Genomic DNA, 57,671 nt, shown 5'->3' with positions numbered 1-57,671 from the left:
GAAGTCTCGATATAACGGGGCTTACGCAAGGACAAAAACAAAATGGAATACACCGAACAAGACAGAGAAGCGCTATATAATTTATGGATGTCGCAAAAGGCCAAACGTCATTTAACCCAAATGGACATGGCAAAACGTTTAGGCATGACTATCGGTGAGTTTTCAGACATGATCCGTGGTAAAGGTGAGCTAACCAAAAGCTTCATCAGCCGTTTTTTTCAGCAACTCGATATTGAACCTCATACCATTTTGCCGTCACTCAAAAATCAAATCGCACCTGAAAATGCTGTCGTCTACTTACAAAACCGCATCAGTATTGATGGTGAAATTCAAAATGTACAGATTGATGGCAACCAAGTAATCATTGATTATTGCTGTAAGGTAGCTAAGCAGAAGTAAGCACTTACTTTAATGATATTGAAGTCCCTAACTTTGATTTTTCAGGTTGGGGATTTTTTATTATCGATTCATTTTAAAAAAATCCCCCAACAGCCATGCGATTGGGGGATGGTTGTTTACACTAAGATTGAATTCTTAAGGCTTTAAGCTCAGTGCTTTATCGATATCCGCCGCGCTGTGGCGTTCTTCAATCGCTTCCCACGGTTCGCCCATCGGTTTGTTGACGATGCGGCCACGTTGTACGGCAGGGCGCTCTAAAATCGTTTTAGCCCAGCGCTGTACGTGTTTGTAATCTTGAACTTGCAAAAACTCAGCCGCTTGATATGAATTGTGCAGCACTAAGTTGCCATACCAAGGCCAAATGGCGATGTCAGCGATGCTGTACTCTTCACCAGCAATGTAGGTGTTATTCGCCAGTTGTTTGTCGAGTACGTCTAGCTGACGTTTCGCTTCCATGGTAAAGCGGTTGATTGGGTATTCATATTTTTCTGGTGCGTAGTGGTAGAAATGACCAAAGCCGCCACCAAGATACGGAGCTGAGCCTTGCAGCCAGAATAACCAGTTCAACACTTTAGTGCGATCGACGATCTCTTTCGGGATGAAGTGACCAAACTTTTCTGCCAAATACAGCAAGATAGAGCCAGACTCAAACACGTTGATTGGCTCACTACCGCTGCGATCCACCATGGCTGGAATCTTGGAATTTGGATTCACTTCGACAAAGCCAGATGAGAATTGGTCGCTGTCGCCAATCTTGATTAGAAATGCATCGTATTCGGCTTCAGTGACGCCTTTTGCGAGTAGTTCTTCAAGTAGAATCGTGACTTTTTGGCCGTTTGGTGTGCCCATTGAATACAGTTGAATTGGGTGCTCACCGATTGGCAATTCACGCTCAAAACGCGCACCCGCTTCCGGGCGGTTAATGCTCCCCCAAGTGCCGCCTTGTTGTTCGTTGGTCCAAACTTTTGGTGGAATATATTCGTTTGTCATCATCTTCCCTTTTATTGTGTGTACCCAGTTTGTATAGCCCAAGTCATTGGAGCTGTCGCTTCAGTACGAAGGTTATCAATAGATATTAGGTTATTTATTAATATTAAAAGGTAGGACAGAGACTTTCTGTGATTTTGTTCAGATCAGTGAGTTATATGCTCATACGGTTTGGGCATAAAGGGCTCAAGCTAAATCGCTTCTGCCCAATATCCAATTCGGGTTTGGGCAGTTGCGTAGATAAAAGTCAGCCTGTTTGGGATCGACTACGCCTGGGTAATCATCTAAATACTCACCTAAATCTCGAATGATTTGAAAGTGAAGATGCGTGGCCCAGCCGCCATTTTCGTCATACGTGCCAATGGTTGCAAACGCTTCTCCGGCTTGAATTATTTTTCCAATATATAAATCTTGCAGCGAAGAGGTAGCCAAATGGCCATAAAGCGTATGGAAAATGTGGCCTTCAAGCTGGTGGCGTAAAATGATCACCGGGCCGTAATCGCCTTGTATTTGACGATTGGCAAACGCGACAACTTCACCTTGTATTGGCGCAAAAACAGAATTGCCCGCTGGAATACCAAGATCGAGGCCGATGTGCAAAGTGCGTGACTCGGTATGTTCAAAGTTCTCGGTGTCTTGATAAATCATGCGCTGCTCGGCGTAGCGGCCGATTTCAACCACTGCGCCAGTTTCTGCTACTTGGCGTTTTATCTCAGCTGAAAAGTCATGTTCATCGGTGACCTTTTTCCAGATCTCGCTGCTTGGTGAAAGGTCGACAATCAGCCCTTTGCCAAATTGCAGTTCCGGCACAATCACCGGATGAAACTCATGCTGCTTGAGGGTTTGCTCGAATGCATCAAGCTGATGTTCAATACTCATGCGTTTGCCTCAATATTGCCGTTGTTATCCGTCATCACTTTGGTTTGATTGCGAGGCACTAGCAATACGGCCAGCACGTAACCAACCGCCGCCACTAAAGTTGGTAGGATCAAGTTTACATTGACCATAATCGCCGTTAAGTAGCCGGTTAGCGTCCAGGCGAGTCCTACCATCGCGCTCGATAACGCCATTGCCCAACCTTGGTCTTGATTGGAGGCGCGATCAGATAAAGCGGTAATGTAGAGCGGGAATGAGCTGGCGACTAATACCGAGGTCACAATCATCGCAATCACATGGGTCACCGGCGTTGGGGTAAAGGCAAGCAGCAACATACCAATGGCTGCGCCAGACAGCACCACTCTCAGCGCTCGGGTTAGGCTGAATTTCGCCAATATTAAACGAGGCACAAACAGTAAAGAGGCCATCATGACAATCCCAATCGTCAGCATAAAATATTGGTAAAATTCGCCTTCAACTGAAAGCTGCCATTTTTGCGGCAAGATAAAGTTGATGTTTTGGAAATACAGGCTCCAGCTGACTTGGCATAAGAACACAATCGCCAAACATGGCAGTAAACCTTTTTGGCTACGAGCTAAAGGTGCACCAATGGATAAAACATTTTCATGCTGAATCGGCGTTTGTTTAGGTAGGCGCACCAAATGCAGTAAAACAAAGCACACGACTGCAATCAATAAGCAGGCATAAAATGGCGCTTGTGGGCCATACATTGCCGATAACTTACTGCCTAATGCCGGGCCAAATGACATGGCAGCTGTCATCACGACCGCCACTAAACTCATCAAGGTGGTTTTGGTTTTGCCTTCGCTGTTGTCGGCTAAAATCGCTTGCGCAATCGGCTGACTGGCTGAACCTAAACTGTTGATCATATTGCCCGCAAATAGCAATGCAATCGAGCCGACAATGATGGCGTAAATTGGCATAACAAAACCAATCGCCGCCACAATCAAACATATTGCCGCAACGGTTTTACGGCTGTAACGGTCGGCAAAGCGGGCAATAAACGGCGTAAAGAACATAGAAATAAAAGGCGCTGCTGACATCACGGTACCAAATAAGGTTCGGCGTTCTTCCAATGGCATGGCTTGTGCAATCGCTAACGAATGATCGGTTAAGAATAAATTCACATACGCTGGAATGGTAATGAAAAAGCCTGCCGAGCCTAAAAAGATGATGAAATACAAAACGAATAAGGTACTTTTCGGCAAGTTAGATAGTGATTGCGGTGTGGATGTGGTCATTGAATTCTCCCTGAATAAGGCGTTTATTTTACTGTCAGGGCGGGGCGAATGCTATTTATTATCAAGATGCGATCACTATTAAAAAACAAAACAACACCGATTGGTCACCTTTGTGTTACATTTGCTTATCATTTTTAGTTGTATGTGATTAATAACCTGTGCTTAGCCCACTGCATATAAAATCTAACTTACGCAGTAAAATTCAATGTTTGCTGGTGGCGTTGATTTTACTGATTTATATTGCGCCATTGATTTCTATGTCAGTGGCGTTTTATGTGCAGTCAAAAACACACAGCAGCCACGTGATGATGGCTTCATCGCATTCTCTTTCTGAATCAACCCATAAAGCGTCACCACATCAACACAGTTCGAAATCACAAGATCACTCGGTTCATCATGCTCATGCTTGGTGTGGCTATTGTGATCTTCTTGCTAATATTTCTGCGACCTTAACCACTGTCGCAATTATGCCTAGCGCGATGTTGATCTTCATTGCTTTGTTAGCGATTGAGAAAGTTCGCTTAGGTCAGTTCTTTTCTTTTTTATTTCCAACCCCAAGAGCTCCACCAAGTATTCTATTTATTTGATATTTTTAATTTAAATAGAGAGATAACAATGGATACAGTACAAACTGGAAGTGCTGGCAGTTTAACGGCTTTTGTTAAACGGCTGCACTTCTACATTGGGTTATTTGTTGGCCCATTTATTTTTATGGCGGCGTTAACCGGAACGCTTTACGTGCTGACACCGCAAATTGAACAAGCGGTATATAAGCAACAATTAACTGGTGTGACTCAAGGTGAAGCAAAGCTGCTGAGCGATCAAATTCATGCAGCGCAGCAGTCTTTACCCCACCCGTTAGAAATTAAATCTGTTCGCCCTGCGCCATCATTAGGGCAAACCACTCGCGTGTTATTTAACGATCCTGAGATTGATCATTATCGTGCCCGCACCGTGTTTGTTGACCCGATCACGTTAGAGATCAAAGGTGAACTGGCGAGTTACGGCACCAGTGGTGTTTTGCCTTTGCGTATTGCGATTGATTTTATGCATACCGATTTATTGCTAGGGCCGGTTGGTCGATATTACAGTGAATTGGCGGCATCTTGGATGTGGATTGCTGCGCTAGGCGGGGTGTTTTTATGGTGGCAACAACGCCGTAGTTTTTCTCGCCAGACCAAAGCGGGCAGTTTTGCACAAGCACGATCTCGTCATGCCAAAGTGGCGATTTGGATCAGCTTAGGCTTACTGTTTTTCTCAGCGACAGGCTTAACTTGGTCTAAATGGGCGGGGGGCAATATTGCCGAGTGGCGTCAAGCGATTGGCTGGGTAACACCGACAGTGCCGCGTGAATTAACCCCGATGCAAAATTCTGGTTCACATTCAGGTTTGCACGCTGAGCACCAAGGCATGTCAGATATGAAAGCGGTATCTGATATACACGCCAATACGGATTTGAAGCTGTTTAATCAGGTCGAGCACACCGCACGTCAGTTTGGGATTGATGCAGGTAAAATCGAAATTGTGCCAGCACCGAATGCACAAACGGCTTGGGTAGTGAAAGAGATTGATCGTTCTTGGCCAACGCAAGTGGATGAAGTCGCTATCGATCCAATGTCGATGTCAGTTGTGGCTCATGCCGAATTTGCTCAATATCCATTGGTTGCGAAGTTAATCCGCTGGGGTATCGATGCGCACATGGGCGTATTGTTTGGCTTGCCTAATCAGTTGTTATTAGCGGCGTTTGGATTGGCTTTATGCTTGGTGATTGTTTGGGGCTATAAAATGTGGTGGCAACGTAGGCCAATGGCTGCCAATACTCAGCAAACACTCACTCAAATGTGGGTACGACTTTCAACGGGTATGAAAGTGATGACAGTGGTGATTGCGCTGTTATTAGGCTTCGCTTTGCCTGTGATGGGGCTGAGCTTATTGGCGTTTTGTTTGATAGATGTGGTTCGTTGGCGCAGAGTTGAGTATTCATTGCGTTCGGCTGCTTAATCTTAGGGTAACCAATATTGAAAATGGGCAACGTATAGTGCGTTGCCCATTTTTATTAGATTAAGTGAAGTATTTTGACAGCTTAAATGTTTGTTATGCGCCTTGCATCCAAGTTCTACCAATACCATAATTAGGTATCTATTGGTATTGAGGACTATGTTATGGCTAAGAACACTAGCATTACTTTGGGTGACCATTTTGACGGTTTTATTGCTAGTCAAATTCAAAACGGTCGCTATGGCTCTGCAAGTGAAGTTATTCGTTCCGCTTTACGTTTACTTGAAACCCAAGAAACTAAAATGAACACTTTACGCCAATTGCTTGTTGAAGGTGAAGAAAGTGGAGTTGCGGATTATGACCTTGATTCATTTATCAATGAGCTAGATAGCGAAGAGAAAAAATGAGGCCATTTCAGTTAACAAACAAGGCGAAATCTGATTTAAGAAATATAGCCTTGTTTACCTCTCGACGCTGGGGTCGTGAACAGCGAAATATTTATCTAAAACAGTTTGATGACTCATTTTGGCAGTTAGCCGAAAACCCTGACATTGGTAAAGCCTGTGATGAAGTTCGCGATGGATACAGAAAATTCCCCCAAGGCAGCCACCTAATATTTTATCGTCAGATCGGCAGTCAAAATATTGAGATTATCCGTATTCTCCACAAAAGTATGGATGTAAATCCAATTTTTGGCGGATAATGCCAAATTAAGGTGTGAACAACGCTAACCTCCCTACCTAAGGCATTGTGTCATAAACACTAAACAGGCTTGAAGTGAAAGCGCCGAGCGTTGTGAATCACTCTTAAATTATTGTTAGGGCAATTTATTCCTCAACGTACATAACACCCTTTTCATTGAAACTGCTAACACAGTGTTGGTATTGATTATAAGGTGCTTTGTCTAATTTACTTGCATAAACTTGCACTGAAAACTTAGTTGCGTTTTCTAAGTCTTTCCCTAAGCTTTCCGGGACATTTTTTTTGACATAGCCAGTGTGCTTAAAGTATGAAGGAATACCAAATAGCGCTCTTAAGTCATCCTCATCTATGCCGTAACCAAAATGCTCTTTCACTTGAGTAATTGCTTGTCGACAAATTGCCTTCGAACCTAACTTTTCCAACGATTTATAAGATGGGTAAACTACTGTTTCTAGGTTTATTCGGTTGCTATCCCAGTCGTAGTCAGCACGCCCATAATGACTAATTAGGTCTAATTCTTTGAATTTGATAGTTGTCATAGAACTTTCCATTCTAAATACCCCCCAATCAAACATTGAAAGCGAATCTTCCATCAAATAACTAATCGAACGGCTAGGCTCTGCACTTAGATTTGTAGAAACTGCCAATAATGCGAACAAATACCAATTCTTCATACTTTCTCCTATTGCCCTAACAATTTAATAGACGGAAAAAATCCGTATAGCCTTTCCATCATCATTCCATTCAATTCCCCGGTCAACAAGCTAACTAGCTAAATTTATTCATAAAGTATGAACTGAACTCATAAAAACCGGTAGCGCGGTGAACGCTACCGGTTTGTTATAACTGAATCACTTTATCGGATACCGCCTTAATCAATTGCGGATCATGGCTTACGATTAACATGCCACACCCTTGTTGCTTGGCTAAGGTGACTAACATCGTCGACACTTCTTTCGCTACGATAGGGTCAAGACGAGTGGTTGGCTCATCGGCAAATAAAAATACAGGCTTGAGCAACAAGGTTCTGAGTATGGCAAATCGTTGCAATTCTCCGCCTGAAGCTTGATGTGGTTTTTGCAGCAAAATGTCTGGTTTTAAGCGCAGGGTTTCCATCATCGGTGGTATCTGGCTGCTATCGAGTTTGTGCAACTTCACTAGATCATCCAGTAATTCACCGAGCGTTGTTTGGCTTGGCAAAGAAGCAATCGGATCTTGAAAGAGCTTTAACCATTTTGCTTTTGATCCCGCTTTTGATTTGGTTTTAGTGCTTGGCGTATCGATATAGTCAATCGAGCCAGATTCAATGTCTATTTGGCCTAAAATAGCGTCACCTAGGCTGCTTTTACCACAACCGCTGTCACCGACCACACCGATCACTTCGCCAGCGTGTAACTCAAAACTTAGGTCTTTAAATAGGCGCTGCTTACCTCGTTTCAGGCTGACATTCTCGACTTTTAAAATCGGGTTAGAGGGCGTGGTACTTGAAAATGAAGCTTGCCATTTTTCAGGCTCGGCGGCGATTAAATCTCGAGTATATGGATGTATGGCATTAGATAGTAAGGACAGCGTCTCTCCTTGTTCAACTACATGCCCATTTTTCATCACCAGCATTCTTCCTGCTAAGCCTTTGGCGACATCAATATCGTGAGTCACTACTAACAAGCCACCTTGAGAAGCACGAGTTTTGAGATGGTTAATCATGTCATCACGACGATTCACGTCTAAGCCTTTTGTGGGTTCATCGGCTAAGAAAATATCGCTGTCATTGGCTCTTGCGACACTCATTGCAAGACGTTGTGCCATCCCGCCAGATAATTCATACGGGCGCTTTTGGCTGTGTGCACCTAACCCGTATTGGTTAAGTGAATCCAGTGAAGATTGCTGCGCTTGTGGCTTGGGTTGCCCTTGCACAAATTGAAAGACTTCACTGATCTGTTGCTGGCTTTTCATCAATGGGCTCAATGCTTGTGAGGGCTCTTGAGGTAGCAAAGCCAGAGTTTTACCCCATAAAGACTGACGTTGTTGCCAAGTGACTGGATTGCCTTGAATAAACAACTGACCACTGACATCGAGATTTGACTCTAATGTCCCCATTATAAATTTGAGTAATAAGCTTTTACCTGAGCCAGTTTGGCCTAATACCACAAGTGGATCGTTACCGGTTAATGCAAAGGAAAGATCATGCAGCAGTGTGATTTCACCATGTTTGATGGTTAGGTTTCTCACCTCTAAAAATGCGGTCATCTTTTACTTCCTGTTCGTCGGTGAAAATGTGAGTAGGTGAAAACTCATGATTAATAATGCGATCAATAGAATGGGTTGAATCAATAACCAAGGTGCTTCGCTGTAGTAAGGGAATAGTTCTACGATCATTAAGCCAAGTTCGCTGGTTGGCGGTTGAATACCGACATAAATAAACCCTAGAGAAGCCATATATAAAATGGCATTGGCTGCACCAAAAGAGGCGATGGTGGCCACTGGAGCAGCAAGTTCAGGCCATAAATGACGACGAATGATGTACCAATGATTAAAGCCAAGTAGGCGTGAATTTTGTACTGCTTCACTGGCCATGACTTTACGTGTGGTTGTGCGAGACAGTTGGAAGTATTCCACCCATTGCACCAATGAAATGGCAAGATACAACGCGGCAAAAGAGCCTGGCATCATGGCGGCGAGTAGTAGCACAATGACGAGTGCCGGTAGCGCTAATAAAATATTCACGAGCATAGAAAGTAAGCGATCAATCCAGCCACCTTTCCATCCTGCAATCATACCCAGAATACAGCCGAGAGTGGCCGATGTGACGACACAGATCACAGCCATGGCAAGAGATAAGCGCAGAGCATGAGCTAAACGGCTCAACATACTGCGGCCATAGTGATCGGTGCCTAACCAATGTTCCGTGCTTGGTGGCAATAAAATATTCATCAAGCTTTGTTGATTAGGGTCGGCGGGAATGATTATAGGTCCAAATACCGCAATCATAACCAACAGGGATAGCAGGCCGAGTGCTAACTTTTGTGAGGAGGAAATCATGATGCAAACGCTCCTTGCTTGGTCTCTTCTGCTTGGGTTGAGCGTGGATCGAGCGCACGGCAGAGTAAATCATTGAGTGTATTGAGGATGACAAATAAGACGCCAAGACAAATGGCGGTTCCTTGGATCACTGGAATATCGCGCGCAAAAATCGCATGAGCTAAACCATGACCCACTCCCGGCCAAGAGAATAGAGATTCAATCATCACGACCCCTTCTAACACCATCACTAGTTGTACGCCCCAGTAAGCCACAACCGGAAGCGCGATATTGATGATACCGTGGCGTCGAAAAGTGGTATTCGCCGTTAAGCCTTTGGTTTTGGCATAGCGATAAAATGGCGATTCAAATACACGTTCAGCAGAATGGTAAACAATTCGGTTTGATGTGGCGGCTAAGCTGATCGCCAGTGTCAGTGCTGGCAATACTAGGTGCGCGGTTGAGCCAAAACCTGCCACCGGAAACCAAGCCCAATGAATGGCGAAGAGTGTGATTAAGCCAAGTCCGATCACAAAGACAGGCAGTGAACGGAATAGGGTAGAAAATCCTAAAATAATAGGGTTGGCTACACGAGGAAAGCGAGCACTGAGCAGACCGAGTGGAATGGCAAATAAGATTGAAAGTAACATTCCAGTCCCAGCGAGCAGCATAGAATGATAGAGCTGATGCTCAACCACGGCTAATACTGGCTCGCCACTGACTAACGAATTGCCAAAATTGAATTGTGCTAAGTCAATGAGCCAATTGAAGAAACTCTGCCAACCGCCTTGGTCTAGATTGAGTTCCTGACGAATAAACTCGGCGGCTTCTGCATTGACGTTATCTTGTCCGTAACGGCTCGCCGCTAAGCGATAAGCCATATCACCAGGCAGAGAGCGCATCAGTAAATACGTTAATCCTCCAACGGAGAAAATCACCGCAATCAATTGCAGAAATCGTTGATAAAAAATAGCCAACATTATTGCGCAAACTCCATTTGGTTGAGTTTAAAATCGCGCTCATAAGGGTCGAAGCTGAATCCTTTAATTCGAGTATTAACCCCAATACGTTGGGTATAACTTGCAATCGGCACTAGAGCGTAACCTTGGTGAATGTGTTGCGCTGCTTGTTGAGCTAACTGGTGGTATTGAGTTTGATCATTGGTGAGGTTGAGGGTGTTAAACAGTGATGATAATTCTGTATTGCTCCAGTTCATCGCTCCCCAATCGCCACCTTGCGGTGCAAAGTCATTACTTAATACCGCCAGCGGATCGGCAATCACCCCGTAATTACGAGCCATCAACGCGACTTGTAGTGAACCATCGTGGTGGCCGGCTGGAATGGCGCTGGAATTGGTAATATTGATATTGAGTTTGACCCCAATCTGACGCCATTGATCTTGCAGTGCTGTCGCCACATTGGTGAGTTCAGGTCTGTCGGCATAAGTGATCAATGTCAATTCAAAAGGTTTACCATCACGGTTTAACATACCTTGTTGATCTTTTTTCCAACCTAAATCCGCCAGTAATTGCAGCGCTTTTTGTTGGTCATAATTAGGCTTTGAATATTGAGTTAAATACCAATCACTGACTGCCTCGGGTAATAGTTGGTCGATCTCAGCGCCCGGAGTACGTAAGACACCAGAGGCAATACCTTGGCGATTGATCGCAAGGCTAAGCGCTTGACGGGCTTGTATATCTTTTAATAAAAGATCACCGGCATTGAGTTTCAGCACCAAAGTGCGCGGAACTGAATATTCATGTACCTTAATTTGAGGCTGCATTTTCATACGCATGACACTGGTTGGAGACAATTCGAATGCGATGTCAGCTTGGCCGCTGGTGGCTTGTAGCGCGCGACTTTCTGCACGGTGACCGGTTAGATAAGTGGCATATTCGATCGAAGCTGGCTTATTCCAATATTGAGCAAATTTTTCGACGGTTAATTTGTGTGGAGGTGCAAGATCAAAGACGGTGTATGGGCCTGTACCGTACAACTGTGTCAGTTTTCCTGATTCATCATAAGAGCTAGGGCTGAGAATGACCGCTGAGTAATGCGCTAATACTGCACCTAATGGGCGGTAAGGTTGCGACAAAACAATCTTAATTTGATTTTCATTCAGCGCGGTAATGTTTTCGATGGGCGCATTTTTAAGTGGGCCGTGTTTTTGCAGTGCGATCGTTAAGCTATTGATAACCGAGGCGGCGTCCATTTTCTTACCGTCATGAAACGTGACATCAGGCTGTAAAGTAAACTGCCATGTTTTGTGATCGTCACTGATTTGGTAGCTTTTCGCTAACCCCGGTAATAATTCCCCTTGTGGACTCACACCTAACAAGGTTTCAGTGACTTGCATACGAGTAAACAAGTAACCATTGGATGAAGGATCAATATTGGTGAACTCCAAGCTACCTGCGATTGAAAGTGTGTTGGAACGATTGGGTTCAGCGTAGGCGACAGGAAGCGAAGATAAACATGCACAAGCAATTAATGCCGATAATTTGAAGTTAAACATACGACTCATTCTTATTAGATGATGGAAAGTTATCGTATGTTATAACATAACAAAATATCCGCAATGATGGTTTGTAACTGAATGTTACGGGTTATGACTGAAGTTAAATAAATGGGCTGTGGGTAAGTGTGGCTGTGGGTAAAATGGCAGATATAAAAAATGGCCAGTTGATCACTCAACTGGCCATTGTTTTTTATGTTGAATATGTCACTTACGCTTGGCTAGATTGACCAGTCGCTTGTGCTTCTTCAGCACGACATACTGCGGCAGTGAATACCACATCAGTTGAGCTGTTTAGGCCTGTTTCCGCTGAATCTTGGATAACACCAATGATGAAGCCTACGCCCACCACTTGCATTGCGATGTCGTTTGAAATACCAAACAAGCTACATGCTAGAGGGATAAGTAGCAATGAACCACCAGCAACACCTGATGCGCCACAAGCAGAGATAGCAGCAACAAGGCTCAGTAAGATTGCTGTTGGTAAATCAACTTGAATGCCGAGTGTGTTTACAGCAGCCAGTGTTAATACCGTAATAGTGATGGCTGCGCCGCCCATGTTGATGGTTGCACCTAGTGGGATTGATACCGAGTAAGTGTCTTCGTTAAGTTTTAACTTCTCACATAACGCCATGTTCACTGGGATATTCGCCGCACTTGAACGTGTGAAGAACGCTGTTACGCCACTTTCACGTAAGCATTGGAATACCAATGGATATGGATTTTGCTTCGTTTTCCAGTAAACCAATAGTGGGTTAACAATCAGCGCAATGATCGCCATTGAGCTTAGAAGAACAGCAAGTAATTGAGCGTAACCTGAGATGGCTTTAAAACCTGTCGTTGCGAACGTTGTCGCGACTAGGCCGAAGATACCAATTGGTGCAAGGCGGATGATGAAACGGACTACGCTAGACACGCCGTGGCTGAGATCACTGAACATATCTTTGGTTGCTGAGTTTGCATGACGAAGTGCTAAACCTAAGCCTACAGACCAAGCCAAAATACCAATGTAGTTTGCATTAACTAAGGCATTGACTGGGTTATCGACGATTTTAAATAGCAGTGTATTTAATACTTCACCAATACCTTCTGGTGGTGTTGTACCGGTTGCTGCATTTACTAACGTCAATGAGGTTGGGAAAGCAAAGCTCATCAATACCGCAGTGAGTGCCGCTAAAAAGGTGCCGACAAGGTAAAGCGTGATCACTGGGCGCATGTTGGTGCTAGAGTTTTTATTTTGGCTCGCGATAGACGCTGCAACAAGAATGAAAACTAAAATTGGTGCGATGGCTTTCAAGGCACCTACGAATAGGTTACCAAAAATAGACATGCTTGTTGCTGCTGAAGGTGAGATCATTGCCAGTGCGACACCAGCAATAATACCGACCAAAATTTGCAGCACTAAGTTGCCATTGGCCAAGCGTGAAATAAGGGAGTTGTTGTTTTGCATAATAAAGCCTGTTTTATGTTTTATTTTCAGCCAAAAATCCTGTTTGACCGTCCCAGTAGCTTCTGGGCGGTACCATCATAGCCTTTACAGTTTATCTGTCTACTATAAAGGGCTCGCATTAGCATAAGATTTAACTATATTCAGCAATAGCATGTATATATTTTGTTAAATTCATGTTGCGCAGGTTTATAGCACATAAAATTGCTCAAATAAAAAGCATTTTAGAGAGTGAAGCGCATATTATCTTGGATCTGTGAATTAGGTTGGATTGGCAAAAATTAACCTCGCAAAATAAACACGACTTAGAGCGTCAGCTTCGGTTGGATAAAATCAATAAAAGCCGAAATACGTTTTGCTACTGAAGAGGATTTGTAATAGACCGCGTTAATTTGCTCTCTTTGGGTGTTATTGATTTTTTCGCTTTCTAAAACCGGTATTAAGCGCCCCGCAGCAATATCTTCATTCACCATAAAACCAGAAAGACAAGCAATGCCATTACCCGCGAGAACTAATTGGCGAATGGTTTCTCCGCTGCTGGTCCATAGACTTGGTTTCAGTTCGGTAAATCCTTTTAATGGCCAAGTGTTAAGGCTTTTAGGGGATGTAAATCCTATGGTGTCGTGAAAATCCAAATCGCTGGCTTTGCTGGGTATGCCACGTTTAGCTAAATAATCAGGAGAAGCGACATAGTAGAGCAGGCTTTTTCCTAGTGGGCGCGCATGCAAAGTCGAATCACTCAATGGCCCAATTCGAATGGCTAAATCCGTTTTCTTTTCGAGTAAGTCAACATAGCCTTCATTGGAAGTCAGCTCGAGTTCAATATCTGGGTAGGCTTGATGAAACGGTTGGATGAGTGGCACCAATTGATGCAGCATAAATGGGCTAGCGGCATCGACACGTAAACGTCCTTTAGGCAATTCGCCACGAGAAATGATTTCTTCTTCCGCTTGTTGAATTTGTATGAGTCCAGCCCGGATCGAATCCACAAATTGTCGCCCTTCATCGGTTAATTCCATGCGTCTGGTGGTGCGATTTAGAATCGAGATCCCCAATTGGCTTTCTACTTTACTTACTGCCCTAGAAACTCTAGCTACTTGAATATCAAGTAGTTCTGCCGCAGCTGAAAACCCGCCGCTATCGATTACCGTGAGTAAAATTTCTAAATCATCTGAGCGAGTGCGCATTTTTCTTCCTTGGTGATGTCGTGTTTTATTGTTGCGTTTATAGCAAAAATCATTTGTCAAAACATCTATTTTTAACAATGTAAGGCTTGGGCAGAATAGCCGCTTTCAATATTGCGGTTACTTAATAGAGAGAAATTTATGCCTTTAGCACTTTTTGCATTGACGCTCAGCGCCTTTGCTATTGGAACCACTGAATTTGTGATTGTTGGTCTTATTCCAACGATGGCACAAGATCTGAATGTATCTTTACCTTCTGCGGGCTTATTAGTCAGCCTTTATGCTTTAGGTGTTGCGGTCGGAGCTCCCGTGCTCACTGCTCTGACGGGCAAATGGAATCGCAAACAGGTTTTACTTACTGTGATGAGCCTGTTTGTTATCGGGAATATGCTCGCGTGGCAGGCACCGGGTTATAACACTTTAATTTTTGCTCGTATTTTGACAGGCCTTGCTCATGGCGTGTTTTTTTCGATTGGTTCAACTATTGCAACAGGGCTCGTACCTAAAGAGAAAGCGGCTAGTGCGATAGCGATCATGTTTACGGGCTTAACCGTTGCATTGGTGACGGGTGTACCTTTAGGAACTTATATTGGTCAAACATTTGGTTGGCAGGCCACATTTTTGACCGTTGCACTATTGGGCTTGATTGCTGTATTGGGGAGTTGGATTTTGGTTCCTAATGACCTAAAGCAACCGCCTACAACGACCTTGTCATCACAGCTAAAAGTCTTAACTCAACCTCGATTGTTATTGGTTTATGCCATCACTGCGCTGGGTTATGGTGGCACGTTTATCGCCTTTACTTTTCTTGCGCCTATTTTGCAGCAACAAGCCGGGTTTGGCTCAAATGCGATTGGTTTGATCATGTTGGTGTACGGGGTGTCGGTCGCGATTGGTAATATTTGGGGCGGTAAAATGGCCGATAAAATGGGCCCAATTAAAGCACTGACGATCATTTTTTCTGGGTTAGCAACGGTATTAGTTATCTTCAACTTTACGGCGGTTCACCCTATTGCTGCAGTGGCGACGATTTTAGTGTGGGGCGCATTTGCTTTCGGTAATGTCCCAGGCTTGCAAGTGTACGTGGTTAAACAGGCAGAAAAATACACACCGGATGCGGTGGATGTTGCTTCGGGCCTCAATATCGCAGCCTTCAATGTCGGTATTGCATTAGGTGCTTGGGGCGGCGGCTTGATTGTGGCTAAAGCTGGTTTAATGCATACGCCTTGGGTTGGTGCGATGATTGTTGGCGGGGCGCTAGCATTAACTCGGTTAAGTGGCTATTTAGATAAGCAAAAACAAAATATGTCAGATCAGAAGCGACTTGCTTGTGACAAATTATAAATAACACAAGAGCGGCCAGTATCTATCTGGCCGTTTCCATTATTTAACCTCAGTAGAGTTTATTTATTTTGACCCGGTAAACTTTGGCTAAGTTGAGAAGCTAGCAACATGAGCTCTTGGCGAGTATTCTCTAAATCAGCAATGTGGTGATGGACGGTTTTTGAGTTTAGCGTCATAAATGGACTGGTGATCACCGCAATGATCTCGCCAAATACGCCAAAGATCGGTACAGAAATATTGGTCACCCCGGATATCTGTGGACTTTTACCAATAAAGTAGCCTTGGTGATGCGTTTGTTCGATTTGGCTAAGCGCATCTTTTATCTCATCTTGAGTGGCGACTTGTTGTTGGGATTCAAGGATTTCTTGACGCAATTTTTGTTCAGCAAAGCTCAGGAGTACAACACCTGAACCGGATGAACAGATATCAAGTTTTGCGCCAAGTCGTAGGCAGAAACCCATCTTATACGGGCTCTCTTGGCTAGCAATCACAATTAACTCTTGATTGCTGTAGCGGCTGATGTGGCATGACTGATTTACTTTATGGCTAAATTTTTCCATTAAAGGCATGGCACGTTTTAGTAGCATGGCAATCGGTGGAGATTGATTAGAAAGGGCAAACATTTTTAAGGTCAAAACATAGCCAGAGCTTTCCGCATCATATTGAATATATTGCTTTTCAACCAGCACTGACAGCATGCGGAAGATTTCATTCACACTGCGATTCAGCTGTTCTGATATTTGTTTCTTGGTTAAAGGCTCGGATTGGCAGGCGAGTAATTCGAGAATTTCTAGCCCTTTTTCTAACGCGGGCGCGCGATATTCGGTTTTCTTTAGTGTTTCCATTCTTTACTCGAGCGAAATGATATCAATATTGGGTTCGTTGACCTAAGTTGGGTAGGTATTATATCGAGAACACCTCACATTTGATGATTTTATGTCAAATGTGAGGAGTATTTAGATTATCAGAGTAATCCTAGTGCACTTGGAATCGCAAGTGAAATGGCTGGAATGTAAGTCACCATCATTAACACGATAAAGATCACCAAGAAGAAAGGTAGAAGTGTTTTCACTACACTATCAATGCTGATCCCACTGACTTTACAGCCGGTGAACAGGATCGGACCAACTGGTGGTGTTATCGTACCGAGCGATAAGTTCAGAACCAATAAGATACCAAACTGTACCGGATCCATTCCTAATTCCATACAGATGGGTAAGAAAATAGGTGTAAAGATAAGTACCGCTGGCGTAGGGTCCATGAAAGTACCGACAAACAGTAAGATAACGTTGATGATCAATAAGATGATGATCGGGTTATCCGTTACTGACAGTAGAGTATCGGCAATCATGCCTGGAATCTGTGTAAATGCCATTACCCAAGACATGATGGACGAGGTTGCTAGCATGAAAATAACAATTGCTGACATTTTCGCAGTACTTAAGAAGATTTCTGGCAAGGTTTTGAAATCAAGTGATCGGTAACATAAGCTCAAAAATAGTGAGTACACCACCGCAATGGCTGAAGCTTCGGTGGCAGTAAAAATCCCACCTAGAATCCCACCAATCACCACAACAATAAGCGATAAGCTCGGTATAGCATCAACCGCAACTTTACAGCACTCCGCTAAGGTCATGCGATGTTTCGCAATATAACCACGTTTTTTCGCCATGTAGCCAGCCACTAACATCACAGCTAAGCCCCACAGAATGCCTGGTAAGTAACCGCCCATGAATAACGCCGAGATGGAGACACTACCGGCAACAGTGGCGTATACAATCAAAGTATTACTTGGTGGTATCAGCATGCCTGTTGGTGCGGATGCAATGTTAACCGCGGTGCTAAACGCAGGATCATAACCTTCTTTCTTTTGAATTGGCGACATAATGCCACCTACTGCTGCAGCAGAAGCGACACCGGAGCCACTGATTGAGCCAAATAACATGTTGGATACCACGTTAGTTTGAGCCAATGAGCCAGGGAAGAAACCGCTGATAATTTTAGAAAAGTTAATTAACCGAATGGCTATTCCGCCATTATTCATGATATTGCCGGCCAAAATAAAAAAGGGTATGGCTAGTAAGGCAAAAGAATCTAGCCCAACAAACATACGCTGTGCTGAAGTTAACATCGCGCCTTTCATTGGCAATATCACCATCATGGCGGCAAAAGAGGAAATACCAACACTGATACTGATAGGGGTACCAATGATTAAAAAGAACACCACACCGACAAACATAATCAATGCGGCAACAATGGCTAAGTCCATAATTATGCTCCTAGTTTGTTAATCGATGTTTTTGAAACGTGCGATTAAGTTGATTTGATTACAAAGAAAGTAAAATACGATAAAAGCGCCACTGGCGGGAATGGCGGCATAGATGAACCCCATTGGGGTTTGCAGCGCCGAGTCCATTTGCCACATTTGGCGCATTGAGGTGTTGTAACCGCCAAAAATCATGATGCTAGCGGTGAAAACTAAGATGACGAGTTCGATGAACATGTCGGTAATGATTCGAATTTTAGGAGCAAATTTATCTTTAATGAATGAAATGCTCATGTGTTCTCGTAAACCGAAAACATAGGCACTACCAAAGAAGATAAGCCAGATAAAGAGGTAGCGTGACAGCACCTCACTAACTGCGCTTGGGCTATTAAAGAGATAGCGTGATACAACCTGATAAGTGACAAGTAGGGTCATGGCACCGACGATGGCAATGCATAACCATGAAATAACGAAATCAACACCGGCTTTGGCTTGGTTAACTCGTTTTAGAAAAAGGGAGGAATTGTTGTCCATGTTGCGCACCTTAAACAAGGTTAGACGCCGTAGCATCTAACCTAGGTAATGGATAGGAATTATTGCATTGAGATGATTTTCTCGTATAACGCTTTTTGTTCTGGTGTTTCGATAAGTTCAGCTTGTAGAGATTTACAGCTTTCTTGGAAAGGTTTGATATCTACTTCATTGAACTTCGCACCGTGAGATTCAGCGGTCGCTTTCGCTGTCTCAATTTGCTCATGCCAAATCTTAAACTCGTCTTTGGTGCTTTCTTTTAGTAGTTTCTTCAGCGTATTTTGGTCTTCCTTCGACATGCCGTCTAAGAAATCTGTGCTGATCACTACTAGGTCTGGAACCATAAGGTGACGAGTGCTTGAGAAGTAAGGGGCAACTTCATATTGTTTTAAGTCTGCATAAGTGATTTCGTTGTTTTCAGCACCATCAAGAACGCCTTGTTGGATTGCGCTGTACACTTCACCTTGTCCCATAGGTACACCAGTGCCGCCCATGCAAGACAACATTTTGATCATGGTATCAGATTGCATCACACGAATTTTTTTGCCTTTCATATCGGCAACCGTGTTGATTGGACCTTGTTTGGTATACATGCTGCGCGCGCCAGCGGTATAAGCGGTTAATACTTCAAAGCCGAACTTTTTCGTAGAAGCAAATAAGTCATCTAGGGTGCCAGAAGTGAATACTTGCTCTTGGTGCTCTGAACCTGAATAAATGTATGGCATGCCAATCACACGGAAAGTCTTATCGTAGTTTTCGATAAGTGGGTTTGCTACTACGGCCATTTGAATTGAGCCGGTTTGCACTAATTCCAGTGCTGCGCGTTGGTCGCCAAGCAGTTCATTTGGGTAAATAGACAGTTTGTAGCGACCATCAGTTTCTTGTGCCAATTTCTCACCAAAATTTTCTAATGCTTGAAATTGTGGGTGATTATTTGACTGGTTAAATGCCGCTTTAATTTGAGTTGCGGCACTTGCAACAGAAGATATTGCTAGTGAACCTGAAACCGCGAGTGTTAGAGCAGTAAGTTTTAAAGCCTTTTGTTTTAACATGGTGTACATCCTCGTTATTGGTATTTTTTAAATTTGGGTTACTTCATTGTGTCCATATCAATGAAATCCATATCGTCAAAGGTTTGGTTTTCTCCCACCATGCCCCATACAAAGCTGTAGTTTTGCGTGCCGCAACCAGAGTGGATTGACCAGCTTGGAGAAAGCACTAATTGCTTATTGCGTACAACGATATGGCGAGTTTCTTGTGGTTCACCCATAAAGTGGAAGACCACTTGAGATGGCTGAACATTGAAATATAAATAGGCTTCCATGCGGCGCTCGTGAGTATGGGCTGGCATGGTATTCCAAACGCTACCTGGTTTTAGGTGAGTGACACCCATACATAATTGGCAAGTTGGTAGTACCTCTGGATGTAGGTATTGCGTGATTAAACGCGCATTGGCGTTATCTTGAGAGCCAAGGTCAATTTGTTTGGCTTCATTGCGTTTAATAATGCGTGATGGATAAGTGTGGTGAGCCGGTGCGCTTAGGCAGTAAAATGCCGGCTCAAGCTCTGAATCCAGCGCTATAAATTCAATATCTTGTTCACCTCTACCGAGATAAACCACATCAAGATGCTCAAGCGAGTAGGTTGTTTCACCACAGCGAACTAGCGCTTTGCCACCTAGGTTTAAGATTCCAAGTTCACGTCTTTCTAAAAAGTAATCCGTACCAAATGCTTTCTTTTCAACAAAATCATCCAGTTTTAAAGACCCATTTTTAGGACAAATACCCATTGCGACAATTCGGTCTATGTGGCTGTAAACAATGCTAATTTTATCTTCTTGAAATAAATCTTCTGTTAGAAACTCTTCGCGTAAACGGCTTGTATCGTATTGCTTAGCATCGATTGGATTGCTGTTGTAATTAATGTGCATGTGAACTCCTTAGCTAGTGACTAAGAGAGTACTCATTATTTATATACAAACAATAGTGTTTATATTTGAACAGCCGGAAGTGTGACTGAAAACCTATTTTTTGAAATGATGTTTTAATTATATTTGAGCTTGATCACTTATAGATAAAGCTCAATATTTTGAATTTCATATTGTTCACTTCTTGAACAAATTGCATTCACTGGCTAGTTTTAAATAAAGCCGTACCCGCAATCAACTTATGTGATGTGGTGCCGTAAGCTATTGACACCACAATCATTGGAGCTTCTTGCTCACTCGATGTTTGGTGTGCCTCGCTCCTTATTATAAAAATGATATTGCAAGGACGAGGGGGCACTTTGAAATCACTACGCCACTGTTTACCCGCTTTAAATCCAGCTGTTTGTCAGCGCTATAGCTTGCCTATGATTGGGCTAGCGTTTGGGTTGGCATTGCTTTCTCTTTTTTCTGCGCCCAGCGCAGCTGAATCTTCTCGCTTGAATCTTACCAAAGGCGTCACCGAGATCAGCGGTAAAGTTTATGACTTACACATGCTGATTTTCTACATTTGCTGTGCGATTGCGGTGGTGGTGTTTGGGGTGATGTTTTATTCCATTCTTCGTCATCGAAGATCCCGCGGAGCCAAAGCCGCTAATTTCCATGAAAGCACCAAAGTCGAAATTATTTGGACGGTGATCCCGATTGTTATTTTGGTGTTGATGGCGATTCCTGCTACCAAAACCTTAGTGGCAATGGAAGACACCACGGACGATGACCTCACCGTGACTGTTACCGGTTCGCAATGGAAATGGCACTACCAGTATTTCAATCATGATGTTGGCTTTTATAGCTTTTTAACCACCTCACAAAAGCAAATTGAAGGCAGCGAACAAAAAGGCGAGCACTATTTATTAGAAGTGGACAACCCTCTGGTATTGCCGATTAATCGCAAAATTCGTTTTTTAATGACTTCTGATGATGTGATTCATTCTTGGTGGGTGCCTGATTTTGCAGTCAAAAAAGATGCGGTACCGGGGTTTATTAATGAGGCTTGGACCAAGATTGATAAGCCGGGTGTATATCGCGGTCAATGTGCAGAGCTGTGTGGTCGCAACCATGGTTTTATGCCGATTGTAGTGAAAGCCGTGCCCGAAGATGAGTTCGATACTTGGTTGGCCGAACAAGAACAGTTAGTAGCAGAGAAACGGGCTGAACAAGAAAAAGCATTAGGTAAAACGTTAACTTATGACGAATTAATGGCGAAAGGGGAAGCCGTCTATAACGAACGTTGCAGTGTGTGCCACCAAGTGAATGGTGAAGGTATGCCGAATGTTTTCCCTGCATTGAAAGGCAGCCCAATCGCAATGGGTGATTTAGTCAAACACATTGATATTGTCTTACACGGTAAAGCCGGTACCGCCATGCAAGCTTTTGCTAATCAGCTTAATGAAGAAGAAGTGGCAGCGGTTGTGACCTATGAACGAAATGCATGGGGTAATGATACAGGCGATGTTGTACAGGCTTCTCAAGTGAAGCAAGTGCTCACTACTGGCACCTTAGAACAAACTGAACCGGCAGAAGCAGTAGATTCAGAATCATCAGATTCGGCTGAAAATAGCCAAGCGGAGGTCCTATGAATCCTTCATCTTCATCAAAGCAAAGCGTTCATCAACCACATAGCGTTTATCAACAGAATAGCGACTACGTGGCAGATGGCGTAGCGCTTGAACATGACCACCATGCGCCGGCGAGCGGGATTAAGCGCTGGTTATATTCCACCAACCATAAAGACATCGGCACTTTATATTTGTGGTTCAGCTTAATCATGTTTTTTACCGGTGGCGCGATGGCGATGGTGATTCGAGCGGAATTATTTCAGCCGGGTTTGCAGCTTGTTGATCCACATTTCTTTAATCAAATGACCACGGTACATGGTCTAATCATGGTATTTGGTGCCGTGATGCCAGCGTTTACCGGGCTGGCTAACTGGATGATCCCGATGATGATTGGCGCGCCAGATATGGCGTTGCCGCGTATGAATAACCTCAGTTTTTGGATTTTGCCATTCGCGTTTTTGATTTTACTTGGTTCATTATTGATGCCCGGTGGTGGGCCTGATTTTGGTTGGACCTTCTACGCGCCACTTTCCACTACGTTCAGCTCAAATAGCACCGCGCTGTTTGTGTTTTCGATACATATCATGGGAATTAGCTCCATTATGGGCGCCATTAACGTGATAGTGACGATCGTTAATATGCGTGCGCCGGGTATGGATTGGATGAAACTGCCGATGTTTGTTTGGACTTGGTTGATCACGGCTTTCTTATTGATTGCGGTGATGCCGGTCTTGGCGGGCGCGGTGACCATGGTGTTAACCGATAAATATTTTGGCACTAGCTTTTTTGATGCGGCGGGTGGTGGCGATCCGGTGATGTTCCAGCACATTTTTTGGTTCTTTGGGCACCCTGAAGTCTATATCATGATTTTGCCTTCATTCGGCATTATTTCGGCGATTATCCCAGCATTTAGTGGCAAAAAGCTCTTTGGTTATCATTCGATGGTGTATGCCACCTGTTCCATCGCTTTGTTGTCGTTTTTAGTGTGGGCACACCACATGTTTACTACCGGCATGCCTGTGTTTGCTGAGCTGTTCTTTATGTATTGCACCATGTTGATTGCGGTGCCTACGGGAGTAAAAGTATTTAACTGGGTGGCGACCATGTGGCGTGGCGCACTGACTTTTGAAACCCCAATGTTGTTTGCGATTGCCTTTATTATTTTATTCACTATTGGTGGCTTTTCCGGCCTGATGCTCGCCATCGTTCCGGCGGATTTCCAATATCACGATACCTATTTTGTTGTGGCGCATTTCCATTATGTACTGGTGACCGGCGCGGTGTTTTCAATTATGGCGGCGGCTTATTACTGGCTGCCGAAATGGACTGGGCACATGTACAACCAAACCTTGAGCCTGTGGCACTTTTGGCTGTCGATCATTTCGGTCAATATTTTGTTTTTCCCGATGCACTTTTTAGGTCTTGCCGGTATGCCGCGTCGAATCCCTGATTACGCGATTCAGTTTGCGGATGTGAACCAAATTGTGTCGATTGGTGGCTTTGCGTTTGGTTTGTCGCAACTGTTGTTCTTAGTGATTGTGGTGAAATGCATACGCGGTGGTGAAGCGGCTGAAGCTAAACCTTGGGAACGTGCTGAAGGGTTGGAATGGACCGTGCCAAGCCCAGCGCCACATCATACATTTTCTACTCCGCCCAAATTGGATTAATGCCGTTTGGTTATGAGGAGAAGTTATGCAAAACAGTGCAAGTAATAAAAAGCTGATTGGTTACTTATTGCTGGGCGTGGTCGGCATGTTTGCCTTTGGATTTGCCTTGGTGCCTTTGTACGACATTATGTGTGAAAAACTGGGGATCAATGGAAAAACCAATACGGTGGCGGCCAGTTCACAAGGGGTTGTATTGGATGAATCTCGCACCGTGCGTGTGCAGTTTATGGCCCAAGTGAGCCCGAATATGCCGTGGCAATTTGAGCCAGTACAAGCACAAATGGATGTTCACCCCGGGCAAGTGATTAGAACCAGTTATCGTGCAATTAATAATGCCAATGTGGCAATGATTGGGCAGGCTGTACCTTCGATTGCACCAGGTTTAGCTGCCACACATTTTAATAAGATTGAATGTTTTTGTTTTAATCATCAACCGCTTGAAGCTAATAGTGAAGCAGAATTGCCGGTCATTTTTTATGTTGATAATGATCTGCCAGAGTCGGTTAATCGACTCACGCTTTCATATACTTTGTATGACATCTCACAGCAACAAAGTAAGAAGGAAAAACCCGTTTTAACAACATCTGTATTATCAACAAAAGCACGCTCTGAATGAAGTTGCAATGAGCAAGGGAGCGCATGAGTCGTTCGCTCACAAGATTCATCGTTAGCAGCCAATGGATGATTGGTTGTGATAGGAGAGTCAACATGGATAAAGTCAGCCATTCAGCCAGTTCTCATGATGAGGACTACAAACGACAACCTGAGGTCTATTACGTTCCTAGTGAGAGTAATTGGCCGATTGTTGGCGCTTTAGGGTTATTTTTAATCGCAGTCGGTGCAGGTTTATTTCTGCAACCGAAAGGGATGCTCAGCCATTTTGGTGGCTTGGTATTACTCGGTGGTATTGTGACCGTGGTAGTGATGATGATCGGCTGGTTTCGCAATGTCATTCAAGAGTCGTTATCGGGCTTATATTCTCACCAAATGGCACGGTCATTTCGTCAAGGGATGAGTTGGTTTATCTTTTCTGAAGTCATGTTCTTTGGCGCTTTCTTTGGTGCGCTTTTTTATGCACGAATGATTGCTGTGCCTTGGCTGGGCGGCGCATCGAATAACGCCATGACCAATGAAGTGTTGTGGCCGACCTTTGAAGCGATTTGGCCATTAATCAAAACTCCTTCCGGTACAGAAACACAAGCGATGCCGTGGCAAGGCTTGCCGCTTATGAACACCATTATTCTGCTGACTTCTTCCGTTACTTTGCACTTTTCTCAATTAAGCCTAGAGAAAAATCAACGCACCGCTTTGATTGTGTGGTTAGAAATTACCATCGTGTTAGCCATCGCTTTCTTGTTTTATCAAGGTCAGGAGTACATCCATGCTTATCAAGAAATGAACCTGACTCTGCAATCGGGCGTGTATGGCAACACCTTCTTTCTGTTAACGGGTTTTCATGGATTGCATGTTACGGTTGGGACGATTTTCTTATCGGTATTGTTAGCTCGCATAGCTTTCGACCACTTTACCCCGCGCGATCATTTCGCGTTTCAAGCGGGTAGTTGGTATTGGCACTTTGTCGATGTGGTTTGGCTGTGTTTATTCATCTTTGTGTATGTGCTGTAACGATCAGTTTCTAGTTTCTAGTTTCTGGTTTTCGAGGAGCAAAGGCGTAACTGGTTAATAAGGACGAGGGTTGGGGGCGACTAATCCGGAGCTAAGGCCAATTAATAGCACCATGATGATAATGACCGAAATGAGTAACCGACGGCCTAAATAGCGACTCATTGGTACCGGGTTATCATCATCTGGTTCACGCTTAACCATGATAAATAATGCTCGGCCGAGGTTAAAAATGACAAACAGCAGCAGTAGCACTAGAACGAGTTTGAAAAGTAAAACTAAGGTCATATCGCCTCCTGCTTTCGGCCGATTGAGTGTGAAAAAAATTCTGCTGTTGTCATTAACTGTGGTTGTGTTTGGTGTGATGGTCAAATTAGGGTTTTGGCAATTAGACCGAGGTCAGCAAAAACAGCGTATCGAACAGCAATTACAACAATGGCAACAAGGTGATGCAGTGAGCTTGGCGACGGCGTTAAGCAGTGAAGCGGTGGAATTAACAGGGCGTAAAGTCGCGGTGAGGGTCGCCCCAATAACATCGCAACAATTGCCCATCAAAACTGTGTATTGGGACAACCAAACATGGCAAGGAAAGGTGGGCTATTTGGTGTTTCAGCCAGTGAAGATCATCGATTCTGATCTGAATGCCTCACAAATTGTGTTATTAGAACTTGGTTTTGTAGCAGCGGGGCGAGATAGACAAACCTTGCCTCAAGTGGCAAGTGTCACCCAAGCACAAAGCATTGAAGGGCGGTTATATCGCAGACAAGACAATCCACTGAGTGAAGGGCTAATGGTAGAGAACATGCCCCAAACGTCTGCCATTCGTATTCAAAATTTAGCATTAGAGTCTCTCGCACAAGATTGGAAAATGCCGCTGTTGGGCTATGTCATTCAGCCTATGACCAATTTGGAGTTAAGAGACGGCAAGCAAGTGAGTGAGCAATTACCTCACCCTTGGACGCCGGTTCCTCTCAGTTCAAAGCGACATTTTGGCTATGCGGTGCAATGGTTTTCTATGGCGACGGTGTTATTACTGCTGGTGGTGATGTTCGTATACCGAGCGTTTCAGCCCCAGAAATTTAATGGCCTTGAAAGACATACCGACCTTGAAAAACATCACGATCTTAAAAAAGATAACGATAAGGAGGGCAATCTAGAATGAATACGATGCAGACTAAATGGTCAACTCATCAAACTAAAAATGCCACTAGTCGTAAAGCACTGTGGATAATGCTGGTGGTATTTGCTTTACCTGTGATTGCGGCCAAAGTGATTCTATCGCAACATTGGTATCAGTCTGGGGTAACCAATCATGGCGTGTTTATTGATAAACCTGTGTATTACCAGGATTTGAATGTCATCAACCCTGCATCTCATCAATGGCAAATTGCGTATTTATTGCCTTCTCAATGTCTACAACTTTGTCAGCAGCAACTCCACCTTTTAAAGCAAAGCCATATTGCGTTGGGTAAAGATCAACCTCGTGTGATGCCCGTGGTGATCGTTTCAGAACCTACAGGGCAGCACGATCTGACATCGATTAAAGAGATGAGTTTTGTGATTTTTCAGGTTAACGATTTCCAATCGCAGTTGCAGCAACAAGGGGTTGATGTTGCAGCACAAGACTATGTGTTGATCGATCCGCGAGGGCAGTGGGTGATGCGTTTTCCGACCGTGCAATCGAGCGAAGAATTACCTAATGAATTAAAAGGATTACTGGCTGATTTACGTAAGTTATTAACCTTGTCTCGCGTGGGCTAAACGGAGGCGGTATGGACAATATAAAACCTTTGTTGTGGTTAGTGAGAGCCAGCATCGCGCTCGCTTTGCTTGTCATTGTATTAGGGGCTTATACCCGTATTTCAGATGCTGGCTTAGGTTGCCCTGATTGGCCGGGGTGTTATGGGCAAATCATAGTCCCGGTTCACAATGATGATGTGGTGAGAGCCTCGCAGTTGTTTCCTGGGCATGTGATCGACCCACACAAAGCGTGGTTAGAAATGATCCATCGTTATGTGGCAGGCATGCTTGGGCTACTGATTTTAGCGATTGTGATGGTGAGTTGGCGGCTGCGCCAGGTCAGTAATACTTTACCGATTGGTTTGGCATCTCTCGTCATTTTTCAGGCTGCGTTAGGCATGTGGACGGTCACGCTGAAATTAATGCCCATCATCGTGGTATTACATCTCTTTGGTGGTTTTGCCTTGCTTTGTTTTTTAATGTTGTTTTACCTTGCTTTGAGGCCGCACTCTTGGCTGCAACATTCTGGGTTACAAGACTCTGGGTCACAACCGCCGCTAAGCCAACCTCAAAGGAATCATCGACAAGCACAATTTGGCTTTATTTATAAAAAAGAAAGAATTTATAAAAAAGAAGGAATTGATAAAAAAGGCAAAATTACGAATATCGACAGAGTGAATAAGCTATACCGAGTGGGTTGGTTGGCTCTGAGCGTGCTCTTGGTGCAGATCTTCCTCGGCGGTTGGACGTCATCGAACTACGCCGCATTAGTGTGCACTCAGTTGCCTGTTTGTGAGGGGAATTGGTGGCAATCGTTGCATGTGAATGGCGCCTTTACTCTTTTTCAGCATCCGTTAGTGATAGAAAATGGCAGTTATGAATACGGCGTGTTGGATTATTCCTCCCGTATGACCATTCATGTTTTTCATCGGATTGGTGCGTTGGTTACGGCTATTACCTTATTCAACTACGCATGGCGCATTTGGCAGGCCCATTTATCGCTTGTCTTCCAGCGTGCTGCTATTGGGCTTGCTCTGCTGGTTGCGTTGCAAATTTCACTTGGGCTTCTCAATGTGGTTTTACACTTGCCCGTTATTTTAGCGGTGGCACACAATTTAGTCGCAGCACTGCTATTGTTAAACATAGTCTTTATTCATAGTGCTTTGTATTTGTGTTATTTGCAGGCGAGTCGGCAAACATATTCAACCCATACTCAGCCAGCGACGACTTTATATATCAAACCTAATCACATCGCGGAAAAAGTGAAGTTGAAAGGTGAATATTCCTCGAAGTGATGAGGTTAACTCGATTAGGAGGCAGGTTATGCCTAAATCTAATGTGATCCCATTTCCTCAACCGTCTCGTCGATATAGTGAGAATAAGCGTATTGCGGCCAAGTATTCTCATCACCAGTCTGCTGCACCCGCCATTGCGCCAACGATAAAGCCTGAAGACGAAAAGCCGAATAGCGTTGGCGCGAGTTTAAGCCAAAGATGGAGAAAGCAGGCGCGTTTGTATTATTCCTTAACCAAACCCAAAGTCGTGATGTTGATGTTACTGACAGCCTTGGTGGGTATGTGTTTATCGACCGATAGAAAATTGCTGTTGCAACCATTAGTGCTAGGAATGTTGGGCATTGGGTTGATGTCGGGTTCAGCAGCGGCGTTCAATCACTTAATTGATCGACGCATTGACGGCTTGATGAAGCGGACTCAACATCGGCCGTTGCCATCTGGGCAGTTACCACAGTGGAAAGTGATCGTGTTCGCAAGCGCTATTGGTCTACTTGGTTTTGTGGTGCTGTACAGCGGCGTGAATAGCTTAACGGCTTGGCTGACGTTTGCGAGTTTATTGGGTTATGCAGTGGTGTATACCTTGTATTTAAAACGCGCTACCCCACAAAACATAGTGATTGCAGGTATCGCAGGCGCCATGCCGCCATTATTAGGCTGGACGGCAATGACCAATGATATTCACCCTCACGCATGGCTATTGGTGATGATCATCTTTATTTGGACGCCACCACACTTTTGGGCGTTAGCGATTCATCGTTGTGATGAATATGCCAAGGCTGATGTGCCCATGTTGCCAGTTACACATGGCATTGAATTTACCAAAACCAGTGTGCTGCTTTATACCATCCTGTTAACGCTTGTTTGCGCTTTACCGGTCTTATTTGGCATGAGTGGCGTGGTGTATGCGGTATTCGCTATCGCGTTGTCAGTTGGCTTCATTTATAAAGCGTGTGAACTGAAATTTTTCCCTAAACCCAATAGTGCAATGCAGACGTTCAGATTTTCTATCTATCATTTGATGGGGCTATTTGTGGCCTTATTGGTGGATCATTATGTGGTGTTAAATGCGTGATTTCATTTCCCAGCAGCCTTGTAAATCATAAGGATATAGGCTTTTTTTATAGACTAGGGTAGAATACGCGCAAATTTTTTCTTAGTTCACTTAGGAATTTTTATGAAAGGCTTTGGCTCAGGCTTTAATAACTTTTTTGTTGGTTTATTCAGTGGCTTATTGCTGCCGATCGTGATCATCATGGTATTGATGTTTTTAACCGTAGATAAGCTAACCAGTTTCGCAGAAAATGAAGCGATCGCACCTTTATATACTCGTGGAGCGCAAACTTTAGATAAGTTAGATACTCTGATTGAGACGTTAGATAACAAAGTTGAAGATGCCGATTTGCAAGATATTAAATTACTTGCGCCGCTCAAAGATGCCAATTTGTTCCCTGAATTGAAAAAGATTGCAGCAGTAGCAGGCAAGATTCGCAACGCATCAGATTCTGAAAAACAAGAAATGCTGGCGAATCTAAAAGGCCAATTGAAAGCCTCTTTACAACAAAAATTCCCAGAAGAAAAAGCGCAGCAATTGGCAGATAACCTAACCGGTATTGCTGATGTGTTAGCCAGTAAAAAAGAAGCATTAGCCGATAAAAAAGATGAGTTGACTGAAAAAGTGCAAGATGCCAAAGAGCATGCGCAAGAAGTAAAACAACAAGTACAAGATAAGGTTGATGATCTGCAACTTGAAGATGTACAAGTTGAAAACTAACTCGAATTAAATCTATAAGCCCAATTGACCCGTGGTATCCACCGCGGGTTTTTTCTTTATACCGATGCCTTCTTTAATCGGTCAATATTTATAGGAAGCGTCTCTATGATGAGTTTAGCTGCTGGCTTACGCCGCAATGCAATATACAAACCGAATAAACCCGCATTGATTTGTGGTGAGATGGTGATTACTTACGCTCAGTTTGATGATATCGCAGGTAAAATTGCGACGGCTTTGATTGCTGAAGGCTTACAACCAGGTGATCGTGTGGCGTTAAGTTGCCCTAATTTGCCTTTTTTCCCTTTGGTGTATTACGGAATACAAAAAGCGGGTGGCGTGGTCGTTCCATTAAATGTTTTGTTGAAAAGCCGCGAAATTCAATATCACCTTGAAGACAGTGAGGCGAAGTTCTTTTTCTGTTTTGAAGGCTCTGAGCAGTTACCTATGGCACAGGAAGGGCTAAAAGCATTTGGCCGAGTGGATTCTTGTGAGCACATGGTGGTGATGTGTGCCGATCAAAAACAAATGCAATATGAAAGCTTGCCGACACTGAGTCGTTTTATTGATCGTCATTTTCCGATTAAAGATTATGTTGCTCGTGAAGCCAATGACACGGCGGTAATACTCTATACCTCAGGCACCACTGGCCAACCTAAAGGGGCCGAGTTAACACAAAGTAATATGATCATGAATGCGTTTGCGACTCAAACGATCGCGGAATTGACTAGTCGAGATGTCCATATTGCGACCTTGCCTTTATTCCATTCTTTTGGTCAGACGGTGAGTTTAAATGCGGCGATCTTATGCGGTTCAACCATTGTGCTGGTTCCTCGTTTTGAACCTCATGCGGTGGCTAAAATGATTGAACAGTATCAAGTGACCATTTTTGCTGGTGTGCCAACTATGTATATTGCGCTTAATCATTTGGATACCGAAGCGGATTTGACGTCATTAAAATTGGGTATCAGCGGTGGTTCATCGATGCCAGCAGAAGTGCTCCGTATTTTTGAACAAAAGTTCAATGTACCTGTTATTGAAGGTTATGGTTTATCTGAAACGAGCCCGATCGTATGTTTTAATCATTTAGATGCTGAACGCCGAGTTGGGTCAATTGGTCAGACAATTCAAGGCGTAGAAATTCGTATTGTTGATGAAAATCATAATGATGTCGTACTAGGCCAAGAAGGCGAGTTAATAGTGCGTGGGCACAACGTCATGAAAGGCTACTTAAACCGACCAGAAGAAACCAAAGCCGCAATGCATGATGGCTGGTTTTATACCGGTGATATCGCGCGTCAAGATGAGCTGAAGAATGTTTATATTGTTGACCGAGTGAAAGATTTAATTATCCGTAATGGCTTTAATGTGTATCCGTGTGAAGTGGAAGAAGTGTTCATGACTCATCCTGCGGTTGCCATGGTGGTGGTCATTGGCGTTCCGCATGAAGAATATGGCGAAGAAATCAAAGCGGTTGTCACATTAAAACCTGGCATTGAAATTGACGCTGCTGATTTACAAGCGTGGGGGAAAGAGCAATGTGCAGCTTACAAATACCCGCGCACCGTAGAGATTCGTGACGAGCTACCACTAGGTGCGACAGGTAAAATTCTGAAGAAAGATTTACGCGCTGAGTTTTGTCAGTAGTTCTCGGATTTTCAGTTTGATTCTAAGCTCTATGTTTAGCCCCGTGCTTATTTAGGGCTATTCAAGACTAACAAAAAAAGTGAGCCGTCATTGCTCACTTTTTTGTTTTCATTCAGCCTGACTTTACTTCTCCGCAGCTGAGGTTACTTACTCAGATCGACAAGCATCAAGCTGCGTCCACGCTTGCCAACTTCCCGCACTCGGCTCTTCATTGAACGACCACCAATTGGCTTGCCATTCAAACCCATTAAAGCTCACTTTCTGTCCTGCTTGATACGCTTGATTACCCTGCCAAGAATGAGAGGTGCATGTTTTTGGTAAGGCCGTTGGATTTTCTAGCCAGTTCACTAATTCAATATGACTGACAATTCGAACATCAGGCTTTGACAGGGCGTAGTCTAAAAAGTCTTCAATTGCTTTACGTCGTTCGGCCGCGGTCGACTCTGTCGGCACCCATAAATCAAAATTGTCATCATATTGGGTGGAATGCCCAAGGAAAGTGAGTGGCGCTCTATTGCCGGCTAAGCGAAGATCTAAGTTGTACTTCATAATGGCGAGCACTTCAGGGCCCGATAATTTTGCCATATAGAATAAATTGTAATCGCCAGACTCAATTTTACCGGATTGAACATCGAACCAACTCATTTCCGCCGCAATTTTATCTCGTATTGAATGATGAATTCCGTACTGTTTCGCGGTTTCATCATCCGGCACGATAAAGGCGTAAACAGGAATTTCCCATAAACCCGCATGTTGGCTAATCGGTGGTTTGATGCCCCAGCTGGTGGATAAGTCAGCGCCAGGGCTGCCGTCATTTAACGTATATGGCCAATATTGGTTGCCACCGTGGTGAGCAGGGTCATAGCCTTCCACAATACTGGCATCGTATTTAAAGCCTTGTGCCTGCAAATATTGCAGCATAGTGTCGTTGTACTCTAAATAGGGGGCGCGAAAGCCAACTGCGTGAGCATCAATACCTTCATTATCATTAGGAAATTCAGGGTCAACTTGAGTAAAAGGTTGATTCATCGTTTTCTGGCATTCGCCAATCTGCTCCTGCCACTGCTGATACGAAAACTCCAATCCGTGCAAGTGATTGAGCGTATGGTTTGCCATTTCATGTCCAAGTAAACTGGCTTGATACCAAGTTTCCTTAACATGGCCGGCGTTATTTTCTTGCTCAGGATTGATGAGAATCGCTTCGCAGGTATTGAAGAAGGTCGTGTGGATGGCCGTTCCATCATAAGTGGCTGGATTGTGAGTGCCGCTAGGATTTTGGCGTTGTCCCCATTGCTCTAGGACCCATTTCTGCCCATCGACCAAGGTGTTATCGTCAAATGCAATTGCCACAAATTGCGGGGCATTGTTAATCGCAATACCGGCTGGTGGTTGCTGCGATGGTGCGATATTAGCGGCAAGACCATTGCTAACATAGAACGAGGTTAATCCACCAATAAAGGCAGGTAACAATCGAGATAAATAAGATGTTTTCATTTGCTAAGGTTCCCTCTTTACACTGTAAATGGGTTAAGCATAGAAACAAATATAGCTTGGTTTGTAAGGCTGTGTAGAAATGGAAAGCACTTTGAATTGCTATGAAAATGATAAATGTATTTGTTACTTGTTTTGAGTATCGCATAATGAGTAAAGATGTTTTTTACATGAGCAACTCACTATGACTGAATTTGAAAAAATGCTGCAAGGACAAAATTTTGATGGTTTAGATCCCTCTATTTCTGACCTAAGAACACGAACAGCACAACTTAAACTACAGCTTAATCAATCGATTACTATTCCCGAGCAGCAAGTTGTTCTTAAAGACATGTTAGGCCGTATTGCTGAGGACAGTATTATCACGCCACCGTTTCAGTGTGAATTTGGTAAGCCGATTTCTATTGGCAAATCGACATTTCTTAATATGAATGTGATCATGCTCGACAACGCCAGAATTACGATTGGCGATCATGTTTTAGTTGGGCCCAATGTACAGTTTTATACCGCGAGTCATTCTCTCGATTTTGAAAGCCGCCGCCGTTGGGAAACCTTCAGCAAGCCAATTGTCGTTGAAGATGATGTGTGGATTGGTGGCAATAGCGTAATTTTGCAAGGCGTCACGATTGGCGCACGTTCGGTCATTGCCGCTAATTCCGTTGTCACGAAAGATGTCCCACCCGATTGCTTATACGGCGGTACACCAGCGAAATTGATTCGAAAAATTGAATTAGAAAAGTAGTCTAAAACTCCGCCTCAACCTCAAACATCATCCTTTCTTTGGTATAAGGATGATCAAAGGCTAGTTGCTCGGCATGCAAGTGCAGGCGATTGGCTTTTTCACCATAGAGGTCATCACCAATAATCGGCATATTTAATCCATCAACGTGGGCGCAATGCACACGTAGTTGGTGGGTACGTCCGGTTTTTGGATAGAGATAAACTTTACTTTTCCCACTGTGAGTTTCGAGTAATTGCCAAGTCGTATGGGCCGGTTTGCCATGCTCAAAACACACCATTTGTCTCGGTCTGTCTTCCAAATCAGCACGTAGTGGAAGAGTTATTTCACCTTGTGTTTGTGTGAGTTCACCATCTAATAACGCGACGTAACGCTTTTCTACTCCACGGGTAATAAATTGTTTTTGCAGGCTTTTATTGGCACGGCGGGTGAGGGCAAATACCAGCAAACCCGATGTCGACATATCGAGCCGATGCAAAACAAATGGCCCTTCCACATCTGGAAATAACGCTTGTAAGCGGCTAAAGGCGGAATCTTTGATATTCACGCCCGGTACCGATAAAAATTCAGCCGGCTTGTTGATCACTACGATGGCTTCATCTTGATAAATAATTTCAATGTTTTTGTTTTCGGCAGGGTTTTCCAGTAGAGGATTATCGTCTAATTCAATACCTTGGAGCATGTGACTAAGGATCGGCTGACATTTGCTTTGGCACGCGGGGTAGTATTTTTTGTGCTGGCGGATCTCTGATTTTGGCGACGCACCCCACCAAAATTCGGCCATGCATATTGGGGTCAATTGATGCGCAAACGCGTAGTGTAATAGTTTTGGAGCCGCGCATTCCCCAGAGCCAGCCGGAGGCGTCGGATTATCCGTGTGCTTAAAAATGTCGAGTAGCGATTTCTTTTGCTGGTTTTGATTCAAAAATTGGTATTGCGTAAACAGTTTTTGTTGCAGTTGAGACGATTGTTGTTTGCGCTCAATTTTGAATTGTTCAATGACATCAAGCTTTTGCTGTAGAGCGTGTTGTACTTGAGCGATCTGATCTGCCCAGTACGCTTTTAGGTGCTTTTGTTGCGCTTTTTCCGCCACGCTTTGTTTGCCTAAATCAATCAATATGGCTTGCAGTTCTTCTCCTGAAAGTGTGTTTTCAGCTTGTGCACGTAATACTTTTCGCTTTTTGCGATTGTCGATAATGGATAGGCGTAGGGTTTCTAATTCTGTTTCTGCCTGTTGTTGACATTGCTCTATTTTTTGCTGAAGTTGGGCCAGTTCAGGTTCGTTTTCTAACTGTTGTATTTGCGCGTTAATCGCATTGATCGGGGCTGTACCTTTAAGGAAAAAATCGCCTTCAACCAACATATCAAATACGGGCGGCACAAAATACGGCAGGTGGTTTTGGTCGGCTAATTTCCCCGAAAATGCCGATAAGAAGCCCATTTCACCTTGAGTATTTTTGACCACTAACACGCCAAACATCTTGCCGTCGCGTTCAAAGTTATAATGCCATTCGTTCTGAGTTTGTAGGTGCTGCTGCAATTGCTTTGCGGCAATTTCACTTAATGCTTGCGGTTCATAGCAAAACGGAAACGTGAATTTCTCAGGCAAAGGAATGGCAGAAACATCAGTATCAAAAGGTATAAAACAGGACATGGCAGAGGCTCAAGCAACATTAACGAAAAGGATTGTACTGGTTTCAGTTTAGAATACCAATGTAAGCTTATTTTGAGACACGAGACACTAGAACTGAATACAAACAAACCGCGACACTAGGGCCGCGGTTTCATTTCTTTCTTACTTTTCTCGGGGGGAGGAGGTGACTTAAGAAAGTTTTGTTATGCCGTTACTGCTTTTGCTTGTTCTTTATTTTTCAAGAATGCGTAAGTGACACCTGTGACTAATGTACCTGCCACAATAGCCACTAGGTATAGGAATACCGGCGTGATTGCGTTTGGAATGAGTAGTACAAATAAGCCGCCGTGTGGAGCCATCAATTTAGCGCCAAACAGCATTGATAATGCGCCAGTTAATGCACCGCCAGCCATACAGCTTGGGATTACACGCATTGGATCTTTTGCAGCAAATGGAATCGCACCTTCAGAAATAAAACATAGACCAAGTACAAACGCTGCTTTACCGGCTTCTTGTTCATTTTTAGCAAATTTGTTTTTTGCTAAGAAAGTGGCAAGACCCATACCCAACGCAGGCACCATACCCGCAGCCATAACGGCAGCCATTGGGGCGTAAGTTTGAGAGGCTAATAGACCGACACCAAAAGTGTACGCCGCTTTGTTGACTGGGCCACCTAGGTCGAAACACATCATCGCACCTAAGATAATGCCAAGTAGAACCGCGTTAGCAGAACCCATGTTGTTTAGGAACTCGGTCATTGCAGTCATGATGCCTGAAACCGGGCCACCAACCACGTAGATCATCACAAGACCAGTAAACAAGCTCGCTAGTAATGGAATGATTAGGATAGGTTTCAACGCTTCCATTGACTGAGGCAGTTTCAGTTTATCAGCAATGAACTTGGCTGAGTAACCCGCTAGGAAACCCGCGATAATACCGCCAATAAAGCCTGCGCCCGTTGAGCTTGCCAACATACCGCCAATTAGACCTGGTGCTAAACCTGGGCGATCGGCGATAGAAAACGCGATAAAACCGGCAAGAACAGGGATCATTAATGCGAAAGCTGAACCGCCACCAATGGTCATTAATGCCGCCGCTAATGTACCTTCTTCTTTAAATGCTTCGATACCGAACACAAAAGAAAGCGCAATCGCCAAACCACCGGCAACGACAAGTGGCAGCATGTGAGAAACACCCGTCATCAAGTGTTTGTATACGCCTACTTTCTCTTCTGAAGCTTGAGCGGATGATTCTGATTTTTGACCTGCTTGATGTGGCTTGGCTTGCTCAAACGCTTTAGCAAACTCTTGTTCTGTTTTCTTAAGCGCCAGACCAGTGCTGGTTTTGTAAAGTGGTTTACCTGCAAAACGGTCGAGTGGTACTTCGATATCCGCCGCGATGATCACTAAATCGGCTTCAGCAATATCTTGTTCAGTCAGTTGGTTTTTCGCACCCACTGAGCCGCGTGTTTCCACTTTAATTTGATGACCTAACTTCACGCCAGTTTCTTCTAACGCTTCAGCTGCCATAAAGGTGTGAGCCACACCCGTTGGGCAAGCGGTAATCGCAACAATTTTTTTTGCGCTTGCCACTGCTGGCGTGACAACTGGAGCCGAGGCTTGCTCTAGAACAACCACTTGTTGAACGGCATTTTGCAGCCAAGTTTGAGGATCTTTTAGGCTATCAAGAATATTGCCTTGATAGACTTTCTTCCCGACAAAACGTCGTGTATCAACGTTCGTGTTGGCAGCAATAATAATGGCTTCAGCCGTTTCGATTTGTTGCTCCGTAAGAGGTGTGCTTGCTACGACACTTGATTGGCATTCTACATTGGCGGTCCAATTGAGTGCTTGAGCCGCTTGCTCTAATAACCCGGCTGCAATGACGCTATTGGCAACGCCACTTGGGCATGCAGTGATAATGGCAATGTTCATAAGATGTCCTTAACTCTTTAGATTCGATCAATCGCTTGAACGCGAATTTGTTGTTGTAATTCGGCTACCTTTTCTGGAGCAGGCACACCCACTCCCACTTGAGTAACGGCGAGTGCAGATAACGCAGTCGCACAACTCAAAATCTCTTCATGGTTCCACTGATTTAGGTGACCCCAAGTTAACCCTGCAACCAAGGTATCTCCAGCGCCTACCGTGCTCACCACTTGCATTCGTGGTGGTTTTGCTTGTAGCCAGTTGCCTTGGTTGAGCCACATGACTCCGTTGGCACCAAGAGAAATAACAATGTTTTCAATCCCTTTTGACTCTAAAGAATGCGCAGCATGTTGGCAGTCTTCTGTGGTTTGAATATCTTGATCAAGCAATTCAGAGAGCTCTTCATCATTGGGTTTAATCAACCAAGGATGAGCATCCAACCCGGCTTTTAAAGCATCACGACTACTATCAAAAATGACTTTTTTGCCTTGTTGATGAAGGGTTTCTATCCATTGAGCGCATAACTCTGGTGAGACGCCTTGCGGCAAGCTGCCCGCCATCACGAAGTAATCATGATCTTGCGCTAAGTCTTGCAAGGTTTGTTCAAATGCCTTAATCGCGGTTTGATCAACCTCGACACCCGGGAAGTTGATGTCACTCACTTGGCTATCTTTATCAACCAACTTAACGTTAATACGCGTCGCACCAGCCACTCGTACAAAGCGGTCTTGTGCATTCATTTGCTCGAATAATTGGCAAAAAGGTTCTTGATTATCTTTGCCTAAAAAACCTGTTACCGTGACTTGAGCGCCTAAATCTGACAATACTTTCGCCACATTCACGCCTTTACCTGCGGGGTGAAGGTTACTTTGAGATACGAGGCTTACAGAGCCTACATTTAAGCTGTCAGTAAGATGTCCAGTCAGATCAAGGGCAGGGTTCAGCGTGATGGTGACGACTTTTTTATCGTTCGACATATTCGCTCCTTAACCTTCACCAAGGCCAGATTCAATCGCCTTACCAATAGAAGTAAGTGCTAACTCTGCATCAGAACCGTCTGCAGTAAACTGTAAGCGATGACCGTGTTTCACCCCTAAAGCGATCACTTTCATGAGGCTTTTCGCATTCACAGCACCACCTTCACCATCTAAGTTTTCAACACGAATAGTCGATTCGAACTTTTTCGCTTCCGCCACTAACATCGCGCCTGGTCGAGCATGTAGACCGTGGGCATTTTTGATTTTAAACACCGCGGTATTGGCATCTTCTTGAGAGATTTCCGGCGCTTTTTCAGTCAGATCAAACAATTCAAGAAGTTGGTTCACTTCTGCATTTAAAATCTCATCCTGGCGTCTAGATAGAAGTAGTTGAGTAAGTTTATACAGCAGTGGTTTATGGCTGGCGTTACAAGCGGCGAATGCAATCAACCCCTTCACTTGCTTACCTTCAAATTCACAATCATTAGCGGTTGAAACAAAAGACATTCCAGAGCGATTCACACCTTTACCACCACTAATGAGCCATAAGCCATTGCCTAAATCTGTTGGTGTTTTAGTGATGATTTCTGAAATGTATTCATCCGTTGTGCAACCTGCATTACGCAATAAACCACCGGCGACCGCTGTCATTTGCAGCATGTCGCTGGCTGGGAATTTGAGCTGGATTAAGGTGGCATCAAAATCAGCCATTAATTGAGTCTGACCATTTAATACATTGATGATGTCTTGCTTTGTTTTTGCATCCTTAAGAGCCGCTTCTACGCCATCTGCTGACAGAACTTTGGTGAGTTGCTTTAGGATGCCTAAATGCTCGTCCGATTTCGCAGCAATACCAATGGCGACATAAACCGTACCGTTGCCCCAATCCACGCCTTGAGGAAAGTGATGCACGCTCACACCGGTTTTTTTCACTAAGTCACGCGTGTCTGTTGTGCCATGTGGAATCGCAATGCCGTTACCAAGAAAAGTCGAAGATTGACCTTCACGGGTGAGCATACCTTCAACATAGCCGCTTTCGACATAGCCTTGTTGAGCTAAGCTGTGCGCAATACTTTTAATCGCTGCGGTTTTGTCTTCGGCCGATTGAGCAAGCGTGACTTCATTCGGAGTTAAAATAAGCATGGTGTTGAGCCTCGTCTTTCTGTATTAAGCTGAATCGATTCAGCAAGTCGGTAAAAAAATTCAGCAAATCTGTTTAGCGATAAAATTGTATTTCATGTCCATTCACTCAGAGAGTAGTACAGAGTTCAGGTTTTACATGAGTTATGTGAGCTAAATTCAAATTTGCTGAATCCTTTCAGCTTTTATACTGAATCGATTCAGCATATAATTCAATTAACGGCGCATCTGGATGATGAGATTTTTGATCCAGTGCACAAATCCATTTTTAAAAAGGGAAGCCTTGATGACTTTAGATGAGATTGCCAAATTGGCAGGGGTATCGAAGACCACAGCCAGCTATGTCATTAATGGTAAAGCGAGCAAGTATCGTATTAGCTTGAAAACGCAACAGAAAGTGATGGCAGTGGTAGAAGAGCATCAATACCAACCGGATCACGCCGCATCGGCACTGAGGGCAGGGCAAAGTCGTTCATTTGGCTTGGTGATCCCAGATCTCGAAAACACCAGTTATGCCAAACTGGCAAAGCTACTGGAAGCGAATTCTCGTCAAGCAGGCTACCAAATTTTGATCGGTTGTTCAGATGATAAACCGGAGACTGAAAAAGCCGTGGTGAATGCACTTGTAAGTCGACGCATTGATGCTTTGTTCGTCGCAAGCTCGATGCACGATGCCAATGAGTTTTATCTTGCCATTCAAAAACGCGGCATTCCGGTTATTGCCATTGACCGACCTTTGGATGATGAATTTTTTAGCTGTGTGATCAGTGAAGATTTTGAAGGCGCACTGCGTTTAACGTCATCAGTGTTAACGCCAGAGGTGACATCGGTAGGCTTAATCGGTGCCTTGCCTGAGCTGAATATTTCGAAAGAAAGGCAACTTGGCTTTGAAGCGGCGGTACGCCAAGTTAACGACAGCCAGTCAATGTCCATTAAGTTAGAATATGGCACGCAATTTAATCCCGAATCTGGACGTATAGCGATGGAAAAGTGGCTTGCCAATAATGCCTTGCCGGATGCCATCATCACAACGTCCTATACTTTGCTTGAAGGCGTGCTGGATGTGTTATTTGAGCGCCCTGAATTGATGAGTAAAGTTCGTCTTGCGACTTATGGTGATAATCGCTTGTTGGACTTTTTACCGATCAAAATAAACTCGCTGTCACAACGCTTTGAAATCATTGCCGATAGCGCTTTGGAATTGGCGTTAAATGCGTCGGCTAAACGTTACAAACCGGGTGTGGAGCTGGTGGCACGTAAATTAAAAGTGAGGAATCGTTTTTAATCTTGTGTCGACAGATTCGGCTTATGTTATTATTTGGCTGTCTATATTTTATTTTTTGTGGAGCACACCCTTTTGCAATTTAAAGATCTTGGTTTAGATAATCGTCTTCTTAAAAACCTACAACATTACAACTTTGCTAAAGCGACAGATATTCAGCGTCAAGCGATTCCTGTTGCGATTGCAGGCAAAGATTTATTGGCGTCATCTAAGACGGGATCAGGGAAGACATTAGCTTTTGTTTTACCTATGTTGCATAAAGCGTTAAAAACCAAAGCATTATCAGCCAAAGATCCGCGTGGTGTGATCTTAGCGCCAACTCGTGAGTTAGCAAAGCAAGTGTTTGGTGAACTGAAAGCCATGCTAGGCGGTTTATCTTACACCGGCACTTTAATCGTTGGTGGTGAAAACTTTAACGATCAAGTTAAAGCGCTGCGTAAATACCCTAAATTCATCGTCGCAACGCCAGGACGTTTAGCTGATCACCTTGAGCACCGCTCTTTGTATTTAGAAGGTGTTGAAACGCTGATTTTGGATGAAGCAGACCGTATGCTTGATTTAGGTTTTGCTCCTGAGTTGCGTCGTATTCATAACGCCGCTAAACATCGTCGACGTCAAACATTGATGTTCTCAGCTACGCTTGATCACGCTGAAGTCAGTGATTTATCGAATGAAATGCTGACCGATCCAAAACGCATTTCTATTGGTGCATCGGCTGAAGAACACAAAGACATCGATCAGTCGTTTTATTTATGTGACCACCTTGATCACAAAGAAGCGATTTTAGAACGTTTGCTTGAAAACGCTGATTACAAGCAAGTGATCATTTTTACTGCAACCCGTAGTGATACCGAGCGTTTAACCGAAAAGTTGAATGAAAAGCAGCTTAAAGCCGTCGCGTTAAGCGGTGGATTAAACCAGACTCAACGCAATAGCATCATGAGTCAGTTTGAGCGTGGTGTGCACAAAATTCTTGTGACCACAGATATTGCCTCTCGTGGTCTAGATATCGCCAATGTTACCCATGTAATAAACTTTGATATGCCAAAGCACACTGAAGAATACGTACACCGCGTCGGTCGTACTGGTCGTGCTGGCAACAAAGGTTCAGCCATGTCATTAGTTGGCCCGAAAGATTGGGTGAGCTTTAAAAATGTCGAAGCCTACTTGCAGCAAGATCTGGCTTTCTCTGAATTAGAAGGCTTGAAAGGCAAATTTAAAGGCATTAAACCGCGCAAGCCATTTGCGAAGAAAGCGGGCGCGAATAGCAAGAAGAAAGTGACGAAGAAATCGACCACAGCGAAGAAGCCAATTAAACGCGATAAGAGTTTTTATCAGAACGTGGATGTGGGCGATCAAGTGTTTATGATCAAGAAGAAAAAGCAGCCTGTAGTCAAAGACGACGAGTAATTTAGTTTTTTATATTATCAAGTAAAACAAAGGCTTACCTCAAAGGTAAGCCTTTTTTGTTATTACAATAATGGCACCTTACAGCCTAAGTTATTTTATTGATTAAGCTGTTTTGTTTAAGTTATTTTGCTTGAATGATCGCTTGCAAGAAACGTTGTTTAGTTTCTTGATCGGCTTTGTCATACCAGTAATGTAACATTTGTTCTTCGGTTGTTTTGTACTGGCTATTTGCAGGGGCTTGAATGGTCGTTGCCGCTGCTGGTGCTGGTGCAGAAGTGGCGACAACTGCAGCCGTTGTGCCTGCGAGTGTTATTGCCGCAACACCGCCTTTCTTGTTGTAATCTTCAGATTCACGGTCATATTTACGACCAAGTTGTACGCCAGGCTTGAGCAGTTTGTCTTGTTGGTAAGCGACTTCATTGCCATCTTTATCAACTAATTTCCAGTTCGGATTGTTGTCGAAATCGCGCGCTAGACTTGGTGTACGGTATTTGGGTACTTCCAGAGTTAAATCCGCGTCGGTTGCGGTGAACTTAGCAATAATAGCGTCAGTGGATACGACTTCTTGATCATTGCCAGTTTTGAATACAGGGCTGTAACGAAAAACAATCTGGTTTTCACCATCTGGAAGTGTCACGCTTTTTGTGCTTGAAAAAAAGCCGCCATCGGTTTCTGGATCTTGGCTGTTTGTTGCCAAAATATCGACTTCAGGTGGAAAAGTAATCGTCACGTTTGCCAGTGCCGAAGAACTGAGTCCAAGTAGAGCGCACAGGGCAAGCGGTTTTAGAATGGCGTGTTTCACTGACATGTTGATTTCCTTGTTGTCAAAATACGTTGCTATCTTAATGGTCACTTTTCGTTTGCACAATAGAGCATGCGGCAGTGACGCTTACTTATTCTCTAGTTATTCTAAGTGCAAAAGAAAAGGGCCAATCGGGGCCCTTTACAATTAAGCGATAGAATTATTTTTTCGCTGTGTGTTGCAGTTTGTCTGCTTCTGTCAACTCACGGATTTTACGGCTAATTTCGCGACGTTCTTTTGAAATTTCAGCACCCTTGATGATGTGGTCATCAACGCGGTCTTCGTAATCTGCTTTCATGCCTTTTACGATAGCGATAATTTCTTCATGAGTCATCTCTGGCTTGATGTAGTCAAGCAGGTTCTCAAGCAAATCAACACGTTTGCGGTTATCACGAATTTTCTTTTCATTATCAAGAATTTCACGTTTCAGTTTATTCTTGCGACGAGCTTGGTTTACGATTTCAAATACGTTAGCCATAGTGTGTTCCTAGTTCAAAGTTGTTAACTAAATTCCAATTTATCTCATCAAATTAAACCATATACCCAACAGACAAAACAGAGCTAAGATCAAAATAAGTGTAAATCTGCTGCTTTACAATGCAATGACGCTAGATTGGCTGTGACGGAGTGTGTTCATTGCTGAAAAATACAGCAAGCGGTAAGCGCCAACCCTACTCAAGCAACACTTACGTGCATTTCTACTTGATTTATTGAGCATGGAAACCAATATTTTAGACCATGAAAGATTGATCTAAATATAAAAACTTTGGTTAAGAATGACAGAGAATACTTCAATCATAGAAAAAGACAGTGCTCGTCAATATTTTCAGCAGGCCTATGTGACAGCACGAAAAATGATGCAGCGGATGGATTTAGATTTAAATCGTAAACAGATTATTGTTGTTGCGGATCAAGGGCGAAAGATCTATCGGCCTTACCGCTGGGACCATTGATTCAAAAAGGAATAAAAATGAATATTGAACTAAGTGCAATTGAAGCAAGAATCATTGGTTGTTTGATTGAAAAAGAAGTGACGACACCAGATTACTACCCGCTAACGTTAAATAGTTTAACGACGGCATGTAATCAAAAAAGTAACCGTGATCCTGTGATGTCACTAACGGAAGCCGAGGTAATGGATGCCGCACAGGCCTTAATTGACCGTCGTTTAATGACAGATGACAGTGGCTTTAATAGCCGAGTTTCAAAATTTCGTCATCGCTTTTGTAATACCGAATTTGGTTCGTTGAAATTGACTGATCAAGAGCGTGGCATCGTTTGCTGCATGTTACTACGTGGCGCACAAACTCCAGGTGAAATTCGTACTCGTACCAATCGCTTGTGTGAGTTTAGTGATGTGAAACAAGTCGAAGCATTACTTGAGAAAATGGCGGCACGGGAAGAGGGCGCGTTAGTGGTTAAATTACCGCGTGAACCGGGCAAACGCGAATCCCGTTATCAGCATTTGTTTTGTGGGGACGTTGATGTGGCAGCATTAGCAGCGGCAGCGCCACAAGATTCTTCTTCGGTTTCATCTGGACAGCAAGAACAACGCATTTGTGCGCTCGAAGAACAAGTGGCGGAGCTAAAGCAACAAGTTGAACAACTGAAAGCGCTAATCGCTGACTGATTCATGTTAAATATAAACGTGATTTCTAGTTTGCCTGAGAAAACTGGCCCAAAGCACAATCCAACTCGCATTGATAAGCCGTGGTTTGTGTATTTGGTTCGTACTCGTTCTCAGGCTTTGTATTGCGGTATTACCAATGATCTTGATCGTCGTTTTGCACAGCATCAGTCAGGTAAAGGTGCGAAATATCTGCGAGGCAAAGGGCCTTTGACGTTGGCATGGTCTAAAGAAGTGGGTGATAAAAGTACAGCTTTGAAAGAAGAAATTCGGATTAAGAAATTACCGAAACAGAGAAAGGAAATGTTGATTGTAGGGCGTTGCTGATTCTGACTAAATTGCCGGAGTTACGATAGAGAAGGCGATATGCGTTTGATAAAATTTAGCGCATCCATACTTTTCAATAAGCCTCTGTTTCGTGTTATTTAATCGATATTATTTTCTAATACGGTTTATTCTGCGGAATATAAATATTTCGAAATCAACGGATTAAATGTTATTACCTTAAATAGTCGATTGGAAAAAGGTGAAGCGAAACGTTTAGAGTCATTTCTAAAACTGAATCCTCAAGCTGAATATATTCTACTTCAATCTAAAGGTGAGTACGTTAAAGAAGCAATACGCGTAGGGCAGGTCATTCGTAAACATAAATTAAACATGGCGGTTGAAACTTATTGTAATTCTTCATGTTTTATTGCTTTTATGGCGGGGCATTCACGTTATGTCTACCGTGAAGCGTTCGTAGGTATATATAGACTTATTCAATAATAAGCAAGGTGTAATGATACCAGCCAGTAAAGACCGTCGAATTTATAACAGTTTAGTACATTATTTTTCTTCAGTTATTGGAAGTAAAAGTGCATCTTTAAAAATTGTTAATTTAATTTATGAAACTCCGACTAACTATATGCTAAAAGTTGATGGAAAACACCCATTCATTTCCATGAATTATTATTACCCGTCTGCACTTTAGTTTTTTAATATGCACTATATTTTTACTTTCAATGGTATTAGTCTATATTTGAATGACATAAACTAGATAGTATTCGGCGATCTTTATCAAGTGAGGTTAATTAGTTTTAAGCTGGTCTAATGTGGCAGCTCAAACATTAAACCAGTTGAGTTTGCTATGTAAAGTCGTGACGCTACCAACAATGATTAACGATGGGCTAATCGCTTGCGACGCCATTTGATCAAGTTGGCTTAATGTGCCCGTTAAGACTCTTTGTTTTGATGTCGTTCCTCGTTCAACAATCGCACAAGGTGTTTGTAGTGACAGCCCATGTTCAGTGAGGTTTTGGCGGATCACCGGTGCTTGTTTTAGACCCATATAGAATACTAAGGTGTGGTTGGTATGAGCTAAACTTGGCCAATCAATATCTTGCCCTTGTTGCTTTAAATGCCCAGTAATAAATTGCACGCTTTGCGCATGGTCGCGATGGGTTAGTGGAATGCCTGCGTAGGCACTGCAACCAGAAGCGGCGGTAATACCTGGCACCACTTCAAATTCGATGTTGTGCTCAACCAGAGTCTCGAGTTCTTCACCGCCACGACCAAAGATAAACGGATCGCCCCCTTTTAAACGCACCACGTGTTTATTCTCTTGCGCTTTATCCACCAAGATTTGGTTGATTTGATCTTGCGGTACGCAATGATGATTGAGCTTTTTCCCAACAAATAATAATTCTGAGTTGGGATTAACCAGCGCCATGATTTCTTCTGACACCAAACGGTCGTACACCACCACATCGGCCGATTGAATTAAACGTAATGCCTTAACCGTGAGTAAATCTGGATCGCCAGGGCCTGCGCCGACGAGGGAAACGAAAGGACGAGCATGAGAAGAGGTGGCTTGCATAGCGAACTCCGAAAGCAGAATAGAGTAGGAGGTGGTTACTGAGTTTAGTGTAGCGATTCTCGTGACTTGTTACTCGAACAAGGTTTTATCAAAACCAGTGCCGAGTAACGAGCCACGAGTAGCCGAGAAACGTTTACGCTTTCACCTCTTCCAGCGTTTCAGTTTCGGCTTTATAGCTTGGACGTTCCGCTTTCGGTGTCGCGAACCAGTAACCAAAGCCCATGAAGATTGCGCCAGACACGATGTTACCTAATGATACCCAAAGAAGGTTGTGACCAATGCCTGCCATAGTAAAGGCATCAGAATGGTTACCAAAGTAAGACAAAGCAAAGATCGTCATGTTAGCGATTGAGTGCTCAAAACCTGCGCCGATAAACGCTAATAAACACCACCAAATCGCGATGAATTTACCTGTGCCTTCCACACGTTGACACATCCAAATAGCCAAACACACTAGCCAGTTACATAAAATACCTTTAAAGAATAGTACGCTGGCTGGTACCGCTGTTTTACCCAGCGCCGCCGCATGTAAGAAGCTTTTGGCATCTGGCAGGATATTACCACCGCCAGCTAGGAAGAAAAGGTAGGCCACCAATACTGAACCGATTAAGTTACCCAACCAAGTTTGCGGCAAAATGCGCGCGTTATCTTTCCAACTCACTTGGCCGGTTAATGCGCCAAACGATAAAAACATGGTGTGGCCAGTAAATAACTCAGAGCCAGCAATGATCACCAAGGTTAACGCGATACCGAAAGTCGCGCCCATCACTAACGGGCGAATCGCAGGGTCGACGAGGTTACCAAAAGTGAAAATTAAAATAATGCCAATACCGACATAAGCGCCTGCCATGGCAGAGCTGATCCAAAAACCGAGCGGGTTATTGTCGGCCAATTTGACAATACGTGCTGCGTTTTTCGAGCACTTTTTAATCGTGTCTGTGTACATGAGTCATACCTATAAAAGTTAAAATTAAAGTTTGAATAGTGATAGCGACCGAGGCGATCGCTATGGGTATTGAAACTTGATTCACGGTCCTCGTTTCTCGGATATCGTTGCTCGAGGGGGTATTCGAGTAACGAGACACGAGCTTTCGAAAATCGATTACGCTTTTACTTCTATCTCTGAACCTTTAACACGTACTTCATAGGCTTCAACCGACATGCTTTCATCTTCAAAACAACGTCCAGTTTCAAGGTTGAAACGTTGTTTTTTGAGTGGGCTGGCGACCCATAATTCACCATCGTGTTCGCAAATCAGGCCGCGAGATAACACGTTAGACTGGGCAAACGGATCCATGTTGTTGATGGCAAACAGTTGTTCATCAAAACGTGGGCGGAAGATGGCGACTTGTTTGCCGTTAACTAAAGCACATACCCCAGTTTTAGGCGTGATGTCGTTGAGTTGGCACACTTTTACCCAGCTTGGTTTTTGAGTTTTTGAATGTTGAGATGATTGAGCCGTCATTACGCTTCCTCCGCTGTGATTTTGTCGTTTAAGTCAGTGTGAAGAATGTCACCACGTAAATGCGGGTGTTTTTCAGTAAAGGTCGCCGGGCGGTGTTGCTCGCGCTCTGGCACGAACACGACGTTTTCATCACGTGCATCGCTGTTGATGAAGTGCGCAAAGCGAGTGAGCTGACTTTCATCATTGATGGTATCTGTCCATTCACAACTGTAGCTATCCACTAACGTTTGCACGTCTTTTTCAAGTTGCTCATTGATGCCTAAAGTATCATCGACAATCACTTTGCGAAGGTAGTCCACGCCGCCGTCTAGGTTTTCTAACCATACGGATGTACGTTGTAATTTATCGGCAGTGCGAATGTAGAACATCATGAAACGGTCGATGTACTTGATCAGCGTTTCTTTGTCTAAATCTGAAGCCAGTAGATCGCCGTGACGAGGGTTCATTCCGCCGTTACCGCACACGTACATGTTCCAACCTGCGTCGGTAGCGATGATGCCTAAGTCTTTACCTTGCGCTTCAGCACACTCACGAGTACAGCCCGACACACCAAACTTCATCTTGTGCGGAGTACGGATGCCTTTGTAGCGGTTTTCTAAATATGAGCCTAAGCCAACGCTGTCTTGCACGCCGAAACGACACCAAGTGCTGCCCACACAGGTTTTCGCCATACGTAGCGCTTTGGCATAGGCTTGACCGGTTTCATAACCTGCGGCGATAAGCTTCTTCCAGATTTCTGGTAAATCGTCTTTTTGTGCGCCAAATAGACCAATACGCTGTGCACCAGTGATCTTGGTATAAAGGTTATATTCTGCTGCCACATCGGCGAGAGCGGCTAGGGCTTGTGGGGTGACTTCACCGCCAGCCATACGAGGAATAACCGAATAGGTACCGTCTTTTTGCATGTTGCCAAGGAAGTTATCGTTAGTGTCTTGCAGGCCAACGTGTTGTGGTTTGAGCACGTGATCGCCCCAGCAAGAGGCTAGGATAGAGCCCACTGTTGGTTTACACACTTCACAGCCATAGCCGTGGCCGTGTTTTTCTAGCAATTGATCGAATGAACGAATGCCTTCAATGCGGCATAAGTGGAACAATTCTTGGCGCGAATATTCAAAGTGTTCACAAATGTGGTTTTTCACTTCAATGCCAGCTTTAGCAAGCTCTGCGTTCAGCACTTGCGTGATCATAGGAACACAACCGCCACAACCGGTACCGGCTTTGGTGACCATTTTGATATCGTCCAATGTGGTGTGACCGTCGGCAACCGCTTGAGCAATCTTGCCTTTTGTGACATCAAAACAAGAACAGATAACGGCTGAATCTGGTAGAGCGTCTGCACCCATAGATGGTTTTTCTGCGCCAGCATGAGCAGGAAGAATTAAGGTGTCTGGATGCTCAGGCAAATCCATGTCATTTAAGTGTAATTGCAGTAAGTTGCCGTAGTCGGAGGTATCACCAACCAAAACCGCGCCGAGTAATTTTTTGGTGTCTTCAGATACGATCAAACGCTTATATACGTCTTCTTCATCGTTTTGATAAACAAAGCTTTTACAGTTTGGCGTGCGGCCATTGGCGTCACCGATACTGCCCACTTTCACACCGAGTAATTTCAGCTTGGCGCTCATGTCGGCACCGGTAAATTGGCTTTCTGTATTGCCGAGTAAGTGATCAACCGCAACTTGCGCCATTTTGTAGCCCGGAGCAACAAGGCCAAAGAACACGCCATTCCAAGAGGCACATTCGCCAATCGCATAAATATCCGGGTCGGAGGTTTGGCAATGATCGTTAATGGCAATACCGCCGCGAGGGCCAATTTCTAATTCCGCTTGGCGAGATAAACGATCTTGTGGGCGAATACCGGCTGAGAAGACGATGAAGTCGACTTCAAGCTCGGTTTCATCCGCAAATTTCATGGTGTTACGGGCATTGACACCTTTTGGCAGGATTTCTAGCGTGTTTTTGCTGGTGTGAACTTGTACGCCCATTCGCTCAATTTTATTGCGTAGCTTGAGGCCACCTTGTAAATCCAATTGCTCTGCCATTAGCACTGGCGCAAATTCGATCACATGCGTTTCTACACCGAGCGCTTTTAATGCCCCTGCAGCTTCAAGACCTAATAAACCGCCACCGATCACCGCGCCACTTTTGCTTTTTTTCGCGGTCGCTTCTATCGCTTTGAGATCTTCAATGGTACGGTAAACAAAACAATCTTTGCTTTCGTTGCCTTTAATCGGTGGCACGAATGGGTAAGAGCCGGTTGCCATGATGAGTTTGTCGTATTGCACTTCACGGCCAGAACTTGAATACACAGTTTTGTTTTCACGGCTAATATTAATAGCACGCTCACCGATTAGGACATTAATACCGTGTTTTTGGTAGAAGCCTTCTTTTACTAAAGACAATTCATCGGCAGTGTGGTGAGAGAAATAAGAAGATAAGTGAACTCGGTCATACGCGACGCGCGGTTCTTCACAAAAAGCGGTGATGTGGTACTGGTCTAAAGCGCCTTTTTCGACTAGATCTTCGATAAAGCGATGGCCAACCATGCCGTTACCGATGATGACGAGTTTTATCTTACTCATATTTATTTCGCCCATAAAATTAAATGTAATGGGCTTATCATGGCGAAATGGTGCCTACATATACTGATTCAAATCAATTTAGCATTCAAACTACTCTAAAGGGGTAGTACCAAAGAGTGATAAAAATGTTGTAGAAATTTTGTCTAATCAAGGAGTAATAAGATGAAGGTACATGATTTTACAGTGAAAGCGGTATCTGGTGAGCAGGTGGATCTCTCGCAATATCAAGGCAAGGTCTTACTGATTGTGAATATTGCCACCAAATGTGGTTTAACGCCTCAATTGGAAGGGTTAGAGAAACTCTATAAGCAATATAAAGATAAAGGTGTGGAAGTTTTGGGTTTTCCTTGTAATCAGTTTTTAGGTCAGTCGCCAGAAGATGACCAAGGGATCATGGATTTCTGCCAAGTGAACTACGGGGTGAGCTTTACCAACTTCGCCAAATTAGACGTGAATGGCCCAGATGCCGATCCTTTGTTTAAATTCTTAAAGTTGCAGCGTCATGAAGATAAAACCAATGATGCAACCGAGGGATTAATTGAAAAGTTAACCTCGATTGGTCAAGTGTTTGATGATGGCGAACTCAAGTGGAATTTTACGAAGTTTTTAGTCGACCAACAAGGCAATGTGGTGGAGCGTTATTCTCCAACCTATTCTGCCGATGAAATCGCACAAGATATTGATGATCTGTTGTAATTCGTAAATAAGAGCGGTTCAAAAGCAAAAGCTTCCAGAGTTTGGAAGCTTTTTGTTTTTATGTGTCTAGAGCGGTTATTGACGATTAATCGCGATCGACAGCAAATGGAGACCAAGCCTGACGCGTTGGCATCACTTCCATGCGGTTGATGTTGATATGATCGGGCAGTGTTGCCACATAGAACATGTTTTCCGCAATATCTTCTGCTGTTAGTGGCGTTGTGCTGTTGTATAAGCTATCTGACGCAGCTTGGTCACCTTTTGTACGTACTAGTGTAAATTCAGTTTCTGCCATGCCTGGTGCAATATCGGTTACACGTACGCCTGTGCCTAATAAGTCGCAACGTAGGTTGTAAGTAAACTGCTGTACAAAGGCTTTGCTCGCGCCATACACGTGGCTGCCTGGGTATGGCCATTGACCCGCAATCGAGCCGACATTAATGATGCTCGCACCAGCGCCGGTTTCGATTAACGTTGGCAGTAAGGCGTGAGTGACGTTAACAAGGCCAGTGATGTTGGTATCGATCATTGTATGCCAATCTTTAAGGTCAACCTTATCTGCCCCTTGAGGCGCAAGTGCAAGACCGGCGTTGTTTATCAGCGCTTTCACTTGTGCAAACTCCGCAGGTAGTTCAGCCACCGCAGATTTCACGGCAGCATCATCACGCACATCAAGTTGAATGATATGAACCGGTACACCGCTTAATTCTTCTTTAAGCTCAAGCAAACGCTCCATACGGCGGCCAGATAACACCAGTGACCAACCATCTTTAGCAAAACGACGAGCCGCCGCACGACCAAAGCCCGAAGTCGCACCTGTGATAAAAGCAATATTTGTCATAAACCGTTCCTTTTGCATCATAAATAATGGCAAATAGTATACATGGTTAGCTCTCGATAAATAGTTACTTTTTGATACATTTACTCTGTGTTGTAGCTATAAAAAACGCCTGAAATCCTAAGCTGGGCAAAGCTTAAGAAATCAGGCGCGTTATATTTGTCATCTAATGAACGGTTATCAGTCGATCTGTTTATCTTTGGTAAAAGATAAAATCGCGATGCAAATAGCGGCCACGGCCACAAAGCCACCTAAGATAATGGCAGGCATGGCGGCATAACCTAAAATGTGCCAGATAACGTATTCTAAAGTACTCATAATGCCTTCTCCTTAATTATCTGACGGCTTATTGCCAGCCTTCCACATCTTTCATGTCGGGTAGCTTGTGGGCAATACCTTTATGACAGTCGACACAGGTTTTATCACCATTCGCCAAGGCTGTGGAGTGCTGTTTAACCGCTCGAGGCCCTTGTTCAGAGAAATCCATGTAGTTGAATTGGTGACAGTTACGACATTCTTTCGAATCGTTCTCTTTCATCCGTTGCCATTCTCGATGGGCGAGATGACCGCGACGTTCTTTGAATTTTTCTTCGGTATCAATGGTACCAATAAAGTGGAAAACCAGTTCTTTCGACGCTTGTACTTTACGAACGATTTTATCTGTCCATTTGTGCGGTACGTGGCAGTCTGAACAAATTGCACGTACACCAGAGCGGTTTGAGTAGTGAATGGTTTCACGGATCTCTTTTACGATTGGTGCGTGACAGCCTGAACAGAATTCTTCAGTATTGGTCGCTTCCATTCCGGTGTTGAATGCACCCCAGAATAGTAATCCACCCATAAAACCCATAAACAGAATGATACCTGCTGCGGCTTTACTTGGGGTAGATAAACGCTTCCAAAAGTTTTTTAGTAATTTCATAATTTATACTCTTTCGTCACTTTTCGAACGGCTTAAACAGTCATGTTCTGTTTAAGCCTAGCGTTTTATTTTTTAAGTGAATCAACACGTTGGAATTCATTTTCTACCAAAGGTTTTGCATCTGCCTGAGGTACGTGACATTGCAAGCAGAAGTAACGACGAGGCGACACATCCGATAACACTGCATCTTGACGGTTCACATAGTGCGTTACGCTGATTTTGGTCGCGCCCATTTCTTTGGCATTTTTCCAACTATGACAAGCCAAGCACTTATTCGCATTTAACGAGACTTCGTAATTACGAATACTGTGTGGAATCAAGGGGGGCTGATACACATAATCGCTATCTAGCTGATGATCTTTAGGAAAGCGCTTAAAGTCATCCGCAGGACGTGTCGCTTCGAGTTCTGTTGCACCTCGAAGTGATTCAACGCCACCAATGCCACCTGGATTTGAGGCGGCAGGGGTGATGTCGGCATCTTCGGCGTGTACTGCACCCATTATGAGCGCGCTGGCGGCAATCAATGCCATGATGATCTTTTTCATAATCTTCTCCGATTCTTTGTGGTCACTGAGTGTTCAGTCTTACTCAGTGACCTGACATGGTTTGCTCAAGGTTCAATTCGATGAATTAAACACTCGCGATCTTAGTTATCTTGACTGGACACTTCTTATAGTCAGTCTGTTTTGATAACGGATCAGTGGCATCTAAAATCAACTTGTTGACTAGGATGCGAGCATCAAAGAATGGAACGAAAACCAAGCCTTGCGGCGGACGGTTACGACCACGAGTTTCAACACGAGCACGCACTTCACCACGCGGAGAAGCAATCAGTACTTCATCACCACGACGTAGGCCACGCGCTTCGGCGTCATCAGGGTGGATGTAGCAATGTGCATCCGGTACGGCTTTGTATAGCTCAGGCACACGACGTGTCATGGTGCCGGTATGCCAATGCTCCAGTACACGACCAGTACATAGCCATAAATCGTATTCTTCATTTGGTACTTCTGGTGGCGCTTCGTAAGGCGCTGAAATGATCAACGCTTTGCCATCCGGTTTACCGTAGAAGTCACGACCTTCGCGTTTTGCGTATGGGTCATATTCTGGGTTAAATCGCCATAGGGTTTCTTTGCCATCCACGACAGGCCAACGTAGGCCACGTACTTTGTGGTAGGTATCGTATGGCGCCAAATCGTGACCGTGGCCGCGACCAAATTCTGCGTATTCTTCGAACAAACCTTTTTGTACGTAGAAGCCCGCCGATTTTGCGTCGTCATTGAGCTCTTGCGCTTCTTCCAGTGGGAACTTGTCAACATTGCCGTTACGGAACAAAATGTCGTACATGGTTTTGCCACGTAGCTCCGGTGCTTTTGCCATCAGATCTTCAGGCCATACTTCTTCGATCTTGAAGCGTTTTGAAAACTCCATGATTTGCCAAAGGTCAGAACGCGCGCCTTCAACTGGTGATACTTGTTGATACCAAGCTTGAGTACGACGCTCTGCGTTACCGTAAGCGCCTTCTTTTTCAACCCACATCGCAGTTGGAAGAATCAGGTCGGCAGCTTGTGCGGTCACTGTAGGATATGGGTCTGAACATACAATGAAGTTTTCTGGGTTACGATAACCAGGAAGGCGTTCAGTGTTAATGTTCGGGCCTGCTTGCATGTTGTTATTACACATCACCCAATAAGCGTTTAATACGCCGTCATTGAGCATGCGATCTTGTTGTACCGCATGGAAACCAGGTTTTGGTGGAATGGTGCCTTCTGGCAGTTTCCAAATTTTTTCAGCGATCTTACGGTGTTCTGGGTTTGCCACTACCATGTCTGCTGGTAGGCGGTGTGAGAAGGTACCCACCTCACGAGCCGTACCACATGCCGAAGGTTGACCGGTTAGTGAGAATGGACTGTTACCCGGTTCTGAAATTTTACCTGTTAGAAGGTGCAAGTTGTAAACCAAGCTTTGCATCCAAACACCGCGAGTATGTTGGTTCATACCCATTGTCCAAAGTGACATTACTTTACGTTTTGGATCGGCGTATTGTTTCGCAAGTTCAATTAGATCTTCAGGGAGAACACCTGACATTTCAGATGCTTTTTCTACCGTGTAAGGTGCGACAGACTGTTTGTATTGTTCAAAGCTAATATCAGACATTGCGTCTGAGTTGGCATTTTTCGCTTTTTGCTGAAGAGGATCATCATCGCGCAAGCCATAACCGATATCAGTAACCGCTTGCTTAAAGTGGGTGTGTTTATTGACGAAGTCCCAGTTAACCGCATCGTTTTGGATGATGTAGTTGGCAATGAAGTTAGCAATCGCAAGGTCTGATTGTGGATGGAAAACCATGCCGCGATCCGCTAATTCAAACGAACGGTGGTAGTAGGTAGACAGTACGTTGACTTTAACGTGTTCGTGGCTTAGGCGACGGTCGGTAATGCGGGTCCAAAGTACTGGGTGCATTTCCGCCATGTTTGAGCCCCAAAGAACGAAAGAATCGGCGTGTTCGAAATCGTCATAACAGCCCATAGGTTCATCGATACCGAAAGTACGCATAAAGCCCACTACCGCTGATGCCATACAGTGACGTGCGTTAGGGTCGATGTTGTTGGAACGGAAACCCGCTTTCATCAATTTCGATGCTGCGTAGCCTTCCATGACGGTCCATTGGCCAGAACCAAACATACCTACGCTGGTTGGCCCTTTTTCTTTAATGGCTTTTTTGAATTTCTCAGCCATTACATCAAAGGCTTGCTCCCAAGAGACCGGGGCAAAATCACCGTCTTTATCAAACTTGCCATTTTTCATGCGCAGTAACGGCGTGTTCAAGCGATCTTTACCGTACATGATCTTAGATAGGAAGTAGCCTTTGATACAGTTTAAACCTTTGTTGACCGGTGCTTCTGGGTCACCTTGTGTGGCGACGACACGGCCATTTTGTGTGCCGACTAAAACAGAACACCCCGTACCACAGAAGCGGCAAGGGGCTTTGTCCCATTTAATCGCAGTCTCATTTGAGCTCACAATTAAGTTCGTTGCGGAAGCGGGGAGGGTTATCCCTGCGACGGCGGCGGCGGAAGCGGCTGCATTTGCTTTAACAAACGCACGTCTTGTCATTTTCATACATCACCCTCGGGTTTTAATCCAGTTTTTACCTGAAAAGTCAGGTGTTTAATTGTTATTATTCCGTTATCTCGGTTTCATCATCGAGGTCATTTTCGATTTGATGAAAAACTAATGCGGTGCTTAATACGTGATCGAGTTGGTTGATCGCGTCGATGGTGTCCGTGATGTAACCTTGGTTTTGCGTTTCAATCACGACAACTAATTTCCCTTCAGCGCTTTCGCCATAAATTTCAGTACCGTCAAAAGACTCAATGGTGGACTTTATGGCCGCCAAATGTTCAGGCATGACATGAACGACTAAACTTGAAATATGTACTTCATTCAGTGACATTCGAGCTCTCTATTTTTGAATGGTCATATTTATTCAATGACTCAATTGTGCTTCACGACGATAGCCTTGGTTGGACAAACCGAGACACAAGCACCACAACCTGTGCAGGCATCTTGTGTGATTTGCGGCTGAGCTACCGAACCGACCGCTAACTTAAACGTTATTGCTTGTGGTTCGCAGCTATCGCCACAACTGCGGCAATCGACATTACGCTTAGCAAGACAATCATCATTGATGTGTGCCTTGACTTGCCATGGGGCTTCTTCTTTCGGGATAAATAATGGCTCTGGGCAGGCTTCGGCACATTGATAACAAAAGGTGCATTCTCCCGCAGTGAAGTCCACACGGGGAAAACCGCCATCTGTAGGTTTGATGATCTTTTCTGGGCAGGCTTGCTGACATTTTCCACATTGGGTGCAAAGGTCGGTAAAAAGGTGATTTTTCACCCAAGGTAAATTGGGTTTGTCCGCATCTTTACGACGAGTGAAAAGCTGCCGCCGCGATAAATTAATATGAGAATTAGACAAGCCGAATACCTTGTAAAAAATGGCTCAGAAAATGATGACAACAAACAGAATTAACCATTTATTAACCCTGATGAAATTGTAGTTTTTATGGATAAAGCTGAAATACCCACAAAGGGGTAATTAGGGGTAGAAATTGTTTTAGATCAATTTATAAACGGCATAAACTTCACACATTTTTTATCGCATCAAGTAAGATGAATAAACGTTGAGTAGATAGTCGACCTTAACTTTATGGCTGACGCATGACACTTAGGTATAAAAATGCGGGGCTAACAATGAACATAAGAGATGAGTCTTCGTGAACGATATTCGCTATTCTGAACATTACATCGCGCCTAAAAAGCCAATTGCGTCCACGATTGCAAAAGGCTTGATGTCGATTTTAGCCCTCGCGGTCGTGGCGATTATTGTGGGATTGTTCACGATTAATTACAGTTTGAAAGATGCCGAAGTCATTAACGTCGCAGGCTCACTTCGCATGCAAA

At 44.1% G+C, this 57,671-nt stretch carries 57 protein-coding genes and 1 pseudogene (1 of these 58 only partly in view); 24 read left to right on the top strand and 34 right to left on the bottom strand.

Annotated features, from left to right (window positions below):
* Positions 1-42: 42 nt before the first annotated feature.
* Positions 43-399, top strand: a complete 357-nt coding sequence (locus Vgang_RS16235) for a helix-turn-helix domain-containing protein (protein ID WP_105901071.1) — start codon at positions 43-45, stop codon at positions 397-399.
* Between the two features lie 135 nt (positions 400-534).
* Here the strand turns inward: Vgang_RS16235 and yghU are convergent, their stop codons facing one another.
* The 3 genes from yghU to Vgang_RS16220 form a co-directional block, all read right to left on the bottom strand.
* Positions 535-1,389, bottom strand: coding sequence for a glutathione-dependent disulfide-bond oxidoreductase (gene yghU / locus Vgang_RS16230; protein WP_105901070.1), 855 nt, complete (start codon positions 1,387-1,389; stop codon positions 535-537).
* Positions 1,390-1,572: 183 nt separating this feature from the next.
* A complete protein-coding gene (locus Vgang_RS16225) occupies positions 1,573-2,265 on the bottom strand; it encodes a peptidoglycan DD-metalloendopeptidase family protein (protein ID WP_105901069.1) in 693 nt (230 codons plus the stop codon).
* A complete protein-coding gene (locus Vgang_RS16220) occupies positions 2,262-3,524 on the bottom strand; it encodes an MFS transporter (RefSeq protein ID WP_105901068.1) in 1,263 nt (420 codons plus the stop codon). Before Vgang_RS16220 ends, Vgang_RS16225 begins: the two co-directional genes overlap by 4 nt.
* A gap of 215 nt (positions 3,525-3,739) precedes the next feature.
* Between Vgang_RS16220 and Vgang_RS16215 the strand changes: the two genes are divergently transcribed.
* From Vgang_RS16215 to Vgang_RS16200, 4 genes are all read left to right on the top strand, one after another.
* Positions 3,740-4,111 carry a DUF2946 domain-containing protein gene (locus tag Vgang_RS16215; protein WP_264923603.1) on the top strand — a complete coding sequence of 124 codons (372 nt, stop codon included), beginning with the start codon at positions 3,740-3,742 and terminating at the stop codon, positions 4,109-4,111.
* 28 nt (positions 4,112-4,139) lie between these two features.
* Complete coding sequence (locus Vgang_RS16210; protein WP_105901066.1) at positions 4,140-5,525, top strand: PepSY-associated TM helix domain-containing protein; 1,386 nt, start codon at positions 4,140-4,142, stop codon at positions 5,523-5,525.
* Between the two features lie 161 nt (positions 5,526-5,686).
* Positions 5,687-5,929 carry a type II toxin-antitoxin system ParD family antitoxin gene (locus Vgang_RS16205; RefSeq protein ID WP_105901065.1) on the top strand — a complete coding sequence of 81 codons (243 nt, stop codon included), beginning with the start codon at positions 5,687-5,689 and terminating at the stop codon, positions 5,927-5,929.
* The gene (locus tag Vgang_RS16200; protein ID WP_105901064.1) at positions 5,926-6,225 is read left to right on the top strand and encodes a type II toxin-antitoxin system RelE/ParE family toxin; all 300 of its coding nucleotides are present in this window, start codon (positions 5,926-5,928) and stop codon (positions 6,223-6,225) included. The genes Vgang_RS16205 and Vgang_RS16200 overlap by 4 nt, the downstream gene beginning before the upstream one ends.
* Positions 6,226-6,349: 124 nt before the next feature.
* Here Vgang_RS16200 and Vgang_RS16195 read toward each other — a convergent pair whose 3' ends face one another.
* From Vgang_RS16195 to Vgang_RS16165, 7 genes are all read right to left on the bottom strand, one after another.
* Positions 6,350-6,898: a hypothetical protein gene (locus Vgang_RS16195; protein ID WP_105901063.1), complete on the bottom strand. Its 549-nt coding sequence runs from the start codon at positions 6,896-6,898 to the stop codon at positions 6,350-6,352.
* 166 nt (positions 6,899-7,064) lie between these two features.
* Entirely contained in the window at positions 7,065-8,471 is a 1,407-nt protein-coding gene (locus tag Vgang_RS16190) for an ABC transporter ATP-binding protein (protein WP_105901062.1), read from the bottom strand.
* Between the two features lie 3 nt (positions 8,472-8,474).
* A complete protein-coding gene (locus tag Vgang_RS16185) occupies positions 8,475-9,263 on the bottom strand; it encodes an ABC transporter permease (RefSeq protein ID WP_105901061.1) in 789 nt (262 codons plus the stop codon).
* Positions 9,260-10,222: an ABC transporter permease gene (locus tag Vgang_RS16180; protein ID WP_105901060.1), complete on the bottom strand. Its 963-nt coding sequence runs from the start codon at positions 10,220-10,222 to the stop codon at positions 9,260-9,262. The genes Vgang_RS16185 and Vgang_RS16180 overlap by 4 nt, the downstream gene beginning before the upstream one ends.
* Positions 10,222-11,757 carry an ABC transporter substrate-binding protein gene (locus Vgang_RS16175; RefSeq protein ID WP_105901059.1) on the bottom strand — a complete coding sequence of 512 codons (1,536 nt, stop codon included), beginning with the start codon at positions 11,755-11,757 and terminating at the stop codon, positions 10,222-10,224. The genes Vgang_RS16180 and Vgang_RS16175 overlap by 1 nt, the downstream gene beginning before the upstream one ends.
* 211 nt (positions 11,758-11,968) lie before the next feature.
* Complete coding sequence (sstT, locus tag Vgang_RS16170; protein WP_105901058.1) at positions 11,969-13,207, bottom strand: serine/threonine transporter SstT; 1,239 nt, start codon at positions 13,205-13,207, stop codon at positions 11,969-11,971.
* Between the two features lie 302 nt (positions 13,208-13,509).
* Positions 13,510-14,391 carry a LysR family transcriptional regulator gene (locus Vgang_RS16165; RefSeq protein ID WP_105901057.1) on the bottom strand — a complete coding sequence of 294 codons (882 nt, stop codon included), beginning with the start codon at positions 14,389-14,391 and terminating at the stop codon, positions 13,510-13,512.
* Positions 14,392-14,529: 138 nt separating this feature from the next.
* On the opposite strand from Vgang_RS16165, the gene Vgang_RS16160 reads away from it, so the two are divergent.
* Positions 14,530-15,732, top strand: coding sequence for an MFS transporter (locus tag Vgang_RS16160; RefSeq protein ID WP_105901056.1), 1,203 nt, complete (start codon positions 14,530-14,532; stop codon positions 15,730-15,732).
* Positions 15,733-15,791: 59 nt separating this feature from the next.
* Here Vgang_RS16160 and Vgang_RS16155 read toward each other — a convergent pair whose 3' ends face one another.
* The 5 genes from Vgang_RS16155 to kduI form a co-directional block, all read right to left on the bottom strand.
* Positions 15,792-16,577, bottom strand: a complete 786-nt coding sequence (locus Vgang_RS16155) for an IclR family transcriptional regulator (RefSeq protein ID WP_105901055.1) — start codon at positions 16,575-16,577, stop codon at positions 15,792-15,794.
* Positions 16,578-16,696: 119 nt separating this feature from the next.
* Entirely contained in the window at positions 16,697-18,001 is a 1,305-nt protein-coding gene (locus Vgang_RS16150) for a TRAP transporter large permease (RefSeq protein WP_105901054.1), read from the bottom strand.
* 18 nt (positions 18,002-18,019) lie between these two features.
* Complete coding sequence (locus Vgang_RS16145; RefSeq protein ID WP_105901053.1) at positions 18,020-18,532, bottom strand: TRAP transporter small permease; 513 nt, start codon at positions 18,530-18,532, stop codon at positions 18,020-18,022.
* 59 nt (positions 18,533-18,591) lie between these two features.
* Complete coding sequence (locus Vgang_RS16140; RefSeq protein ID WP_105901052.1) at positions 18,592-19,581, bottom strand: TRAP transporter substrate-binding protein; 990 nt, start codon at positions 19,579-19,581, stop codon at positions 18,592-18,594.
* Between the two features lie 38 nt (positions 19,582-19,619).
* The gene (gene kduI / locus Vgang_RS16135) at positions 19,620-20,459 is read right to left on the bottom strand and encodes a 5-dehydro-4-deoxy-D-glucuronate isomerase (RefSeq protein ID WP_105901051.1); all 840 of its coding nucleotides are present in this window, start codon (positions 20,457-20,459) and stop codon (positions 19,620-19,622) included.
* A gap of 422 nt (positions 20,460-20,881) precedes the next feature.
* On the opposite strand from kduI, the gene coxB reads away from it, so the two are divergent.
* From coxB to Vgang_RS16115, 4 genes and pseudogenes are all read left to right on the top strand, one after another.
* A complete protein-coding gene (coxB, locus tag Vgang_RS16130) occupies positions 20,882-22,093 on the top strand; it encodes a cytochrome c oxidase subunit II (RefSeq protein ID WP_105901050.1) in 1,212 nt (403 codons plus the stop codon).
* Positions 22,094-22,185: 92 nt separating this feature from the next.
* A pseudogene (gene ctaD / locus Vgang_RS16125) lies at positions 22,186-23,739 on the top strand (cytochrome c oxidase subunit I); the annotation flags it as partial.
* Positions 23,740-23,764: 25 nt separating this feature from the next.
* Positions 23,765-24,355 carry a cytochrome c oxidase assembly protein gene (locus tag Vgang_RS16120; protein WP_105901048.1) on the top strand — a complete coding sequence of 197 codons (591 nt, stop codon included), beginning with the start codon at positions 23,765-23,767 and terminating at the stop codon, positions 24,353-24,355.
* A 92-nt stretch (positions 24,356-24,447) separates the two neighbouring features.
* Entirely contained in the window at positions 24,448-25,365 is a 918-nt protein-coding gene (locus tag Vgang_RS16115) for a cytochrome c oxidase subunit 3 (protein ID WP_105901047.1), read from the top strand.
* Positions 25,366-25,419: 54 nt separating this feature from the next.
* Here the strand turns inward: Vgang_RS16115 and Vgang_RS16110 are convergent, their stop codons facing one another.
* The gene (locus Vgang_RS16110; protein WP_105901046.1) at positions 25,420-25,650 is read right to left on the bottom strand and encodes a DUF2909 domain-containing protein; all 231 of its coding nucleotides are present in this window, start codon (positions 25,648-25,650) and stop codon (positions 25,420-25,422) included.
* Positions 25,651-25,678: 28 nt separating this feature from the next.
* On the opposite strand from Vgang_RS16110, the gene Vgang_RS16105 reads away from it, so the two are divergent.
* From Vgang_RS16105 to Vgang_RS16080, 6 genes are all read left to right on the top strand, one after another.
* Complete coding sequence (locus Vgang_RS16105) at positions 25,679-26,524, top strand: SURF1 family protein (RefSeq protein ID WP_157945992.1); 846 nt, start codon at positions 25,679-25,681, stop codon at positions 26,522-26,524.
* Positions 26,521-27,123, top strand: coding sequence for a hypothetical protein (locus Vgang_RS16100; protein WP_245879868.1), 603 nt, complete (start codon positions 26,521-26,523; stop codon positions 27,121-27,123). The genes Vgang_RS16105 and Vgang_RS16100 overlap by 4 nt, the downstream gene beginning before the upstream one ends.
* An 11-nt stretch (positions 27,124-27,134) precedes the next feature.
* A complete protein-coding gene (locus Vgang_RS16095; protein WP_105901044.1) occupies positions 27,135-28,397 on the top strand; it encodes a COX15/CtaA family protein in 1,263 nt (420 codons plus the stop codon).
* Positions 28,398-28,425: 28 nt separating this feature from the next.
* Entirely contained in the window at positions 28,426-29,469 is a 1,044-nt protein-coding gene (cyoE, locus tag Vgang_RS16090; RefSeq protein WP_105901043.1) for a heme o synthase, read from the top strand.
* Between the two features lie 102 nt (positions 29,470-29,571).
* A complete protein-coding gene (locus Vgang_RS16085) occupies positions 29,572-30,168 on the top strand; it encodes a hypothetical protein (protein ID WP_211293955.1) in 597 nt (198 codons plus the stop codon).
* A gap of 105 nt (positions 30,169-30,273) precedes the next feature.
* Positions 30,274-31,812, top strand: coding sequence for a long-chain-fatty-acid--CoA ligase (locus tag Vgang_RS16080; RefSeq protein ID WP_105901042.1), 1,539 nt, complete (start codon positions 30,274-30,276; stop codon positions 31,810-31,812).
* A 147-nt stretch (positions 31,813-31,959) separates the two neighbouring features.
* Here Vgang_RS16080 and Vgang_RS16075 read toward each other — a convergent pair whose 3' ends face one another.
* Complete coding sequence (locus Vgang_RS16075) at positions 31,960-33,306, bottom strand: polysaccharide deacetylase family protein (protein ID WP_105901041.1); 1,347 nt, start codon at positions 33,304-33,306, stop codon at positions 31,960-31,962.
* A 181-nt stretch (positions 33,307-33,487) separates the two neighbouring features.
* Between Vgang_RS16075 and Vgang_RS16070 the strand changes: the two genes are divergently transcribed.
* Complete coding sequence (locus Vgang_RS16070; RefSeq protein ID WP_105901040.1) at positions 33,488-34,045, top strand: sugar O-acetyltransferase; 558 nt, start codon at positions 33,488-33,490, stop codon at positions 34,043-34,045.
* Between the two features lies 1 nt (position 34,046).
* Here the strand turns inward: Vgang_RS16070 and Vgang_RS16065 are convergent, their stop codons facing one another.
* The 4 genes from Vgang_RS16065 to fruB all read right to left on the bottom strand — a co-directional run bounded on the left by Vgang_RS16065 (position 34,047) and on the right by fruB (position 39,723).
* Positions 34,047-35,696, bottom strand: a complete 1,650-nt coding sequence (locus Vgang_RS16065) for an RluA family pseudouridine synthase (RefSeq protein WP_105901039.1) — start codon at positions 35,694-35,696, stop codon at positions 34,047-34,049.
* Between the two features lie 182 nt (positions 35,697-35,878).
* A complete protein-coding gene (fruA, locus tag Vgang_RS16060) occupies positions 35,879-37,609 on the bottom strand; it encodes a PTS fructose transporter subunit IIBC (RefSeq protein ID WP_105901038.1) in 1,731 nt (576 codons plus the stop codon).
* 17 nt (positions 37,610-37,626) lie between these two features.
* Positions 37,627-38,580, bottom strand: coding sequence for a 1-phosphofructokinase (gene pfkB / locus Vgang_RS16055; protein ID WP_105901037.1), 954 nt, complete (start codon positions 38,578-38,580; stop codon positions 37,627-37,629).
* Between the two features lie 9 nt (positions 38,581-38,589).
* Positions 38,590-39,723, bottom strand: coding sequence for a fused PTS fructose transporter subunit IIA/HPr protein (fruB, locus tag Vgang_RS16050; RefSeq protein ID WP_105901036.1), 1,134 nt, complete (start codon positions 39,721-39,723; stop codon positions 38,590-38,592).
* 283 nt (positions 39,724-40,006) lie between these two features.
* Here fruB and cra point away from each other — a divergent pair, with 283 nt between their 5' ends.
* Positions 40,007-41,005, top strand: coding sequence for a catabolite repressor/activator (gene cra / locus Vgang_RS16045; protein ID WP_105901035.1), 999 nt, complete (start codon positions 40,007-40,009; stop codon positions 41,003-41,005).
* 72 nt (positions 41,006-41,077) lie between these two features.
* Complete coding sequence (locus Vgang_RS16040) at positions 41,078-42,412, top strand: DEAD/DEAH box helicase (protein ID WP_211293954.1); 1,335 nt, start codon at positions 41,078-41,080, stop codon at positions 42,410-42,412.
* Between the two features lie 121 nt (positions 42,413-42,533).
* Here the strand turns inward: Vgang_RS16040 and Vgang_RS16035 are convergent, their stop codons facing one another.
* Positions 42,534-43,220, bottom strand: coding sequence for a DUF2057 family protein (locus Vgang_RS16035; protein WP_105901034.1), 687 nt, complete (start codon positions 43,218-43,220; stop codon positions 42,534-42,536).
* 154 nt (positions 43,221-43,374) lie between these two features.
* Positions 43,375-43,692 carry a DUF496 family protein gene (locus Vgang_RS16030; protein ID WP_105901033.1) on the bottom strand — a complete coding sequence of 106 codons (318 nt, stop codon included), beginning with the start codon at positions 43,690-43,692 and terminating at the stop codon, positions 43,375-43,377.
* A gap of 298 nt (positions 43,693-43,990) precedes the next feature.
* Between Vgang_RS16030 and Vgang_RS16025 the strand changes: the two genes are divergently transcribed.
* Genes Vgang_RS16025 through Vgang_RS16015 form a run of 3 tightly spaced genes read left to right on the top strand, consistent with a single transcriptional unit; the run spans position 43,991 to position 45,168 of the window.
* Positions 43,991-44,167 carry a hypothetical protein gene (locus Vgang_RS16025; protein ID WP_157945991.1) on the top strand — a complete coding sequence of 59 codons (177 nt, stop codon included), beginning with the start codon at positions 43,991-43,993 and terminating at the stop codon, positions 44,165-44,167.
* Between the two features lie 17 nt (positions 44,168-44,184).
* Positions 44,185-44,844: a YceH family protein gene (locus Vgang_RS16020; protein ID WP_105901032.1), complete on the top strand. Its 660-nt coding sequence runs from the start codon at positions 44,185-44,187 to the stop codon at positions 44,842-44,844.
* A 3-nt stretch (positions 44,845-44,847) separates the two neighbouring features.
* Positions 44,848-45,168, top strand: a complete 321-nt coding sequence (locus Vgang_RS16015) for a GIY-YIG nuclease family protein (RefSeq protein WP_105901031.1) — start codon at positions 44,848-44,850, stop codon at positions 45,166-45,168.
* A gap of 775 nt (positions 45,169-45,943) precedes the next feature.
* On the opposite strand, the gene cobA is transcribed toward Vgang_RS16015, so the two are convergent.
* The 4 genes from cobA to nirB all read right to left on the bottom strand — a co-directional run bounded on the left by cobA (position 45,944) and on the right by nirB (position 50,746).
* Positions 45,944-46,699: a uroporphyrinogen-III C-methyltransferase gene (gene cobA / locus Vgang_RS16010; protein ID WP_105901028.1), complete on the bottom strand. Its 756-nt coding sequence runs from the start codon at positions 46,697-46,699 to the stop codon at positions 45,944-45,946.
* Between the two features lie 133 nt (positions 46,700-46,832).
* On the bottom strand, positions 46,833-47,645 hold the full coding sequence (gene nirC, locus Vgang_RS16005) for a nitrite transporter NirC (protein WP_105901027.1): 813 nt from the start codon (positions 47,643-47,645) through the stop codon (positions 46,833-46,835).
* 156 nt (positions 47,646-47,801) lie between these two features.
* Positions 47,802-48,164 (bottom strand): nitrite reductase small subunit NirD, encoded by a 363-nt coding sequence (gene nirD, locus Vgang_RS16000; protein ID WP_105901026.1) that lies wholly within the window; start codon positions 48,162-48,164, stop codon positions 47,802-47,804.
* Positions 48,164-50,746, bottom strand: coding sequence for a nitrite reductase large subunit NirB (gene nirB / locus Vgang_RS15995; protein WP_105901025.1), 2,583 nt, complete (start codon positions 50,744-50,746; stop codon positions 48,164-48,166). Before nirB ends, nirD begins: the two co-directional genes overlap by 1 nt.
* A 162-nt stretch (positions 50,747-50,908) precedes the next feature.
* Here nirB and Vgang_RS15990 point away from each other — a divergent pair, with 162 nt between their 5' ends.
* A complete protein-coding gene (locus Vgang_RS15990; protein WP_105901024.1) occupies positions 50,909-51,442 on the top strand; it encodes a glutathione peroxidase in 534 nt (177 codons plus the stop codon).
* A gap of 85 nt (positions 51,443-51,527) precedes the next feature.
* Here Vgang_RS15990 and Vgang_RS15985 read toward each other — a convergent pair whose 3' ends face one another.
* The 7 genes from Vgang_RS15985 to napF form a co-directional block, all read right to left on the bottom strand.
* Positions 51,528-52,283: an SDR family NAD(P)-dependent oxidoreductase gene (locus Vgang_RS15985; RefSeq protein WP_105901023.1), complete on the bottom strand. Its 756-nt coding sequence runs from the start codon at positions 52,281-52,283 to the stop codon at positions 51,528-51,530.
* 177 nt (positions 52,284-52,460) lie between these two features.
* Entirely contained in the window at positions 52,461-52,598 is a 138-nt protein-coding gene (locus Vgang_RS15980) for a TIGR02808 family protein (protein ID WP_089139649.1), read from the bottom strand.
* Positions 52,599-52,626: 28 nt separating this feature from the next.
* Entirely contained in the window at positions 52,627-53,202 is a 576-nt protein-coding gene (locus tag Vgang_RS15975) for a NapC/NirT family cytochrome c (protein WP_105901022.1), read from the bottom strand.
* 65 nt (positions 53,203-53,267) lie between these two features.
* A complete protein-coding gene (locus Vgang_RS15970; RefSeq protein WP_105901021.1) occupies positions 53,268-53,747 on the bottom strand; it encodes a nitrate reductase cytochrome c-type subunit in 480 nt (159 codons plus the stop codon).
* An 85-nt stretch (positions 53,748-53,832) separates the two neighbouring features.
* Positions 53,833-56,325 carry a periplasmic nitrate reductase subunit alpha gene (napA, locus tag Vgang_RS15965; protein WP_105901020.1) on the bottom strand — a complete coding sequence of 831 codons (2,493 nt, stop codon included), beginning with the start codon at positions 56,323-56,325 and terminating at the stop codon, positions 53,833-53,835.
* A 58-nt stretch (positions 56,326-56,383) separates the two neighbouring features.
* The gene (locus tag Vgang_RS15960) at positions 56,384-56,659 is read right to left on the bottom strand and encodes a chaperone NapD (protein WP_105901019.1); all 276 of its coding nucleotides are present in this window, start codon (positions 56,657-56,659) and stop codon (positions 56,384-56,386) included.
* A 41-nt stretch (positions 56,660-56,700) separates the two neighbouring features.
* Positions 56,701-57,186 carry a ferredoxin-type protein NapF gene (gene napF / locus Vgang_RS15955; RefSeq protein WP_105901018.1) on the bottom strand — a complete coding sequence of 162 codons (486 nt, stop codon included), beginning with the start codon at positions 57,184-57,186 and terminating at the stop codon, positions 56,701-56,703.
* A 298-nt stretch (positions 57,187-57,484) separates the two neighbouring features.
* Between napF and narQ the strand changes: the two genes are divergently transcribed.
* Positions 57,485-57,671, top strand: partial view of a nitrate/nitrite two-component system sensor histidine kinase NarQ gene (gene narQ, locus Vgang_RS15950; protein WP_105901017.1) — the 5' end (the start) only. 1,556 nt of this gene lie beyond the right edge of the window; only the first 187 of its 1,743 coding nucleotides appear in the window; it begins with the start codon at positions 57,485-57,487; its stop codon lies beyond the right edge, outside the window.

The organism is Vibrio gangliei, assembly GCF_026001925.1.
In the GTDB taxonomy this organism is placed as follows: domain Bacteria; phylum Pseudomonadota; class Gammaproteobacteria; order Enterobacterales; family Vibrionaceae; genus Vibrio; species Vibrio gangliei.
Note: the sequence above shows the minus strand (reverse complement) of the source record. Positions and strands in the feature narration are given on the sequence as shown.

Excerpts from the sequence above, each read along its gene's own strand:
- Vgang_RS16235 (WP_105901071.1), top strand. The coding sequence starts at position 43 with ATGGAATACACCGAACAAGACAGAGAAGCGCTATATAATTTATGGATG.
- yghU (WP_105901070.1), bottom strand. The coding sequence starts at position 1,389 with ATGACAAACGAATATATTCCACCAAAAGTTTGGACCAACGAACAACAA.
- Vgang_RS16225 (WP_105901069.1), bottom strand. The coding sequence starts at position 2,265 with ATGAGTATTGAACATCAGCTTGATGCATTCGAGCAAACCCTCAAGCAG.
- Vgang_RS16220 (WP_105901068.1), bottom strand. The coding sequence starts at position 3,524 with ATGACCACATCCACACCGCAATCACTATCTAACTTGCCGAAAAGTACC.
- Vgang_RS16210 (WP_105901066.1), top strand. The coding sequence starts at position 4,140 with ATGGATACAGTACAAACTGGAAGTGCTGGCAGTTTAACGGCTTTTGTT.
- Vgang_RS16205 (WP_105901065.1), top strand. The coding sequence starts at position 5,687 with ATGGCTAAGAACACTAGCATTACTTTGGGTGACCATTTTGACGGTTTT.
- Vgang_RS16200 (WP_105901064.1), top strand. The coding sequence starts at position 5,926 with ATGAGGCCATTTCAGTTAACAAACAAGGCGAAATCTGATTTAAGAAAT.
- Vgang_RS16195 (WP_105901063.1), bottom strand. The coding sequence starts at position 6,898 with ATGAAGAATTGGTATTTGTTCGCATTATTGGCAGTTTCTACAAATCTA.
- Vgang_RS16190 (WP_105901062.1), bottom strand. The coding sequence starts at position 8,471 with ATGACCGCATTTTTAGAGGTGAGAAACCTAACCATCAAACATGGTGAA.
- Vgang_RS16185 (WP_105901061.1), bottom strand. The coding sequence starts at position 9,263 with ATGATTTCCTCCTCACAAAAGTTAGCACTCGGCCTGCTATCCCTGTTG.
- Vgang_RS16180 (WP_105901060.1), bottom strand. The coding sequence starts at position 10,222 with ATGTTGGCTATTTTTTATCAACGATTTCTGCAATTGATTGCGGTGATT.
- Vgang_RS16175 (WP_105901059.1), bottom strand. The coding sequence starts at position 11,757 with ATGTTTAACTTCAAATTATCGGCATTAATTGCTTGTGCATGTTTATCT.
- sstT (WP_105901058.1), bottom strand. The coding sequence starts at position 13,207 with ATGCAAAACAACAACTCCCTTATTTCACGCTTGGCCAATGGCAACTTA.
- Vgang_RS16165 (WP_105901057.1), bottom strand. The coding sequence starts at position 14,391 with ATGCGCACTCGCTCAGATGATTTAGAAATTTTACTCACGGTAATCGAT.
- Vgang_RS16160 (WP_105901056.1), top strand. The coding sequence starts at position 14,530 with ATGCCTTTAGCACTTTTTGCATTGACGCTCAGCGCCTTTGCTATTGGA.
- Vgang_RS16155 (WP_105901055.1), bottom strand. The coding sequence starts at position 16,577 with ATGGAAACACTAAAGAAAACCGAATATCGCGCGCCCGCGTTAGAAAAA.
- Vgang_RS16150 (WP_105901054.1), bottom strand. The coding sequence starts at position 18,001 with ATGGACTTAGCCATTGTTGCCGCATTGATTATGTTTGTCGGTGTGGTG.
- Vgang_RS16145 (WP_105901053.1), bottom strand. The coding sequence starts at position 18,532 with ATGGACAACAATTCCTCCCTTTTTCTAAAACGAGTTAACCAAGCCAAA.
- Vgang_RS16140 (WP_105901052.1), bottom strand. The coding sequence starts at position 19,581 with ATGTTAAAACAAAAGGCTTTAAAACTTACTGCTCTAACACTCGCGGTT.
- kduI (WP_105901051.1), bottom strand. The coding sequence starts at position 20,459 with ATGCACATTAATTACAACAGCAATCCAATCGATGCTAAGCAATACGAT.
- coxB (WP_105901050.1), top strand. The coding sequence starts at position 20,882 with ATGATTGGGCTAGCGTTTGGGTTGGCATTGCTTTCTCTTTTTTCTGCG.
- Vgang_RS16120 (WP_105901048.1), top strand. The coding sequence starts at position 23,765 with ATGCAAAACAGTGCAAGTAATAAAAAGCTGATTGGTTACTTATTGCTG.
- Vgang_RS16115 (WP_105901047.1), top strand. The coding sequence starts at position 24,448 with ATGGATAAAGTCAGCCATTCAGCCAGTTCTCATGATGAGGACTACAAA.
- Vgang_RS16110 (WP_105901046.1), bottom strand. The coding sequence starts at position 25,650 with ATGACCTTAGTTTTACTTTTCAAACTCGTTCTAGTGCTACTGCTGCTG.
- Vgang_RS16100 (WP_245879868.1), top strand. The coding sequence starts at position 26,521 with ATGAATACGATGCAGACTAAATGGTCAACTCATCAAACTAAAAATGCC.
- Vgang_RS16095 (WP_105901044.1), top strand. The coding sequence starts at position 27,135 with ATGGACAATATAAAACCTTTGTTGTGGTTAGTGAGAGCCAGCATCGCG.
- cyoE (WP_105901043.1), top strand. The coding sequence starts at position 28,426 with ATGCCTAAATCTAATGTGATCCCATTTCCTCAACCGTCTCGTCGATAT.
- Vgang_RS16085 (WP_211293955.1), top strand. The coding sequence starts at position 29,572 with ATGAAAGGCTTTGGCTCAGGCTTTAATAACTTTTTTGTTGGTTTATTC.
- Vgang_RS16080 (WP_105901042.1), top strand. The coding sequence starts at position 30,274 with ATGATGAGTTTAGCTGCTGGCTTACGCCGCAATGCAATATACAAACCG.
- Vgang_RS16075 (WP_105901041.1), bottom strand. The coding sequence starts at position 33,306 with ATGAAAACATCTTATTTATCTCGATTGTTACCTGCCTTTATTGGTGGA.
- Vgang_RS16070 (WP_105901040.1), top strand. The coding sequence starts at position 33,488 with ATGACTGAATTTGAAAAAATGCTGCAAGGACAAAATTTTGATGGTTTA.
- Vgang_RS16065 (WP_105901039.1), bottom strand. The coding sequence starts at position 35,696 with ATGTCCTGTTTTATACCTTTTGATACTGATGTTTCTGCCATTCCTTTG.
- fruA (WP_105901038.1), bottom strand. The coding sequence starts at position 37,609 with ATGAACATTGCCATTATCACTGCATGCCCAAGTGGCGTTGCCAATAGC.
- pfkB (WP_105901037.1), bottom strand. The coding sequence starts at position 38,580 with ATGTCGAACGATAAAAAAGTCGTCACCATCACGCTGAACCCTGCCCTT.
- fruB (WP_105901036.1), bottom strand. The coding sequence starts at position 39,723 with ATGCTTATTTTAACTCCGAATGAAGTCACGCTTGCTCAATCGGCCGAA.
- cra (WP_105901035.1), top strand. The coding sequence starts at position 40,007 with ATGACTTTAGATGAGATTGCCAAATTGGCAGGGGTATCGAAGACCACA.
- Vgang_RS16035 (WP_105901034.1), bottom strand. The coding sequence starts at position 43,220 with ATGTCAGTGAAACACGCCATTCTAAAACCGCTTGCCCTGTGCGCTCTA.
- Vgang_RS16030 (WP_105901033.1), bottom strand. The coding sequence starts at position 43,692 with ATGGCTAACGTATTTGAAATCGTAAACCAAGCTCGTCGCAAGAATAAA.
- Vgang_RS16025 (WP_157945991.1), top strand. The coding sequence starts at position 43,991 with ATGACAGAGAATACTTCAATCATAGAAAAAGACAGTGCTCGTCAATAT.
- Vgang_RS16020 (WP_105901032.1), top strand. The coding sequence starts at position 44,185 with ATGAATATTGAACTAAGTGCAATTGAAGCAAGAATCATTGGTTGTTTG.
- Vgang_RS16015 (WP_105901031.1), top strand. The coding sequence starts at position 44,848 with ATGTTAAATATAAACGTGATTTCTAGTTTGCCTGAGAAAACTGGCCCA.
- cobA (WP_105901028.1), bottom strand. The coding sequence starts at position 46,699 with ATGCAAGCCACCTCTTCTCATGCTCGTCCTTTCGTTTCCCTCGTCGGC.
- nirC (WP_105901027.1), bottom strand. The coding sequence starts at position 47,645 with ATGTACACAGACACGATTAAAAAGTGCTCGAAAAACGCAGCACGTATT.
- nirD (WP_105901026.1), bottom strand. The coding sequence starts at position 48,164 with ATGACGGCTCAATCATCTCAACATTCAAAAACTCAAAAACCAAGCTGG.
- nirB (WP_105901025.1), bottom strand. The coding sequence starts at position 50,746 with ATGAGTAAGATAAAACTCGTCATCATCGGTAACGGCATGGTTGGCCAT.
- Vgang_RS15990 (WP_105901024.1), top strand. The coding sequence starts at position 50,909 with ATGAAGGTACATGATTTTACAGTGAAAGCGGTATCTGGTGAGCAGGTG.
- Vgang_RS15985 (WP_105901023.1), bottom strand. The coding sequence starts at position 52,283 with ATGACAAATATTGCTTTTATCACAGGTGCGACTTCGGGCTTTGGTCGT.
- Vgang_RS15980 (WP_089139649.1), bottom strand. The coding sequence starts at position 52,598 with ATGAGTACTTTAGAATACGTTATCTGGCACATTTTAGGTTATGCCGCC.
- Vgang_RS15975 (WP_105901022.1), bottom strand. The coding sequence starts at position 53,202 with ATGAAATTACTAAAAAACTTTTGGAAGCGTTTATCTACCCCAAGTAAA.
- Vgang_RS15970 (WP_105901021.1), bottom strand. The coding sequence starts at position 53,747 with ATGAAAAAGATCATCATGGCATTGATTGCCGCCAGCGCGCTCATAATG.
- napA (WP_105901020.1), bottom strand. The coding sequence starts at position 56,325 with ATGAAAATGACAAGACGTGCGTTTGTTAAAGCAAATGCAGCCGCTTCC.
- Vgang_RS15960 (WP_105901019.1), bottom strand. The coding sequence starts at position 56,659 with ATGTCACTGAATGAAGTACATATTTCAAGTTTAGTCGTTCATGTCATG.